Source organism: Marinobacterium jannaschii DSM 6295 (genome assembly GCF_000620085.1).
Taxonomy (GTDB): Bacteria; Pseudomonadota; Gammaproteobacteria; order Pseudomonadales; family Balneatricaceae; genus Pontibacterium; species Pontibacterium jannaschii.
On record NZ_JHVJ01000025.1, the window covers coordinates 55,892 to 105,141 of the forward strand.

General features: G+C 55.2%; 43 protein-coding genes and 1 rRNA gene. 11 read left to right on the top strand and 33 right to left on the bottom strand.

The features are described from left to right. Positions 1-23 precede the first annotated feature (23 nt). The 4 genes from Q354_RS0112785 to gpmI form a co-directional block, all read right to left on the bottom strand. Complete coding sequence (locus Q354_RS0112785) at positions 24-830, bottom strand: divergent polysaccharide deacetylase family protein (RefSeq protein WP_027857952.1); 807 nt, start codon at positions 828-830, stop codon at positions 24-26. Continuing rightward, positions 830-2,128 (bottom strand): S41 family peptidase, encoded by a 1,299-nt coding sequence (locus Q354_RS0112790; RefSeq protein ID WP_027857953.1) that lies wholly within the window; start codon positions 2,126-2,128, stop codon positions 830-832. Before Q354_RS0112790 ends, Q354_RS0112785 begins: the two co-directional genes overlap by 1 nt. A gap of 210 nt (positions 2,129-2,338) precedes the next feature. Beyond that, positions 2,339-3,478, bottom strand: coding sequence for a murein hydrolase activator EnvC family protein (locus Q354_RS0112795; protein WP_027857954.1), 1,140 nt, complete (start codon positions 3,476-3,478; stop codon positions 2,339-2,341). A 46-nt stretch (positions 3,479-3,524) separates the two neighbouring features. Continuing rightward, the gene (gene gpmI / locus Q354_RS0112800) at positions 3,525-5,072 is read right to left on the bottom strand and encodes a 2,3-bisphosphoglycerate-independent phosphoglycerate mutase (protein ID WP_027857955.1); all 1,548 of its coding nucleotides are present in this window, start codon (positions 5,070-5,072) and stop codon (positions 3,525-3,527) included. Positions 5,073-5,381: 309 nt separating this feature from the next. Between gpmI and Q354_RS0112805 the strand changes: the two genes are divergently transcribed. From Q354_RS0112805 to glpD, 4 genes are all read left to right on the top strand, one after another. Beyond that, positions 5,382-5,795: a rhodanese-like domain-containing protein gene (locus Q354_RS0112805; RefSeq protein ID WP_027857956.1), complete on the top strand. Its 414-nt coding sequence runs from the start codon at positions 5,382-5,384 to the stop codon at positions 5,793-5,795. A 1-nt stretch (position 5,796) separates the two neighbouring features. After that, a complete protein-coding gene (grxC, locus tag Q354_RS0112810) occupies positions 5,797-6,051 on the top strand; it encodes a glutaredoxin 3 (protein WP_027857957.1) in 255 nt (84 codons plus the stop codon). Between the two features lie 26 nt (positions 6,052-6,077). Further along, entirely contained in the window at positions 6,078-6,557 is a 480-nt protein-coding gene (secB, locus tag Q354_RS0112815) for a protein-export chaperone SecB (RefSeq protein WP_027857958.1), read from the top strand. Positions 6,558-6,869: 312 nt separating this feature from the next. Beyond that, on the top strand, positions 6,870-8,402 hold the full coding sequence (gene glpD / locus Q354_RS25640) for a glycerol-3-phosphate dehydrogenase (protein WP_036229695.1): 1,533 nt from the start codon (positions 6,870-6,872) through the stop codon (positions 8,400-8,402). A 65-nt stretch (positions 8,403-8,467) separates the two neighbouring features. Here the strand turns inward: glpD and Q354_RS0112825 are convergent, their stop codons facing one another. The 3 genes from Q354_RS0112825 to pspA are packed head-to-tail and all read right to left on the bottom strand — an operon-like array spanning position 8,468 to position 9,851. After that, positions 8,468-8,878 (bottom strand): PspC domain-containing protein, encoded by a 411-nt coding sequence (locus Q354_RS0112825; RefSeq protein WP_027857959.1) that lies wholly within the window; start codon positions 8,876-8,878, stop codon positions 8,468-8,470. Between the two features lie 32 nt (positions 8,879-8,910). Beyond that, positions 8,911-9,180 carry an envelope stress response membrane protein PspB gene (gene pspB, locus Q354_RS0112830; protein ID WP_407637281.1) on the bottom strand — a complete coding sequence of 90 codons (270 nt, stop codon included), beginning with the start codon at positions 9,178-9,180 and terminating at the stop codon, positions 8,911-8,913. Beyond that, positions 9,180-9,851 (bottom strand): phage shock protein PspA, encoded by a 672-nt coding sequence (pspA, locus tag Q354_RS0112835; protein ID WP_027857961.1) that lies wholly within the window; start codon positions 9,849-9,851, stop codon positions 9,180-9,182. The genes pspB and pspA overlap by 1 nt, the downstream gene beginning before the upstream one ends. A gap of 226 nt (positions 9,852-10,077) precedes the next feature. Here pspA and pspF point away from each other — a divergent pair, with 226 nt between their 5' ends. Beyond that, positions 10,078-11,127: a phage shock protein operon transcriptional activator gene (gene pspF / locus Q354_RS25645; protein WP_051560103.1), complete on the top strand. Its 1,050-nt coding sequence runs from the start codon at positions 10,078-10,080 to the stop codon at positions 11,125-11,127. A 30-nt stretch (positions 11,128-11,157) separates the two neighbouring features. Here the strand turns inward: pspF and Q354_RS25650 are convergent, their stop codons facing one another. From Q354_RS25650 to glnA, 6 genes are all read right to left on the bottom strand, one after another. Further along, positions 11,158-12,024, bottom strand: coding sequence for a DUF2817 domain-containing protein (locus Q354_RS25650; protein ID WP_051560104.1), 867 nt, complete (start codon positions 12,022-12,024; stop codon positions 11,158-11,160). After that, positions 12,025-12,339: a hypothetical protein gene (locus Q354_RS0112850; RefSeq protein ID WP_027857962.1), complete on the bottom strand. Its 315-nt coding sequence runs from the start codon at positions 12,337-12,339 to the stop codon at positions 12,025-12,027. A gap of 130 nt (positions 12,340-12,469) precedes the next feature. Next, positions 12,470-12,934 (bottom strand): tRNA (uridine(34)/cytosine(34)/5-carboxymethylaminomethyluridine(34)-2'-O)-methyltransferase TrmL, encoded by a 465-nt coding sequence (gene trmL, locus Q354_RS0112855; RefSeq protein ID WP_027857963.1) that lies wholly within the window; start codon positions 12,932-12,934, stop codon positions 12,470-12,472. A gap of 119 nt (positions 12,935-13,053) precedes the next feature. Continuing rightward, positions 13,054-14,484, bottom strand: coding sequence for a nitrogen regulation protein NR(I) (gene glnG, locus Q354_RS0112860; protein WP_027857964.1), 1,431 nt, complete (start codon positions 14,482-14,484; stop codon positions 13,054-13,056). Beyond that, positions 14,468-15,550 (bottom strand): nitrogen regulation protein NR(II), encoded by a 1,083-nt coding sequence (glnL, locus tag Q354_RS0112865; protein WP_027857965.1) that lies wholly within the window; start codon positions 15,548-15,550, stop codon positions 14,468-14,470. The genes glnG and glnL overlap by 17 nt, the downstream gene beginning before the upstream one ends. Before the next feature lie 360 nt (positions 15,551-15,910). After that, entirely contained in the window at positions 15,911-17,317 is a 1,407-nt protein-coding gene (gene glnA / locus Q354_RS0112870) for a glutamate--ammonia ligase (protein ID WP_027857966.1), read from the bottom strand. Positions 17,318-17,948: 631 nt separating this feature from the next. Between glnA and typA the strand changes: the two genes are divergently transcribed. The 3 genes from typA (at position 17,949) to dtd (ending at position 21,364) form a co-directional block, all read left to right on the top strand. Then, the gene (gene typA, locus Q354_RS0112875) at positions 17,949-19,766 is read left to right on the top strand and encodes a translational GTPase TypA (RefSeq protein ID WP_027857967.1); all 1,818 of its coding nucleotides are present in this window, start codon (positions 17,949-17,951) and stop codon (positions 19,764-19,766) included. 160 nt (positions 19,767-19,926) lie between these two features. Beyond that, a complete protein-coding gene (gene pip, locus Q354_RS0112880) occupies positions 19,927-20,877 on the top strand; it encodes a prolyl aminopeptidase (RefSeq protein WP_027857968.1) in 951 nt (316 codons plus the stop codon). Between the two features lie 46 nt (positions 20,878-20,923). After that, positions 20,924-21,364 carry a D-aminoacyl-tRNA deacylase gene (gene dtd / locus Q354_RS0112885; RefSeq protein WP_027857969.1) on the top strand — a complete coding sequence of 147 codons (441 nt, stop codon included), beginning with the start codon at positions 20,924-20,926 and terminating at the stop codon, positions 21,362-21,364. Here dtd and Q354_RS25655 read toward each other — a convergent pair. Further along, entirely contained in the window at positions 21,361-22,062 is a 702-nt protein-coding gene (locus Q354_RS25655) for a cupin domain-containing protein (protein ID WP_051560105.1), read from the bottom strand. The genes dtd and Q354_RS25655 overlap by 4 nt on opposite strands. An 89-nt stretch (positions 22,063-22,151) precedes the next feature. Further along, the gene (locus Q354_RS0112895) at positions 22,152-22,778 is read right to left on the bottom strand and encodes a LysE family translocator (protein ID WP_027857970.1); all 627 of its coding nucleotides are present in this window, start codon (positions 22,776-22,778) and stop codon (positions 22,152-22,154) included. A 109-nt stretch (positions 22,779-22,887) separates the two neighbouring features. Here Q354_RS0112895 and Q354_RS0112900 point away from each other — a divergent pair, with 109 nt between their 5' ends. Next, positions 22,888-24,063, top strand: a complete 1,176-nt coding sequence (locus tag Q354_RS0112900; protein WP_027857971.1) for an MFS transporter — start codon at positions 22,888-22,890, stop codon at positions 24,061-24,063. Positions 24,064-24,127: 64 nt separating this feature from the next. On the opposite strand, the gene Q354_RS0112905 is transcribed toward Q354_RS0112900, so the two are convergent. Further along, entirely contained in the window at positions 24,128-25,996 is a 1,869-nt protein-coding gene (locus tag Q354_RS0112905) for a methyl-accepting chemotaxis protein (RefSeq protein WP_027857972.1), read from the bottom strand. A gap of 322 nt (positions 25,997-26,318) precedes the next feature. After that, positions 26,319-27,017, bottom strand: a complete 699-nt coding sequence (locus Q354_RS0112915; protein WP_027857973.1) for a tRNA-uridine aminocarboxypropyltransferase — start codon at positions 27,015-27,017, stop codon at positions 26,319-26,321. A 306-nt stretch (positions 27,018-27,323) separates the two neighbouring features. Here Q354_RS0112915 and Q354_RS0112920 point away from each other — a divergent pair, with 306 nt between their 5' ends. Beyond that, complete coding sequence (locus Q354_RS0112920; RefSeq protein ID WP_027857974.1) at positions 27,324-28,163, top strand: HDOD domain-containing protein; 840 nt, start codon at positions 27,324-27,326, stop codon at positions 28,161-28,163. Between the two features lie 72 nt (positions 28,164-28,235). Here Q354_RS0112920 and Q354_RS0112925 read toward each other — a convergent pair whose 3' ends face one another. The 13 genes from Q354_RS0112925 to Q354_RS0112985 all read right to left on the bottom strand — a co-directional run bounded on the left by Q354_RS0112925 (position 28,236) and on the right by Q354_RS0112985 (position 44,584). After that, entirely contained in the window at positions 28,236-29,207 is a 972-nt protein-coding gene (locus Q354_RS0112925; protein ID WP_027857975.1) for a UDP-glucuronic acid decarboxylase family protein, read from the bottom strand. Positions 29,208-29,269: 62 nt separating this feature from the next. Next, a complete protein-coding gene (locus tag Q354_RS27425; RefSeq protein WP_051560106.1) occupies positions 29,270-31,207 on the bottom strand; it encodes an AAA family ATPase in 1,938 nt (645 codons plus the stop codon). A gap of 192 nt (positions 31,208-31,399) precedes the next feature. Beyond that, a complete protein-coding gene (locus tag Q354_RS0112935) occupies positions 31,400-32,176 on the bottom strand; it encodes a WecB/TagA/CpsF family glycosyltransferase (RefSeq protein ID WP_051560107.1) in 777 nt (258 codons plus the stop codon). A 2-nt stretch (positions 32,177-32,178) separates the two neighbouring features. After that, positions 32,179-33,396, bottom strand: coding sequence for a glycosyltransferase family 4 protein (locus Q354_RS25665; protein WP_051560108.1), 1,218 nt, complete (start codon positions 33,394-33,396; stop codon positions 32,179-32,181). Positions 33,397-33,421: 25 nt separating this feature from the next. Beyond that, positions 33,422-35,242: an asparagine synthase-related protein gene (locus Q354_RS0112945; protein WP_027857977.1), complete on the bottom strand. Its 1,821-nt coding sequence runs from the start codon at positions 35,240-35,242 to the stop codon at positions 33,422-33,424. A 41-nt stretch (positions 35,243-35,283) separates the two neighbouring features. Next, the gene (locus Q354_RS0112950) at positions 35,284-35,799 is read right to left on the bottom strand and encodes a hypothetical protein (protein WP_027857978.1); all 516 of its coding nucleotides are present in this window, start codon (positions 35,797-35,799) and stop codon (positions 35,284-35,286) included. A 25-nt stretch (positions 35,800-35,824) separates the two neighbouring features. After that, entirely contained in the window at positions 35,825-37,039 is a 1,215-nt protein-coding gene (locus Q354_RS0112955; RefSeq protein ID WP_084332585.1) for a glycosyltransferase family 4 protein, read from the bottom strand. A gap of 6 nt (positions 37,040-37,045) precedes the next feature. Next, the gene (locus Q354_RS0112960; protein ID WP_027857980.1) at positions 37,046-38,572 is read right to left on the bottom strand and encodes a lipopolysaccharide biosynthesis protein; all 1,527 of its coding nucleotides are present in this window, start codon (positions 38,570-38,572) and stop codon (positions 37,046-37,048) included. After that, the gene (locus Q354_RS0112965; protein ID WP_027857981.1) at positions 38,569-40,083 is read right to left on the bottom strand and encodes an O-antigen ligase family protein; all 1,515 of its coding nucleotides are present in this window, start codon (positions 40,081-40,083) and stop codon (positions 38,569-38,571) included. The genes Q354_RS0112960 and Q354_RS0112965 overlap by 4 nt, the downstream gene beginning before the upstream one ends. Before the next feature lie 32 nt (positions 40,084-40,115). Beyond that, a complete protein-coding gene (locus Q354_RS0112970; RefSeq protein ID WP_027857982.1) occupies positions 40,116-40,970 on the bottom strand; it encodes an AAA family ATPase in 855 nt (284 codons plus the stop codon). Positions 40,971-41,038: 68 nt separating this feature from the next. Next, on the bottom strand, positions 41,039-42,439 hold the full coding sequence (locus tag Q354_RS0112975; protein WP_027857983.1) for a GumC family protein: 1,401 nt from the start codon (positions 42,437-42,439) through the stop codon (positions 41,039-41,041). A 42-nt stretch (positions 42,440-42,481) separates the two neighbouring features. Next, the gene (locus Q354_RS0112980) at positions 42,482-43,486 is read right to left on the bottom strand and encodes a polysaccharide biosynthesis/export family protein (RefSeq protein WP_169828887.1); all 1,005 of its coding nucleotides are present in this window, start codon (positions 43,484-43,486) and stop codon (positions 42,482-42,484) included. A 144-nt stretch (positions 43,487-43,630) separates the two neighbouring features. Next, a complete protein-coding gene (locus Q354_RS0112985) occupies positions 43,631-44,584 on the bottom strand; it encodes an OmpA family protein (RefSeq protein WP_027857985.1) in 954 nt (317 codons plus the stop codon). A gap of 415 nt (positions 44,585-44,999) precedes the next feature. On the opposite strand from Q354_RS0112985, the gene asnB reads away from it, so the two are divergent. After that, positions 45,000-46,901, top strand: a complete 1,902-nt coding sequence (gene asnB, locus Q354_RS0112990; RefSeq protein WP_027857986.1) for an asparagine synthase (glutamine-hydrolyzing) — start codon at positions 45,000-45,002, stop codon at positions 46,899-46,901. Positions 46,902-46,995: 94 nt separating this feature from the next. Here asnB and Q354_RS0112995 read toward each other — a convergent pair whose 3' ends face one another. The 3 genes from Q354_RS0112995 to rrf all read right to left on the bottom strand — a co-directional run bounded on the left by Q354_RS0112995 (position 46,996) and on the right by rrf (position 49,066). Further along, positions 46,996-48,156 (bottom strand): glycosyltransferase family 2 protein, encoded by a 1,161-nt coding sequence (locus Q354_RS0112995; protein WP_027857987.1) that lies wholly within the window; start codon positions 48,154-48,156, stop codon positions 46,996-46,998. A 15-nt stretch (positions 48,157-48,171) separates the two neighbouring features. After that, positions 48,172-48,705, bottom strand: coding sequence for a serine acetyltransferase (locus Q354_RS27430; RefSeq protein WP_051560109.1), 534 nt, complete (start codon positions 48,703-48,705; stop codon positions 48,172-48,174). A gap of 245 nt (positions 48,706-48,950) precedes the next feature. After that, positions 48,951-49,066, bottom strand: a 5S ribosomal RNA gene (gene rrf, locus Q354_RS0113005). Positions 49,067-49,250 lie beyond the last annotated feature (184 nt).

Consider the following 49,250-nt stretch of genomic DNA (forward strand, 5'->3'; position numbering starts at 1 on the left):
CGGAAAAATCCGCAGGCAGGCCTTCACGGCCTGCCTTCCAGCGCCAGCAGAGGCTGTAGCTGCTGACGTAATTCAACCAGCTCTATCCCCTGCGCCCTCAGCCTGGGCAACCTTTCCGCCAGATAGCTCAGCGTTTCCGGATAGGGATGGCCAATAACCACCACCACCGGCTGCTGTTCCGCCAACCTGACTGCACGCTGAAACTGATGGGCAATCGCCTGTCTGTCCCGCCGATGATCAAGGAATACATGCCGCCGAAGCGAGGGGATCTGATTCTCCCGGGCTTTCTGCCATGCCACCGATCCGACCGTGGTATAGCTGTCGACAAAGAAAAGCTGTAATCGCCGGGCCTCTTCCATTACCCACTGCATCGCCTGCGGCTGGCGTGTCAGCAATGATCCCATATGATTATTGAAGCCTTCGACATAAGGTACGGCAGCCACCGCCTCACGCATCACTGACTGCAGCTTTTGACGAGGCTGATCGGGTAGCAGTGCTCCCGGCCCCAGCGCAAGCCCGGCGTTATTTGCCATCGGCAGGTGCAGCATAACGGTGCGCCCCGACTGATGCACGGCTTTCGCCAGGGAACGGGCATGGGGGGTGTGGGGCAGGATTGCATAGCTGATCGGCCCGGGTAACGCCACCGCCTCCCGGCCGCGACGCAGGTTATTCCCCAGGTCATCAAGAATCAGTACCAGGCGCTTGGTCACCGGCGGGTACGGAGCCGCTTCAGCCTGCGGCATGTCAGCAGGCTGTGTTTCAGCGGATGCGCAGAGAGAGAGGCTGCCGGTACCGATATACAGCAGTACCAGCAGGCAACGCCACAGCATCAGTTACTACGAACGATACGCAGGGCTTTCAGCAGATTAAGCGCTTCATAGAGCTGGTAGTCGGAGCGCGCCAGATTGACCTCTGCCGGTTCGGCTGCCGCATCCGCCTCAGCGACTCCGTTGCCGTTCTCCAGATGGCCGCTCAGATCAGCTTCCTTCACCAGATGATTCTGCTCATCCGCCAGCTGCAACTCAGCTTCTTCAACCCGGATATCCGGCACGATTCCCTGGGCCTGGATCGAGCGGCCGTTCGGGGTGTAGTAGCGCGCTGTAGTCAGCTTCACCGCTCGCTTATCGGCCAGCGGCAATACCGTCTGAACGGAACCCTTACCGAAGCTGTCGGTCCCCATCACTACCGCACGCTTATGATCCTGCAGCGCACCGGCGACAATCTCCGATGCCGAAGCAGAACCGCCATTGATCAGTACCACCAGCGGCAGATCACCGGCTTCGGTTTCACTGGTCGCACTGAAGCGGGAATCGGTATTCGGAATGCGGCCTTCGGTATAGACGATCAGGCCGCTGTCGATGAACACATCGGAGACATCCACCGCCGCCTGCAATACACCGCCCGGGTTGTTTCGCAGATCCAGCACCAGGCCATTCAGCTCACCCTTCTCGCGCAGCTTGTTCAGCTGCTTGATCATTTCGTTGCCGGATGCCACCTGGAACTGGGTAATACGCAGGTAACCGTAGCCCTCTTCCAGCATACGGCTCTTCACACTGGAAACATGGATGATGTCGCGCACCACTTTGATCTTCAACGGCTTATCTTCGCCGTCACGGATAATGGTGAGGACAATCGGCTCGCCGGGCTTGCCGCGCATGATATTCACAGCCTCATCCAGCGACAGGCCGCTGACCGGCGTATCGCCAAGGCGGGTAATCAGGTCACCCGCTTTAACACCGGCCTTCTGGGCCGGAGTGTCATCGATGGGGGTAACCACACGGATATAGGGTTCCTGCAGGCTGACTTCGATACCCAGGCCGCCAAACTCGCCACTGGTATGCACCTGCAGTGATTCGAAATCATCGGCATCGAGGTAGGAGGAATGGGGGTCCAGGCCTGCCAGCATTCCACGTACGGCATCTTCCAGCAGTTTGGCATCATCGACCGGTTCGACATAAGCCTTCTTAATGCGCTCAAACACCTCACTGAACAGGCGTAATTCCGTCAACGGCAGCGTATCAGCCGATTCCTTAGGCTCTTCAGCGGCCTGCAACGGGGCGCTGCACAAGGCAGTCACGGTGGCTGCCAGCAGAGATTTTTTCAGCACTTCAATTACTGCCGTTTTCATAGATCTGTTCCTTTCCCGGTTGCCCGGTTAAATCAAAAAAATCATCCTGCCGCCCTGATAGCCTGAGGCGACGGCTCTGCAACTACGGCTCTGCGGCCCTTGCGGCCGGCTGATAGCAGCCCTTTGCAGCTTTGCGCCTGACCTTGGTCTGCCGCTGCTGTAAGACAACGAAGGGCCGCCGCAGGTTCAGCTAAAAGCCACATCGGGGCATTAACCCCTGCGTCCCAGCCAGCGCTGCGGGTTATCCGCTTTACCGTTGCGTCGTATAGCAAAGTAAAGGCCAGATTCGCTCTGTCCTCCACTGCGACCGACGGCCGCCACCACATCCCCGGCCGAAACCCAGTCGCCAACATCACGGTTAATACTCTGATTATGGCCATAAAGCGACAGATAGTTATCGCCATGATCAATAATAATCACCAGGCCGTAGCCGCGCAGGAAGTCTGCAAACACGACCCGGCCATGGTGAATCGCCTTAACCGCATGACCGTCACGGCCGGAGATAAAGATACCATCGTAACGGATATTGTCCCGGTTACTGCCAAAGGTACGCCGCACGCTGCCCTTCAAAGGCCAGGGCAGCTTCCCTTTAAGCGTCCTGAAGGCTTTGTCATTATGCACCAGCTGGGCAGCATCCAGAGAGCGCTTAATCTCCTTCAGTACCTTGCCGAGGCGCTGCTGATCGGCACGATAGCGCGCCAGCTGACGTTTATCAGTTTTGATCTCGGCCTGAACCTTGGCCAGCAGATTCCTGCGCTTGCCCTGTTCAGCCTCAAGACGAACGGCCTCAGCTTTCTGCCGTTTCAGCTTAGCGGCAATATCCAGCTCTACGCTGTTCAGGTCTGTTTCGGTACTGCCAAGATCAGCCAGGGTGTTGCGGAACTGCTCGATCCGGGTCAGCAGTGAGCGGCTGATCTTGTCGTGATAGCGCAGCATCCGGGAGACCTCCTCCGGATCTTTCTGGCTGAGGATCAGCTGCAGGCGTGGCAGATTGCCCTGACGGTACTGGTCGCGGATCTGTAGCCGGATCACCTGGCGTAACCGGACCAGATCACGACGCAGGCTGTCACGCTTTTTCTCCAACCCGCCGGCGTTGCTGCGCAACTTTTTAAGTTTACGCTCAAGGCTGCGGATCGAACGGCTCAGGGTCGCAATCTCCCGCTCACTGGATTGCAGTGCACGGCTCAGCTCAGAGGCTTTGCTCTGCTGCTTTTTCAGGTCCCGTTGCAGTGCGCTGATATTCTGGCGCAGCTTTTTAAGCTGGCTTTCGGTGGCATCTTTGGCGGCGACCGCCGGCAGTGCCAGCAATAACGCCAGAAGCAGGACCAGGGGGGTAAAAAGCTTGCGCATATTGAGAGTACGGGAGTGCAGCCGGGCTGCACGCCCTCATTCCGGCTTAGTGAATTTCAGCCAGAATCTGACCGGTCATCTCTGCCGGCGCTTCGATATCCATCAGGTACAGCAGGGTCGGAGCCAGGTCGCAGAGGGCACCATTTTTCAGCGTCAGGCGATCCTTACGCGGACCGTCATAGACCACGGCAACCGGCCAGTTAGTGTGGGATGTGTGGGGCTGGCCGGTGTTCGGATTCACCATCAGCTCGACATTGCCGTGATCCGCAGTGATCAGGGTTTCACCATCCACTTCGGCCATTGCTTCCAGCACCTGACGGACACTGTTATCGATCACCTCACAGGCCTGTACGGCGGCATCAAACTTACCGGTATGGCCAACCATATCGCCATTGGCAAAGTTACAGACGATCAGGTCGTGCTTACGGCTACGGATCGCTGCCACCAGCTTTTCTGTGACTTCCGGCGCACTCATCTCCGGCTGCAGGTCATAGGTCGCGACGTCCGGAGACGGCACCAGAATCCGCTCTTCGCCCTCATATACCGCTTCCTGACCGCCGTTAAAGAAGAAGGTCACATGGGCATACTTCTCGGTCTCGGCAATGCGCAGCTGGGTTTTACCCAGGCCGGACAGGTATTCACCCAGGTCGTTGCTGATGGTTGCCGGAGGATAGGCACATTCGGCCTGAATATCGGCCGCATATTCGGTCATCATCACATAAGCCGACAGATTCAGCGGCTGACGCTCAAAACCATCAAAGGCGCTATCGACGAAGGCACGGGTGATTTCGCGGGCACGGTCCGGCCGGAAATTGGCGCAGATCACGGTATCGCCATCCTCAACCCGGGCAACCGCAGTACCCTGCTGATCGACAATCACAGTCGCCGGTACAAACTCATCGTTTTCATCACGCTCGTAAGCAGCATTCAGTGCATCAACGGCAGAAGTTGCCTGATATTCGGACTGACCCAGCACCATCGCTTCATAGGCAGGCTGGACGCGGTTCCAGCGATTATCCCGGTCCATGGCATAGTAGCGTCCGGTCACCGAGGCAATCTTGCCCTTACCAATCTGTGCCAGCTTAGCTTCGGCCGCGGCCAGTGATGGCTCTGCGGAACGCGGCGGCATATCACGGCCATCAAGAATTGCGTGCAGGTAGATCTGTTCTGCGCCTCGCTTTACGGCCAGCTCCATCAGCGCGAAGATATGCTCCTCATGGGAATGCACCCCGCCTGGCGAAAGCAGGCCCAGCAGATGCACCGCCTTGCCAGCGGCAACGGCTTTATCAATTGCACCGACCAGCACATCGTTGTCAAAGAAATCACCGTCTTCAATCGCCTTGGAGATGCGGGTGAAGTTCTGATAGACGATGCGGCCCGCACCGATATTCATATGTCCGACCTCAGAATTACCCATCTGCCCGTCAGGCAGGCCGACCGCCATACCGGAAGTTTCGATGCGTGCATTCGGATTATTTGCCAGCAGAGCATCCCATACCGGGGTATTGGCAACGTCAATTGCGGAGGATTCGGAGGACTCGACGCCGAAGCCGTCGAGAATGATCAGTGCTTTTGGAGAGCGCGTGTCAGTCATATTGTGGTGTTCGGCTACTTTCAGTTAGTGAAATGAGGGCAAATATTACACCGATTCAGGTGACAAGACTAACGATGGCCCGGAATAAGGCGCGCTTCAGTACTATGTTTTTAGCTCAGCGCCTTATCCCTGCCGAATCTGCATTGTATACTTAGCGCCTCCTGAGGAACCGCTTATGGCAGCAGAGCTTTTCAGTCACACTCCGGCACTGAAAAACACGCCTGCTCCGATAACTGCCGGCTCCCTAATTTCGCCCTGGCCAGGGACGGCAGTAAGCCCGCCCCGGCGCCTGACTAGTTGGAAAGAGAGATGGAACAACTGCTAGAGTTTGTCACCAATCATATTATGCTGGTTGCGGCCTGGGGCCTCACCCTGGCGCTGTTTCTGTGGAACGAAAACCGAAAAGGCGGCAAGTCGGTCACTCCGGCAGAGGCTACTCAGCTGATCAACAAAGAAGATGCCCTGGTGCTCGACATCCGTAACAAGAAAGAGTGGGAAACCGGCCATATCACCAGCGCCCGTCACATTCCGGTGACTGAGCTGGACCGCCGTATCGATGAGCTGCAGAAATTCAGCAGTAAACCGGTTATCGTTGTCTGCAACCTGGGACAAACAGCGGGCAGCGCCGTGAAAAAGCTGAAAGCGGCCGGGTTTGAAAACAGCCTGCGCCTGTCCGGTGGCATGACTGAATGGAAGGCCCAGAACCTTCCGATTGTGAAGTAAGATGAAACCGATACTGATCTACTCAAATGACTGGTGCCCCTTCTGCCGTCGGGCAAAGATGCTGCTGGATAGCAAAGGTGCGCAATACCAGGAGATCAACGTTGAAGAGCAGCCGCAGAAACGTCTGGAGATGATGGAGCGCAGCGGACGCCGCACCGTGCCTCAGATCTTCATTGGTGAAACCCATGTGGGTGGCTGTGATGAACTTTTCGCCATGGAGCGCCAGGGAACACTGGACCCGCTTCTGGCTAACTGAAACTTTTGTAAGGCTAAGGATTGATCATGTCCGAGAACGAACAGAACCAGGCAGCAGAACAACAGGAACCACAGTTCGCGGTTCAGCGTATCTACGTAAAAGATGCATCACTGGAGTCTCCTAATGCTCCTGAGATCTTCACTAAGCAGTGGCAGCCAGAGATCAACCTGGACCTGAACAGCCGTACCCAGCAGTTGGGCGAGAACGCCTTCGAAGTGGTACTGACTGTTACCGTAACGGTTAAGAACGAAGACGAAACTGCGTTCCTGGTGGAAGTACAGCAGGCGGGCATCTTCACCATCGCGGGCCTGGAAGAGATGGAACTGCGCCACACCCTGGGTGCGTTCTGCCCGAACATTCTGTTCCCTTATGCGCGTGAAACCATCGATACTATGGTTACCAAAGCGAGCTTCCCTCCACTGATGCTGGCACCGGTTAACTTCGATGCCCTGTTTGCACAGCAGATGGCTCAGCAGGAAGCTGAAGCGGCAGAAGCACAGCACTAAGCTGTTCAGGCAGAGGCTTTCCCGGCCTCTGCCTGTTTCCCCCTCCCCCACCGCAACATCTGACTTCATCCCCCTTTTCCCTCTGCCCCTGAAAATCAACGATTAAGCTTGCTGAGCGCGGCCTTCGCCTCACAGCAACTTCCCTGTATCCGCCACTGCCCGGCGTAAAAACGACTATTGTTATCAGGTACGGTTGCGCTGAAGGGGAGCCACGTCACCAGATGACCCCGTCCTCCTGCAGCTGCCGACCCGTGCATGCGGCTCTGGTGCCATTAGGCCACCGGGCCACCCAACGCAGGCGGAGGAATAAAAATGAGTCAGGGCAGCTCAGCTACCTATGATCTGTATGTTGTCGGCGGCGGTATCAATGGCGCAGGTATTGCCGCCGATGCGGCCGGACGCGGACTGGCCGTGGGCCTGTGCGAAATGAATGATCTGGCATCCGCGACCTCATCGGCCAGCAGTAAACTGATCCATGGGGGACTGCGTTACCTCGAACAGGGTGAATTCCGCCTGGTCAGGGAGGCGCTGGGGGAACGTGAAGTGCTGTTGCGCAAAGCTCCCCATATCATCAGACCAATGCGCTTCCGCCTGCCGCATAATCCAAAGCTGCGTTCAGCGATGGTGATCCAGGCGGGGATGCTGCTCTATGACCGCCTGGCACGACGCACAACCCTGCCGGCATCTGAAACCCTCAACAGCGACAGCGCAACGCCGTTAAGGCCGGAATTCAACAAGCTGTTCGAGTATTCCGACGCCTGGGTGGATGATGCCCGCCTGGTAGTACTGAATGCCATGGCTGCGCGACAGGCCGGTGCCGTCATCAGTACCCGCACCCAGTGCATCAGCGCCGCCAGGGAGCAGGGCCTGTGGACCATCCGGCTGCGCAACGTGGCGGAGGGCAATGAGCGGGTGGTGTACAGCCGGGCACTGGTGAATGCCGTGGGTCCCTGGGTATCACGTTTCTACAACCACCAGCTGAAAGAGACCGCGCCTAAACAGGTACGCCTGGTACAGGGCAGCCACATCGTTGTCCCCCGCCTGTACAGCGGCGATGAAGCCTACATCCTGCAACACAGTGACCGGCGTATTGTATTTGTGCTGCCCTATGAAGGGCGATTCAGCCTGATTGGCACCACTGACCTCGAACACGAGACGACTCCGGAGACCATCAGCATCACACAGGATGAAGTCGAGTACCTGCTGATGGTCGTCAACAACCACTTCCTGCAGCAGCTGAATAAGGATGATGTCGTGCACAGCTTCGCCGGCATCCGCCCCCTGGTCTGTGCCAACACAGGTCCGGCCCAGAAAGCTTCCCGGGACTACGAATTCAGCCTTGATGATGACCAGGGAGAAGCTCCCCTGCTGTCGGTTTTTGGTGGCAAGATCACCACCTATCGAAAACTGGCCGAAGCCGCGCTGAATAAGCTAAGCCCTTACTTCTGTGATATGAGGCCGGCCTGGACCGCCGATACACCGTTACCCGGAGGCGATTTTTCCAGCCCGGCAGAACTGCTGGAGAGTTTTAGTCAGCACTATCCCTGGTTACCCGAGGAGCTGAAACAGCGTTATTGCCGCAGCTACGGCACCCTGAGCCAGCAGATCCTGCTCTACTGCCAGCAGTTGAGTGATCTCGGTCAGCACTTCGGTGCCGGTCTCTATCAGCGGGAGGTGGAGTACCTGATCGAACAGGAGTGGGCGCTGACGGCTGAAGATATTCTCTGGCGACGCAGCAAACTCGGGTTGCATATGAGCAGTCGTGAAATAAAGGCCCTGCAGGAATATCTGCAAAAGCGAACTCAAGCCTGCATCAGGGAGTTGATTGAGGCCGAGCAGCAATAAGGAAATTGCAGCCACACACAAAAAAGGACTTCCGCCGGGAAGTCCTGTGCTGATACCTGCGCGAATTAGCTGCGCTTTATTTCACGGTCAAACTGGAACTTACGTGAGGTAACATAACTTTCCATACGGCGCAGCTTTGCATCAATACTCTGCATCCGCTTACTGATTTCCGCGACCCGGCCCGAAGGACTGGGCCCATAGCTGAACAGGGTTTCCTTCAGGTTAGACTGCTGTTTGCCACTGTAACCGGCACAGCTATCTGCCTTCGCCTCTGAATAGTGCTGCCGCCCGTCGACCGGGCGCTTGGCAATTAAGATAACAGCCAGTACATAGAGCATTACTGCGAAACTGCCGGTGAACAGGAACAGGGTAAAAAACCCCAGCCGGACCAGCCAGCTCTGTACCTGCATATTATCTGCAATCCCCCCGCAGACCCCGGCCAGCCAGCGATCCGAACGACTGCGGTACAGATCCATACCATATCCTGTGCGTTTACCTGCGAACATAATTACCCCTCCGCGCGATCCTTAAATTGATGATCAGGGTCATCACGACGCCACTGGGGATGCTCTTCATCCAGAATCGTCTCCAGTGTCTGGATCCGGTTCTCCAGCTTATCCACCTGCGCCATAGCGGCATCCAGCAGGTGGCGATCGTCATCAGATAACCCTTTGGCCGACCGTGACTTACTGAGGTAGTGCAGCACCAGCCAGAGCGGCGCCACCAGTCCCATAAAGATCACGGTAGGTACAAAAAAGAACACGATGCCCGACATCATTATTTACCTTTTTTGCCGCTGTCCATTTTCGCCTTCAACTCAGCCAGTGCCTGATCCAGCTTCTCATCGCGCTCGAGATCGGCAATTTCATCAGCCAGGTCCCTGGCACCCAGATCGAAGCTCTCTACTTCGCCTTCCAGGTCATCCATCTTACGCTCATAGCGCTCAAACTTCTCAAACGCCTCATTCAGTTTATCGCGGCTGAAACGACGACGGATATCCAGACGGGAACGAGCACTCTGCTCGCGTGCCAGCAGGGCCTTCTGTTTCGCCTTGGCATCATCCAGCTTACGCTGCAACTGGGCCACCTCATCGTTCAGCTCATCCAGATGTTCGCCCACCTGCGCCATTTCAGTCGCGGCCAGCTTCAGTGTTTCTTCGGCAGCAGCCTGTTCCGCCAGCGCCGCCCGGGCCAGATCTTCGCGCCCTTTGCCCAGCGCCAGCTTTGCCTTACCCTCCCATTCCTCGGCATCAGCCTGCAGGTTGCGCATACGGCGTTCCAGCGTCTTACGGTCGGCAATCACCCGGGCGGATGTTGTACGGACTTCGACCAGTGTTTCTTCCATCTCCTGAATCATCATCCGGATCATTTTTTCCGGATCTTCAGCACGGTCCAGCAGAGAATTGATATTCGCGTTTACGATGTCCTGAAAGCGGGAAAAGATACCCATAGCCATACTCTCCTGTTGATATCACGGCATCCTGAATACAGCAGCTAACATGGATACCGATCAGTTTAGTTACTGACTGGTATATAGCGAAGTCCGTGCCAACCCCTCATAAAAAACGCTAAACCTTTGATAATAAATAGAAAACAACGAATCAAGAAAACTAAAAACAGCCCCAAAGAGTTGTTTAAATTGACTATTATTAAGCTATTTATGCTATTTTTTAGTCATGTTAACCAATAAGCGTCAAAACATAATTGGCGAATCTCCCCTACTGATGGACGTGATCGATCAGATTTCGGGACTGGCGCCACTGAACAAGCCTGTACTGATTCTGGGAGAACGTGGCACCGGTAAAGAACTGGTCGCCGAGCGCCTGCATTTTCTCTCCCGCCGCTGGGATCAGCCGTTTATCAAACTGAACTGCGCAGCAATGAGCGAGAGCCTGCTGGAATCCGAACTGTTCGGTCACGAAGCCGGGGCTTTTACCGGCGCCAGCCGCCGCCACCTGGGGCGCTTTGAGCGCGCCGACGGCGGCACCCTGTTTCTGGATGAGCTGGCAACCTGCTCTTTGCGGGTTCAGGAAAAACTGCTGCGGGTGATTGAATACGGAGAGTTCGAACGCCTCGGCGGCAGCGAGACGCTGGAGGTCGATGTGCGGCTGGTTGCAGCCACCAATGAAGATATAGCACGACTGGCTGCACAGGGCCGGTTTCGTGCAGACCTGCTCGACCGGCTGGCATTTGACGTAGTACACCTTCCGCCGCTGCGCTATCGCAGCGGCGATATCGAGCTGCTGGCAGAACACTTTGCACTGAGTATCTGCATGGAGCTGCAGCGCCCTTTCTTTGCCGGCTTCAGTGACTCAGCGCGCGCACAGCTCAACCGGTATTCCTGGCCGGGAAATATTCGCGAACTGAAGAACGTGGTTGAACGCAGCATTTACCGCAGTACGGTGATCGAAGAACCGGTCACGGAAGTGATTATCGATCCGTTCCAGCCTCCCTGGCAGAAGACGGGCAGTGAAGTCGTACAAAAAGAGCAGACGGCAACGGCGGTCAGTGCGCCGCTGGATCTGCCGACGCAGATTAAACAGCAGGAGAAAAGCTCGTTACTGCAGGCCCTGCAACATAACCATTTCAACCAGCGCCGCACCGCTGAGCAGCTGGGCCTCAGCTATCACCAGTTGCGCAGCTATCTGCGCAAACACCAGATGCTGCCACTCAAACAGTTTCTGCAACAACTGGAAGAGCGCGCAGAGGAATCCATCGACCACTAAGCCGTAGTCCCGCACAGCCATAGCGAACGATCAGTTCAGCGGCGCTGTCTCTGCAGGCTCCTGTGCTGCCACTCTCAGCTGGGGGCCTGATTTACGCGCGATCCAGCCGTTCAGGTCAGACCACATCTGGCGGATTTCCCGGTTTTTCGGCATAGAACCGGCACTCGGCAGCTCGATGGTGAGTACCGGTATGTTCTTCACGAACCAGGCGTAGTTACCCAGCGACCCGGGATAGGTCCCCAGTCGGCGGAGATAGAGCGGCCCGAGCTTTTTCGGCGGCGACTTCACCCCATCCACATCAAGGATACCGTGAGGCGCATGTACCGAGATAATGACCGAAGGCGCGTACTCTTCGATCAGCTGATGGATGGCACGGGTCTCCGGCTCACTTAACGGCGCCAGACCGGGATAGTAACGCGCCCTTTTCCGGGCCCGGGTCGCCCAGTGCTGCAGCGGCGTCTTAGTTTTTTCCGCCGGAATAAAATTGCGGTTAATATCTACCTTGTTGCCATTAACCCGGCTCCCCTTCCGCTTTAGCAAACCGTCGGGGTTTACCAGCGGCAAAAACAGCCACTCGTAGTCGGACTGCGGCCGCTGCGCCAGCTTATTCAGCCATTTAAAGGTCACGCTGACCGAGGAGAACTCATCGCCGTGCACGCCCCCCAAAAACAGAATCCGGATCGGCCGTTCAGCCTCTGCCCGTGCAGGAAAGTGCTTTTCCAGCAATGGCTTACCAGATACAGAATAGAATCGCGGCTGATCGAAACCCAGCCGCAGGCACTCTTTACTGCTGACGCTGGATAGCTTGGCTCCGATCTGGCGGCACAGCTTTTCAACTTCATCCGACGCCTGCAGTAACGGAGCCAGCAGTAACAACAAAGTACCCAGCCAGCGCACTCAGAACCCACCCAGCTGTAACAGCAACTGTTCGGCCTGACCGCTCTCCAACAGCGCCTGAATCGAACCGGATGCCGCCGGCATCACACTGATCATCGCATCTGCCGGAATCTGCAACCGGTCAGCCGCCAGAGTTTCAAGACGATCGGAAAACAAGACAAAGGGGGCTTGCTGCTGCAACAGGGACTGCAGGTTTACCCGCTGATCCGCTGCAGTCAGCACCGTACAGAGGCGCTGCCGGTGATCCCGCAGATAGAGGCAATCACTACGACCGGCGGTTGCTTCAAAGCCAGTCACAATCAGAATCTTTTTCATTTATTACCCGGTTGGATCAGACGCTGCCCCACTCGCCTGCACGCACAGACGATAGCCATTGAGGCATGTAAATTCAGGCGCGGAGTATGCCAGCATGAACGATCTTTAACCAATTAAAAACCGCAATGGCCTAGTCGCCACCGCTAAAGCCCAGTTGCCGCCAGGCCTCATAGACCACCACGGCGCAGGCATTGGAAAGATTCATGCTGCGGCTTCCCTCTGTCATCGGCAGTCGCAACAGGTTATCCACAGGCAGGGATTCACGCACCTCGACCGGCAAGCCACGGGTTTCCGGGCCAAACAACAACACATCCCCGGGCTGGAAGTTCACATCGCTGGGCCGGTTGCTGCCTTTTGTTGTCAGAGCCCAGACATTCTCCGGCGCAATCTCTGCCAGGCAGCTCTGCAGATCCGGATGCAGGCCAACGGCGGCAAATTCATGATAATCCAGCCCGGCACGGCGCAGCTTCTTATCATCAAAATCAAAGCCCAGCGGCTCGATAAGATGCAGCTTAAAGCCGGTGTTGGCACAAAGGCGGATAATATTTCCGGTGTTCGGGGGAATTTCCGGCTGGTAGAGCACGACATGCAGCATAAGATCGCTTCAGGACTGATTAACGAGCCGGAATTCTAGCGGGTATCGGTGCGAGTTAACACTGCCAGGAGCCGATAAGCGCCAGCGCGGGACGCTGAAGCCTATCGGTGCAAACGGGGCTACGGTTCTTCTGTATCACCGTTCTCTTCCATCCCCAGCTCCTTGATCTTGCGGGTCAGGGTATTCCGCCCCCATCCCAGCAGGTTGGCGGCATCACGACGACGCCCGGCGGTGTGCTTCAGCGCCGTCTCAATCATAATCTTTTCGAAGGTTGGCACCGCTTCATCCAGCAGGCCGCTGTTGCCCATGCTGAGCTGGCGATCGGCCCAGTTGCGCAAGGCGCTTTCCCAATTACCGGATACCACACCGCCCTGCTCCTCCCGCTCTTCCACCAGCTCCGGTGGCAGGTCGGACGGCAGCACTTCGCGCCCGGAAGCCATGACTGTTAACCAGCGGCAGGTATTCTGCAACTGCCGCACGTTGCCCGGCCAGGGCAGCTGAGCCAGAAAGGTTTCCGTATCCGGATGCAGGGTCTTGGCTTCCACCGCCAGCTCCTCGGCTGATTTGGCAAGGAAGTAGCGCGCCAGACGCGGAATATCTTCCCGCCGCTCAGCTAGTTTGGGCAGATGCACCCGGATCACATTCAGACGGTGAAAGAGGTCTTCCCGAAAGCGTCCTTCCTGAACCAGTTTTTCCAGGTTCTGGTGGGTCGCGGCGATGATACGTACATTGACCTTGACCGGTGTATGGCCGCCGACGCGGTAGAACTCGCTGTCCGCCAGCACCCTTAGTAAGCGGGTCTGCGCATCCGCCGGCATATCGCCGATCTCGTCCAGAAACAGGGTGCCGCCATCGGCCTGCTCAAAACGGCCACGGCGGGCTGCGGCGGCGCCGGTAAAAGCGCCCTTCTCATGACCAAACAGCTCGGACTCGATCAGGTCATGAGGAATCGCCGCCATATTGAGCGGGATAAAGGGTCGCTCCCGACGCGGGCTGTGTTTATGCAGGGCGTCCGCCACCAGCTCCTTACCGGTGCCCGATTCACCATTGATCAGCACCGTAATATTGGATTGCGACAGACGGCCGATCGCCCGGAATACCTCCTGCATCGCCGGCGCTTCACCGATAATCTCGGTAGTCTCGCTTTTGGCCTGCTCGACCACCTGTTGCTGCTGCTCATGGGAATGCTCGACGGCGCGCTTCACTAACGCCAGCGCTTCATCCACATCGAACGGTTTGGGCAGGTACTCAAAGGCCCCGCCCTGGTAGGACGCCACGGCAGAATCCAGGTCAGAGTGGGCCGTCATGATAATGATCGGCAGCTGGGGATGGGTTTCCTGAATCCGCTCCAGCATCTGCAATCCGTCAGTCCCGGGCATCCGGATATCACTGATAATGGCATCCGGCACTTCCTGCCCGAGACGACTCAGCAAACTGTCGGCATCCTCAAACACCTCGGTCGCCAGCCCCTCGGCGCTGATCGCCTTATCCAGCACCCAGCGAATGGAGCGGTCATCATCGACAATCCATATACTACCTGACAGATTCATATTTCAGCTCCAGTGGAATAAACAGTTGGAAACAGGTTTCACCCGGCTCGGTACGACATTCGATCAAACCGTGATGCTGGTTAATGATGGACTGCGCGATAGACAAACCGAGCCCCGATCCCTGGGCACGGCCACTGACCATCGGATAGAAGATCTTATTGAGAATCTCGTCGGGAATACCCGGGCCGTTATCCACAATATCGATACAGCACACCAGGCGGTGCTTCTCTGCGCCAAGCGTGATCTGACGCAGCGCCCGGGTACGGATCTTGATCTGTGGCGTCACCGTCTCCGCGCCCTGCATCGCCTGCATGCTGTTACGCATAATATTCAGTACCGCCTGAATCAGCTGTTCGGCATCGGCCTTCAATTCGGGAATACTCGGATCGTAGTCACGCACCAGCCGGATAGCCCCGGCGGTTTCGGCGGTGACCAGGCTGCACACCCGCTCGAGGATGGCATGGATGTTCACATCTTCAATCTTGGGCAGCTTACGTGGCCCCAACAGGCGATCCACCAGATTCCTCAGGCGATCGGCCTCTTCGATAATAACGTGGGTATACTCGTGCAATTCGATATTATCCAGCTCACGCTGCAACAGCTGGGCAGCGCCGCGAATCCCGCCCAGCGGGTTTTTAATCTCGTGCGCCAGTCCGCGCACCAGCGTGCGGGCGGTCGCATGCCGGCTCAGCAACTCTTCCTCACGCTCAATCCGCATCAGCCGGTCACGCGCTTCGATCTCGATCAGAAGCAGAGTCTCTCCAACGCCCGGCACCGGGTTAACACTGTAATCGACTGTCAGCTCATGGCCATTGTGGGTGACCAGGCGGGCTTCACGCCGGGTATAGGGATGACCTGATTCCAGCGCAGCATGCAGGGTTTCAAGCTCAGCACCATCGGCGCTGAACCAGGCGGAGATCGGCTTCTTGTTCAGCTGACGAGAACTGGCTTCCAGCAACATCTCCGCGGCCGGATTCATATACTCAATCGTCAGGGTGCCATTCAGCATCACCACTGAGGTCGCCAGGTTATCGAGTATCAGCTTGTGGATATCAGATTTTGACATAGTACCCTTTGACGTCGTGCCCATCGCTGTAAGTCCTTATCTGTGCTGCAAAATTAAAGCCAACTGTCGCAAAAAGCTAAACGCGCCCGCATTCAGGCCGCCTCTTAGTGACGGCACCCCGGGTCGCCTTAAACCCGCAGATAGCAATGCACTATTTTGGTGCAATATTCAATAGCAGGCACCAGACTGGAAGCCCCACTGCACTGCAATATGCTGAGCGCCGCACAGCCACAACACTTGTCTTAAGCATAGTGATCACCACCAAAAATGATCGCTATCACGCCACTTCCTGAGCATATAAGACAGGCACAAAAAAGCCTCCCGAAGGAGGCTTTTCTTAACTCAGTGAGTTTTCAGATCTTATACGGAGTAGTACAGATCGAACTCAACCGGGTGAGTAGTCATGTTCACTTTCTCGACTTCTTCACGCTTCAGACCGATGTAAGCGTCCAGCATGTCGTCAGTGAATACGCCACCCTTAGTCAGGAACTCACGGTCAGTCTCCAGAGCGTCCAGCGCTTCTTCCAGGGAACCCACAACCTGTGGGATCTCAGCTGCTTCTTCAGCTGGCAGGTCGTACAGATCTTTATCCGCAGCTTCGCCCGGATGGATCTTGTTCTGGATACCGTCGATACCTGCCATCAGCAGTGCTGCGAAGCACAGGTATGGGTTAGCAGCCGGATCAGGGAAACGCGCTTCTACACGACGACCTTTAGGGGAAGCAGTGTAAGGAATACGCAGGGAAGCAGAACGGTTACGGGCAGAGTAAGCCAGCATTACCGGAGCTTCGAAACCAGGAACCAGACGCTTATAAGAGTTGGTAGATGGGTTACACAGAGCGTTCAGGGCGTGAGCGTGCTTAACGATACCACCGATGTAGTACAGTGCAGTTTCGCTCAGGCCGCCGTAACCGTCACCGGCAAAGATGTTAACGCCATCTTTGGACATGGACAGGTGAACGTGCATACCGGAACCGTTGTCGCCTACCAGCGGCTTAGGCATGAAAGTAGCTGTCTTGCCGTAAGCGTGTGCAACGTTATGTACGCAGTATTTCAGGATCTGAACTTCGTCAGCCTTGTCTACCAGCGTGTTACCACGAACACCGATTTCACACTGACCGGCAGTCGCAACTTCGTGGTGGTGTACTTCGATGGTCAGGCCCATGGCTTCCATCGCATCACACATAGAACCACGCAGGTCGTGCAGGGAATCGATTGGTGGTACCGGGAAGTAGCCGCCTTTAACGCGAGGACGGTGACCGGTGTTACCACCTTCTACCTTGTGGTTGGAAGCCCAGGAAGCTTCTTCAGAGCTGATGCTGTAGCCACAGCCGGAGATGTCAGCGTGCCACTGTACTTCGTCAAATACGAAGAATTCTGGCTCTGGACCCAGCATAGCGCTGTCAGCAATACCGGTAGACTTCAGGAACTCTTCTGCGCGCTTGGCAACAGAACGTGGATCACGCTCATAACCCTGACCTGTAGCAGGCTCAACGATGTCACAACGAACAATAACAGTCGGAGCTTCTGCAAATGGATCCAGCACAGTAGCGCTGTCATCCGGCATCAGGATCATGTCGGAATCGTTAATACCTTTCCAGCCTGCGATGGAGGAACCATCAAACATTTTGCCTTCTTCGAAGAAGTCATCGCCCATGTCAGTCACAGGGATGGTTACATGCTGTTCTTTACCTTTAAAATCGGTAAAACGCATGTCTACCCACTTCGCTTCGCTTTCTTTGATCAGATTCAGAGTCTTCTCTGACATTTGGCTTTCTCCACTTTTAAGAATTTGCCAGACGCGCAATTCGGTACTTTCTGAAATCGGTCTAAACCGGGTTAGTAACGTAATAGCAAGGTCTGTGCCAGCATTGAAATTAACTTCAAATGCCTGTTTTTGGGTCTTTTTCGCCCAATTACCCTGCCTGAAGGGCACCAGCATGGTGCATGCGCATTTTTAACGCACCAATTTAGTGCAACCCAGTACAGGATTTCTTCTATTTTGATCAGCAGGGCAATAATACTCCAGCATATGGCTGCTGCCCATGCCTGAAATCGTCCCTCGACGCATTTCACAATGCAGATCAAAAGCGATACTGCTGGCAGAGAACAGAGTAACCATTATGGAAATTCAGGCATCGGCTCTCCGGACGACGGTATGCACACTGCGTGACCATCCGGTGACAATACCCCGGACGCTGGCAAACTCAGCAGGAAGATTCAGACGGCAAAGTCCGGTCTCACAAAAGCGTAAGGGAAATTACGTTTAATGCGGGTCACAAGCTGGTATTATATGCCCATCAAAACACCCGGCCTTGCAAAAAGCAGCCGGGTTAGTTTTTTTAGCGGGTCCATGCCCGTGTACATATTTGAACCGTTCACACGGGTGAAGTCTTAAAATGTCTCATAGCATCAATAATTTACGCAACATCGCCATTGTGGCTCACGTTGACCACGGCAAAACTACGCTGGTAGATAAGCTGCTCTCCCAGTCCGGTACCCTGGGTCGTCGCGACGAAGGCACCGAGCGCATCATGGACTCCAATGATCAGGAGAAAGAGCGCGGCATTACCATTCTGGCGAAAAACACCGCCATTAACTGGAACGACTACCGCATCAACATCGTTGATACCCCGGGACACGCCGATTTCGGTGGCGAGGTAGAGCGCGTACTTTCCATGGTCGATTGTGTCTGCCTGCTGGTTGACGCCGTTGATGGTCCGATGCCACAGACTCGCTTTGTGACGCAGAAGGCGTTTGATCAGGGCCTGCGCCCGATCGTTGTTGTAAACAAGGTTGACCGTCCGGGCGCAAACCCGGATCGCGCTGTCGATCTGGTATTTGACCTGTTCGACTCTCTCGGCGCGACCGATGAGCAGCTCGACTTCCCGATTATCTACGCCTCAGCCCTGAACGGTATTGCCGGTCTGGAAGCAGACAACCTGGCTGAAGATATGACGCCGCTGTTCGAAGCGATCGTCGAACACGTATCTCCGCCGGAAGTTGACCTGGACGGCCCGTTCCAGATGCAGATCTCTGCGCTGGACTACAACAGCTATGTTGGTGTTATCGGTGTTGGCCGAGTTAAGCGCGGTACTGCTAACGTGAACCAGCAGGTTCGGGTTATCGACGCTGAAGGTAATGTCCGTAACGGCCGTATCCAGAAGATCATGGGCTACCTGGGCCTTGAGCGTATTGAAGTTGAAACCGCTCAGGCGGGCGACATCATCTGTATCACCGGTATTGATGAGCTGAACATCTCTGACACTCTGTGTGACCCGGAACAGGTTGAAGCACTGCCAGCGCTGTCGGTTGATGAACCGACCGTTTCCATGACCTTCCAGGTTAACGATTCTCCGTTCGCCGGCCAGGACGGTAAGTTCGTCACCAGCCGTAACATCAAGGACCGTCTGGATCGCGAGCTGATCCACAACGTTGCCCTGCGTGTTGAAGAAGGCGATACACCGGAAAAATTCCGTGTATCCGGCCGCGGTGAACTGCACCTGTCGGTACTGATCGAAACTATGCGTCGTGAAGGCTTCGAGCTGGGTGTGTCCCGTCCTGAAGTAATTCAGCGTGAGATTGATGGTGAGATCCAGGAGCCGTACGAAGTCGTAATGATCGACGTCGAAGAGCAGCACCAGGGCAGCATCATCGAAGAGCTGGGCAAACGTCGCGGCGATATGACCAATATGGAAGTGGACGGCTCTGGCCGTATCCGCCTCTCCTTCATGATCCCATCCCGTGGCCTGATCGGCTTCCGTAGCCAGTTCCTGACCATGACCTCCGGTACCGGTATCATGACCTCTATCTTCGACCATTACGGTCCGGTGAAAGAGGGTGAAGTGGTTAGCCGTATCAACGGTGTACTGGTGACGATGGTAACCGGTAAAGCGCTGGGCTACTCCCTGTGGAACCTGCAGGAGCGTGGCCGCCTGTGCATCGGACCTAACGTCGAAGTGTACGAAGGCATGATCCTGGGTATTCACAGCCGTAGCAACGACCTGGCCGTTAACCCGATCAAAGGCAAGCAGCTGACCAACGTCCGTGCCTCCGGTACCGACGAAAACATCCAGCTGACGCCACCTATCCGCTTCACGCTGGAACAGGCACTGGACTTCATCGAAGACGATGAGCTGGTCGAGGTTACCCCTAACCACATCCGCCTGCGTAAGAAGCTGCTGAAAGAGAATGAGCGTAAGCGCGCTAAGAAGTAAGCATAGCCAAAGCAGCGAGCGATAAGCTCGCCGCCTTTAGCCAACAGAAAGCAGCCTTCGGGCTGCTTTTTTGTGGCCACTGCAAAAGTGCAGTTAACGACCTCCCCCTGCGGGCTCTATACTGTTGGCTACAGTCCGTGCTCTTGCTGCAGGAGGCCCCATGCACAGTCTTTACCCGGATATCCACCCCTATGCCGAACACCGCCTTCAGGTCGACGAGATTCATAATCTCTATATAGAGGAGAGCGGCAACGCGCAGGGCATACCCGTTCTGTTTGTGCATGGCGGACCGGGAGGCGGAACCGACCCGGCACAGCGTAGTTTCTTCGATCCGGAGAAATACCGCATTGTGCTCTTTGACCAGCGCGGCTGTGGCCACTCCCGCCCCCATGCAGAGCTGCGAAATAACAGCACCCAGCACCTGATCAGTGATATGGAACAGATCCGCCAGCACCTCGGCATCGACCAGTGGCTGCTGTTTGGTGGTTCCTGGGGGGCGACCCTCAGCCTGGCTTACGCCCAGCAATACCCGGAGCAGGTTTCCGGCCTGATCCTGCGCGGTATTTTTCTCTGCCGGAACCCGGATATCCACTGGCTGTTCCAGTCAGGCGCCAGCCGCATCTTCCCCGATCACTGGCGCCACTTTGAATCGATGATCCCGCAGGAGGAACGCGCGGATATGGTCAGCGCTTACTATCAGCGCCTGACGGCAGATAATGAGATCGCCCGCATGTCCGCCGCCAAGGCCTGGTCGCTGTGGGAGGGCCACTGCTCTACCCTGGACCCCAACCAGGATATGCTGGATGGCTGTGCCGATCCCCATGTTGCACTGGCGATCGCCCGAATCGAGGCCCACTATTTCATCAATAAAGGTTTTATGGAACAAGACCAGCTGATTCGCAACGCCGGCAAGCTGAAACAGATACGCACCATAATAGTGCACGGTCGTTACGATATGGTGTGTCCGATCGACCAGGCCTATGCGCTCTACCAGGCCCTGCCAAACTCCGAACTGCATATTGTGCGCGATGCCGGTCACTCCGCCTTTGAGCCCGGCATTCGCGATAACCTGGTTCGTGCTACGGATGACTTTGCCCGTTCGCTGGCCTGAGGTTAGAATGCCCGGCTACTTTAGCTAAGGATTCGGGAGTAGCCGGATGAAGGCTCTGATACAACGGGTATCCTCTGCATCGGTCGATGTCGGGGGCGAGCGCATTGGCGAGATCGGCCATGGCCTGCTGGTATTGCTCGGTGTCGAACGCACCGACAACGAAGCAGTCGCTGATAAACTATTGAAAAAGGTACTTGGCTACCGGGTCTTTGCCGACCAGGACGGCAAGATGAATCTTAATGTACAGCAGGCAGAAGGCGGCTTGCTGGTGGTGTCCCAGTTCACCCTGGTTGCCGATACCCGCAAGGGAATGAGACCGGGCTTTTCAGCCGGCGCGACGCCTGCCGAAGGCGAGCGGCTCTATGATTACTTTGTCACACAGGCCCGGGCACAGCACCATCATATAGCCACCGGCAGCTTCGGTGCCGATATGAAGGTCTCGTTGCTGAACGACGGGCCGGTTACCTTTATGCTGGAAGCCAGCTAGGCCTGCGTTTCAGGCTTTGCTGCATCGAGCAGCTGCAACAGATGGCCGGTTTTAATATACAGCTCACAACCCAGCGCGCTGCGGGGGTTGTGACGGCTCCCCGCCGGCAGACGCAGCCAGCTCCCCGCCGGATAACGTCCCTGCTCGTCTTCAAACTCACCACTGATAACGAAAAACTCGGCACCCTCCGGATATTCCAGCTCACCACAGTGACTGTCCGGGGCCCAGTGTTCCAGCCGCATCTGCTCGGGATAATCGTTATCAGCATACAGCTGCTTCACCAATACCCCTTTGATCTCCGACGGTTGCCAGGCCAGTTCGGCCGTATCCAGCGCCAGATGGCGACGTTCCTGCCCGGCAAACTGACGTAGTTTAACCAGCAGCAGGCAGCCTTCAGCGGAGCCCGGTGCATGTTCAAAGCCTTCGGGATTCAGCAGATAGGAGCCTGCGGGCCAGTCTCCCTGCTGATCGGAAAAGATACCCTCCAGTACCAGAATCTCCTCCCCCCCCGGATGGGGATGGGATGGAAAGCGGGCACCGGGATCATAACGCACCAGAGAGGTAACCTGGCCGGACTCGCCCTCTCCTACCAGATGGAAGCGCTTGCGCCAGACGGTACCACTGGGGCTGGGTTGCCAGTCCATGCTGCTGGCATCCAGCTGTACACGCTTACTCAGATCACCATTAATCGCTGTCATCTCCTGACTCCCTCTGTTTCCAACTGGCTACTGCTTTATTAAAGCCGGTTTCTGGCCCGATTCCAGCAACGTTTTGATGACTCACCGTCTTACTGGCTGTCCAGCGCCAGCTTGCCGCCCAGCAAAACCATTGCGCCACCGGTGATTCCATCCAGCCAGCTGCCAACGGCAGGCATTGCCAAGACCTGCCGGGCCCGGTTTACCAGCAATACCAGCCCCCCCTGCCAGCTGCAGCTGATGGCAAAGTGGATCGCGGCCAGAAACAGCGACTGCAGCATCACGTTGCCCGCCGGATCGATAAACTGCGGCAGGAACGCCATATAAAACACGATCGGTTTAGGGTTCAGCACATTGGAAAGCAGCCCCTCACGCAGGGAGCGCAGCGGCTTACACCGTCCTGTCACTGCCGCTATCTGCAGTGATGCGGTCCCTTTCACGGCACCACGCAGGCTGCTGATGCCCAGCCAGATCAGATAGGCGGCTCCGGCCAGTTTCAGGGTGGTAAAGGCCCAGGCCGACTGCAGCAGGATCGCGGAGATCCCCAGGGCAGACACGGTCGCGTGGATAAACAGACCACTGCCAATCCCCAGATTGGTCAGCATGCCATCTTTAACACCACCCCGGGCGGTATTGCGCAGTACCAGTACCGTATCGACACCGGGGCTGATACTCAGCAGGGTGATAGCAACAATATAGGTCAGTAGCAATGGCTCCATGGGCGCTCTCTTGTGGCAGCAACGAATATTGCAACACAGCGTACCTGCGAAGGTGCCGGACAGCAATCGAGCGCCGCGCTATGATGGCTGTTTTAAAGGAGATAAGCCTGTGCAGAACCTGATTGGATCACAATGGCGCTCGCCCCGGGTTTTGCTGTTACTGATGGCAACCGCCATGCCGTTCTCGATGGGCAGCTGGATGGCGCTGATTAACAACTTTACCATTGAGCAGGCGGGCTTTAACGGCTCGGATATGGGCATCCTGCAGAGTCTGCGCGAAGTACCCGGATTTCTATCCTTTGCCGTGGTGTTCCTGCTACTGCTCTGGAAGGAACAGGCACTGGCTTTGATCTCGCTCTTATTGCTGGGGATCGGTACCGCCCTGACCGGCTACCTGCCCAGTTTTTGGGGCCTTTGCTTCACCACTGTATTGATGTCGATCGGCTTCCACTACTTTGAAACCGTTAACCAGTCACTGCAGTTACAATGGCTAGATAAAGCCGAGGCTCCCAGAGTGATGGGTAAACTGATCGCCGCAGGCTCTGCGGCCTCTGTGATCGTCTATGGACTGGTCTACCTGACGCTGGACATCGGTCAGCTGGAGATGGCAACGGTATTCCTGATCGGCGGCAGTATTACCGCCCTGATCGCCCTGCTGGCAGCGGTGCTGTTTCCGCGTTTTCCGCAGAAAGTGGAACAGCATAAAAAGCTGATCCTGCGCAAGCGCTACTGGCTCTACTACAGCCTGACCTTTATGAGCGGTGCCCGCAGACAGATCTTCGTAGTCTTTGCCGGCTTCCTGATGGTGGAGAAGTTCGGCTTCAGCGCCGCCCAGATCAGCCTGATGTTTCTCGCCAATATGGCGTTCAATATTCTGCTGGCGCCTCAGATCGGAAAACTGATCGCCCTCTGGGGGGAGCGGCGCAGCCTGATGCTGGAGTATGTCGGCCTGATTCTGGTGTTTACAGCCTATGCCTTTGTCGAGAGTGCGGCGCTGGCCGTGGCGCTCTATATTATCGATCACCTGTTCTTTGCCATGGCGATCGCCATCAAGACCTACTTCCAGAAGATTGCCGACCCTGCCGATATCGCTCCCACCGCGGGCGTCTCATTTTCGATAAATCACATCGCAGCGGTCATTATTCCCGCCGCCTTCGGGCTGCTCTGGCTGGTCTCCCCCGCGGCGGTCTTCCTTGCCGGAGCAGCAATGGCCCTGGCATCCCTGCTTCTGGCCCGGCTGGTGCCGGAAGCCCCAGCTCCGGGGTTTGAAGTTCGCCACGCCTGAGGAGGCACAGCCTGACAGAGAAAAGGGCGCCGTAGCGCCCTTTTCTGTCATCAGTTACTGTCCGCTATACCCTGAAATGGGACAGCACTTCATGCTGCAACTTGACGCTCTGCACCTGCTGATCGATCGAGCGATGGGTCTCTTCGGTTTCTGAAGCGACCTGCTGCGAAATATCGCGGATGTTGGTGGCATTGCGGTTGATCTCTTCCGCCACCGCGCTCTGCTGTTCTGCGGCAGTAGCGATTTGCAGATTCATCTCGGTAATTTGCTGGATGCCCAGATGGATATCATTCAGCACCGCGGTCGCCTGTTCGGCCTGCTTCACACTGAGCTGAACCACTTCCTTGCTCTGTACCATCGACTCACTGGCAGAGGATGCCCCCTTGGTCAGCCGATCGATCATGGCACGGATTTCAGAGGTGGACTGCTGCGTGCGCTGAGCCAGGGAGCGAACCTCGTCGGCCACCACGGCAAAACCGCGACCGGAATCGCCCGCGCGCGCGGCCTCGATCGCTGCATTCAGGGCCAGCAGGTTAGTCTGCTCCGCAATGCCGGTAATCACTTCCAGAATCGACTCGATATTAGCAGTTGCATCTGCCAGCTGGCCGACGACCTGAACAGTATCATCGATCTGGGTCGACAACTGGGCGATTGAGGCTGCCGTGTGCCCGACAACCTCCACGCCGCTCATCACCGCATTATCGGCCTGCTGGACCGCCCGGCGGGCGGTCTGGGCATTGCCCGCGACCTGGGTCGCACTGGCCGCCATTTCATTCATCGCCGCTGCCAGCTGTTCAAGCTCGCGCAGCTGCTGATCCATCGCCGCGGCAGATCGAGCCGCGCCTGACGAGGTCTGTTCGCCACCAGCCAGAACGCTATCGCCGTGGCGTTTTACCTCAACCACCATCTGCCGCAGCTTATCGGTAAACAGGTTGAAGGCGCTGGCCAGCTGGGCGAACTCCAGGTCGGTATCTGTATTCAGGGTCCGGCTCAGGTCTCCATCACCGCCTGCCACTTCCTGCATCGCATCGTTCAGTGTCTGCAGCGGCTTCATCAGCCTGATCACCACCAGCAACAGCGCACTCAGGCCGAGAAACAGCGCCAGCACCGTATACAATACGGAGCTGTTCAGCAGGCGGGTTTCCACCGCGTAGATCCTGGCCTTGTCCAGCACAACCCCGAGCTTCCAGTCCAGCCCCTGCAGCGGCGTCATAATGATGATGTTTGACTCCCCCTGCACGCTCAGCTGCTGGCGTTGCTTGCCCGGACCGAATTCATCGCCAAACAGCTCAGCGGCCGGCTGGCCATTGAGGGAGGCGTCCGGGTGGGCAATAAAGTGTCCATCGTTACCGATCAGGAAGGCATAGCCAGACTCAAACAGGGAGACCCGGTTAACCAGCTCCGCCAGCCCCTTCAGGCTGACATCAACAAACACCACGCCCTCCAGACTGCCGGCCTGATAGAGTGGCGCGGCCGCCGAGACCAGGGTCTCCCCGGTAGCCGCATCCTGATAGGGGGCGGTAAAGGTCACATCACCCCGGGCACGGGCATCCCGGTACCAGGGGCGTTGGCGCGGATCATAGTCCGCCGGCTGCCAGGTGGGATCATTACTGATCAGCCTGCCATCAGCCTCATAACCGACGCCCGACAGCAGGAAGTTATTGCGGATCACTGAGGTCGATATAATTGCTTCACGGGCTGCATCACTATCGGCCTGCTCCAACAGACGGGCTGCATTTTCCGTCAGGTCGCGCTTCAGGGCCATATCACTTTCGATATTGCGCCCGACACTACTGACAATCTCCGCCACACTGCGCTCAATTATCGCCTCAACATCGGTCCGTACCTGCAGATACTGGACCGTCGACAACACCCCCATTGCCAATAGCAATATCAGGCTGAAAGCCATTGCTATCTTGTTTCTGAACTTCATTGAAGTCACTTCCAATTTAGAATTATTAATAATGTGGAAGGAACAGCTCTCACCGGTCTGGCCCCATACCGTCACTCAGCGCCGGTTTTCCGGTCTGTCCGCCTGAATCGGCATGCTGGCTTTTCATGTGAGAGTAAACTGTTGCTTCCGGAGATCCGGATCAGACAGATCCGGTGATCGATATCTACAGCGCAGGGATCTGTCTGGCAGTGCCCCTTCTGCCAGTCTCCGAAGGTATAGCGCCGCTCTGCTACTGGCATAACAGTAATCGGCTGACTATATCCAGGCTGTAAATACCGGAAATTATATTACCGCTGCATGCCTAGGCTGAGACTGACGCCTTATTCCCCTGCGTCACCCTGAGAAGGTTTTTGGCGCCCGTATCAGACTCAATCGGCCGACTGAGCCGGGAAGCCCGGTAATGCTGGTTAAAGATATCGAAGTAGGCCTCCAGCACATCAGCCGAAGCCTGGTCGCCAATCTGCTCCAGCATCGCGACGGCCACTTCAGCCGTACAGAGATGATGATCATGCTGGGCCTTGCGTAACATATACCGGGATGTCCGTGTCGTAGATGGCTGGATCACCGGCAGGCGGTCGAGATAGCGGCCATGGCGAAACATGCGTCGTGCCTGACGCCAGGTACCGTCAAGAATGATAAAAACGGGCTGTCGTCCGGGCTTGTGCTCAAACTCAACCATCCGGTGCTGATAGTCCTCGCCTTCAGGAAACACTATATAGGGATCGATAGCAGGATCATCCAGCGCCTGAAGAAAGCGCGTATCCGGTTCGGTACGACTCCAGCGAAACAGGTCAGAGCCTTCGATCGTATCGGTAATCAGGCGGCCGGTATTGGTGGGTTTGAGCGTCTCGTAGCGGTGCGTCAGCAGCCAGAAACGGGCCCTGGCTTCCACACTGACCCGATAGTCACAGATACAACCCCGCTGGGGTAGCAGACAGGCTTCACAACGCTCGATATTCGAGCCACGGGCAACAAAGGGTTTCTGGTTTTCGTAGTTCATGATCTATCGCAGAAGATGACTCCCGACAGGCAGCCATCGAACAATGCGCGACAATCGGTTATCTCTGAATCGGTAATTCCCCGGTTGACTGGACAGTGTCCCTTTCCACACAGCCGCCGGAATCAGACCGCGCACTATACCACTCTGATAAGTGAAAAAAAGAGCTGTGCCGAATAATTACAATTCATACTTTTTACGTAGCCACAGTCCGTCAGTTTTTCCGTTTACAAACAAAGATATACTTATATCGATCAGGGATATCCTGATATATTAATCCGCCATCTATAAACCCACTCCGGTCTCAGAATGCCCGTAAAAGCAGTCACACGAAAGCGTTGCTCCATTCCCGCCCGGCCCGAAGTCCTGGTCGCTGTCGGTCAGCTGATGAAGAGCGAAGATCCCGATATTGAGCAGATCTGCTTTCATCTGAAACAGGATGTTGCCCTGTATGTGTCGGTGCTGGGCACTGTCAATACAGCCTACTTCGGCCTGCCCCAGCAGATCACCCAGCTGGAACGCGCAGCCGGCTTGCTGGGACTCAACCGGCTGTACGCCATCGTCAGGCTGGCTGCCATGCGCAGCACCTTGTCCGGACTCGGCAGGCTGGAGCGTTTCTGGGATACTGCGACCGAGGTTGCTCACATCTGCAGTCTGCTGGCACAGCGCTATCCCTCTATCGATCGGGATGAGGCCTATACGCTGGGCATGATGCATGAGTGTGGCATTCCGGTGATGATGCAGAATTTCGATGACTACAAAACCTTTCTACCCACCCTGAATGACATCAGCTTACCGCAGATGCATAAGCAGCAGTGGGACCGTTACGGACAAAGTCATTTCACCGTCGGCGCGCAAATGGCCAAGGAGTGGTGTCTGCCGGATACCACGGTGCAAGCGATAAAAAACCAGCCGGGCTATAAAGTCTGGCTCAGTCAGTCACCGGCTGATGGGCAGGATGAGGGACGTATGCTGCTGGCAATTCTGCTGCTGTCTAAAGTGATCAGTGACAGCTACCGCCGCTACTGGCGAATAAATTCTGCGGATATACAGCAGTTCGAACTTAATCCGGTGCTGGAGTTCTGCGGCCTCTGCGATTATGACTTTCTGGATATTAAAGAAGATATTATCCAGCAGCTACAGAGCTGAAAGGCTCAAGTACCGCGAGTCGCCCGATAGAAACAACAAAGGGCCCGGAGGCCCTTTGTTGTTTCTGCGCGCTTAGTCCATCTTATAACGGCCTTCGGCCAGCAGCTGATCAAAGTAGCTGATCGTTTTCTGCAGCCCTTCACGCAATTGAATTTCCGGCTGCCATCCCAGTTCGCGGCTCGCAAGTGAGATATCCGGGCAGCGCTGCGTCGGGTCATCGCTTGGCAGCGGCTTAAAGCTTAGCTCAGAGGATGAACCGGTCAGCTCAATCACCATTTCAGCCAGCTGTTTGATTGTAAATTCCCCCGGATTGCCCAGATTAACCGGACCGGTGAATCCCTTCGGAGTTTCCATAAACCGGACAAAGGCTTCAACCAGATCCGAAACATAGCAGAAAGAGCGGGTCTGCTGGCCGTCGCCGTAAATCGTAATCGGCTTGTTCAGCAGCGCCTGAATAATAAAGTTGGATACCACCCGACCATCATCCGGATGCATATTAGGGCCATAGGTATTGAAGATACGACCTACTTTAATATCGACGTCCAGCTCACGCTGGTAGTCAAAAAACAGGGTTTCCGCGCAACGCTTGCCTTCATCGTAACAGGAACGCAGACCAATCGGATTGACGTTGCCCCAGTAGCCTTCATGCTGCGGATGTATATGGGGATCACCATAGACCTCGCTGGTTGAAGCCTGAAAGATCCGTGAATTAGTCCGGCGCGCCAGTCCCAGCATATTCAACGCCCCCATAATGCTGGTCTTGGTGGTCTGAATCGGGGCCGCCTGGTAGTGGACCGGAGAGGCCGGGCACGCCAGGTTGTAGATCTGATCGACTTCGACGAAAAGCGGCAGGGTTACATCGTGGCGTAAAAACTCGAAGTAGGGGTGATCCAGCAGGTCGACGATATTGTCTTTATTACCGGTATATAAGTTATCGACGCAAAGTACGTCCTGCCCATCGTCAAGCAACCTGCGACAGAGGTGAGACCCGACAAATCCTGCTCCACCGGTAACCAGGATACGCTTGCGCTTAAAACTATTCATACAATCATCCAGTAATAAAGTGGCCGAGTCAGCCTGTGCGAAAAGAAAGAGAAAAGAGAGGGTTAACGAATGAAAGGCATACCGTTTAGCTTGATACGGCTCACCGCGATCAGCACATCGTCGCGATTGGCATAAGGCCCGACAAACACCCGGTAAATCGGTTGTTGCTGGTTTTTGGCATCAACGATACGGGCCTTAAAGCCCTGATTCTTGTAGTCATCGACCATCGTCTTCGACTTACGGCTCCCGGTTGTCGTGCCGGCCCAGAAATACCACTGCCCCAGGCTATCCTGAGTCAGCAGGTCCTGCCGTCTGATATCAGGCAGGTTGAGGCGGGCATTGGCCGATAATCTGTCCATACTCTCGCGCAAGGCCGGATTAAGCGCCTGTATCAGGTCTCGACTGCTGTCATTCCAGGTACGGTAGCGCTTGCGAACCAGTTGACTGAGGGTTGACCCCGGAGGCAGTGCATACTCCTGGTACAGGGAGGCGTTTTCCAGCGGCATACTGAGCGGCGTCAGGTCGCTGCCCGCCAGATTATTTTGTGCCGCCGGTTGGCTTGTCTTCCGGACCTCGATGGGTAGCAGGTCTTTCGGCGCACTGACACCATCGGAAAATGGCAGCGGTTTCACTTCCTCTTCAGTGCGCACCACATCCGAGGGAATCGGTGAGCCGGTTACCGGTGCCTCAGGCTGAGTCCGGGCCGGGCCGGCTGCCGGTATCGTCACCGCCTGCTGCTCCAGCTCCCGCACCAGCGCTTCGATATCATCCGGCATCGCCGCGGAGTTTATCGGCTGCGAGTATTCGGCTTCTGCAGGTTGTGACTGCGTCGAGGCATAGCTGCTTTCAGACAGCGATGTATCAGAACGGTTTTCCGATAACGATACTTCAGTGTCCGGAGAGCGGCTCAGCATCCAGCTGGCAATCAGCACAGTGATGACCAGGACTCCGATCATCATCCAGATCTGCTTCAGGGGTATGCCCGATACCCTGGGAGCAGCACTGTCCGGTTGACGGGGTTCTGCCTTAAGCGGTTCTGTTTTACCTGCCGCGTCCTCTTCTTCCTTCTCCTTCTCATCAGCCGAGTTCCCTTCCAGGAAGGCCTCCAGCAAGTCCTCGGAAGGCATTGACGTCGACTCCTTCGGACTCTGCGGCGCGGCCTCCTCTGCCGAATGCACTGCCGTATTCTGGCTGGAGCTTATCGGCAGGTCCGATACCACTTCACGCACCACCTCCGGCTCGATCAGCGGGGCCTGGTGTGCAAAACCGGTAATCAGGCAGTTGTCACAGATCAGGTTTATCAGACGCGGGACACCCCGGGAGTACTGATAGATAACTTTCAGACTCTCATCCGTGAACAGCTTGGCCGTACGTCCCGCCACAGATAAGCGATGGGCGACATAGCGCTGGGTATCCTGCTGATCCAGCCCCACCAGCGAGCGACAGAGTGTAATCCGCTGGCGGATCTGACGCATCGAGTGGCGATTGATAATCTCATTCAGCTCGTTCTGACCAAACAGTACGATCTGTACGACCTTGGCATCGGGTGTCTCAAGGTTAGACAGCAGGCGAATACCTTCCAGCGTACGCAACGGCAATTGCTGGGCTTCGTCCAGAATAATCAGTACCCGCCGTTCCTGCTTATGCAGTTCAGCCAGACGCTCTTTTATCTTCTCCTGCAGTGTCAGCGCGCTCCAGGAAGGGTCATACGCCATCTCAAGCTTTTCAGGCAATGCCTGTATCAGCTCTTCGGTCGTAATCCAGGGCGTGGTGACTTCAACAACGATATGCTCATCACCCAGCTCATACTTCAGCGCATGAGACAGAAAAGTCTTACCGGTACCCACATCGCCGGTAACGAGCACAAATCCCTTGGAGTACATGACTCCATAGACCAGAGAAGCCAGCGCTTCCCGATGCTGATTACTGGCAAAGAAAAACTCCGGATTTGGCGTATTTTCGAAGGCTCTTCGCTTTAAGCCGTAAAACTCTTCATACATACAGTAACTCTCTTGCCATACCCTGCCGTAAATTGAGATCTCTTCCGAGTTTTAATATTCAAGCGAACTGCTGCAATATAAACAACACGACTATACCACAGCGACAGAGGTCAGATCTTGAGGCATAACCGGGTTAAGGTATGCATTTAAGATAATCGTCGTAGCCTATTAATAAACCAGGTCAGCAATCCGTCAGTCACTTTCCAGTTTTAATATGCGGCGGTAATGACAACGCCATACACGCCAGAGAAAAAGAGGGTTTCCCAGAATATAGCGGCGCCAGGTCTGCGGCTGAACACAAAGGCGATAGAGCCATTCCAGACCGTTGTCCGTCATCCATTTCGGACCACGTAATATATCGCCGCTGTATACCCGATGAAACGCGCCGGTTGCCAGCCGCACCGATGGGTTCAGGCGGCTGGCGTTCTCAGCGATCCACTTCTCCTGAATCGGCATACTCATTCCCACCAGCAGTATGCGGGCACCACTGCGGTTGATCTGCTCGATTACCCGCTCATTCTCCTCACCTTCGCGGCTAAAGAAACCATGGTGATAGCCGGCAAATGGACAGTCCGGAACTCGTGCTTTCAATGCCGCTGCAAAACGCCGCCCCATCTCCTCGGTATCACCCAGTAAAAAGACCGGCCACTGATGTTCTGCGCAATGTTCAAACAGTTCCGGCAACCAGTCCATCGGAGTCATCCGGTCGCCAACCGGCATCCGTGCCAACTGGCATCCCAGCTTAACGCCGGTTCCATCGACAAATACCATATCCGCCTTATCCAGCACCTCAGACAACTGAGCGTCCCGATATGCCAGGTTCATAGCGTGAATATTTACATTCAGGATATTCCGGGACTGTCTGTGTTCTGCCGCATACTTAATAGCGCTGAATAATCCCTTTCGATCGACAACATCATATCGGATACCAATCAGGGACTGACGGGGGGAAGCTGCTTCAGCAAGCATAACTATTCTCCCTGCGAGGCTAAAAGCCCGTTTAAAAACTGACCAAAATACCGACTGTTTTTATCTTCGTCGAATTGTTTCTGAATATGCTGCATCGCATATTCCTGCTTCTGTTTTAACTCCAGCTCTCCATTTGCGATGCGACACAAAGCATCAGCCAGCGCTGTCACATCCCCCGGCGGGACCAATACCCCTCCCCGGCCATAATCCAGTAACTCGGGAATACCTGAGATTTCGGTGGCGACCACCGGTACACCTGCCTGCATCGCTTCCATCAACACCACCGGCATGCCCTCAGCAACACTGGAAAGGACAAACAGATCGGCAGCAGCATAGGCCGCCAGGACCTCTGAGTGGAAACGGGGGCCCAGTAGCCGTACCTGATCTCCCAGCTGATGCTGATCAATCAGTGCTTCCAGCCGTGGCCTGTAATCGCCTTCACCGATAATATCCAGCGAAAAAGCAACGCCTTGCTGCCGCAACCTGGCGCAGGCTTCGATCAGTATATGCTGCGCCTTATGGTTGGAAAGCCGCCCCACATTGAGCAATTTCAGGGCGCTTGATCGCCCATCCCCTCGGCAGGCTTGTCGCACCGGGGTCTCAGGCAACGGCTTCACACCCATTGGAATCACCCTGATCCGCGAGCTGTCGACTGCCGGAAAGTGCTCGGCGATATAACGCCGGTTATATTCCGATATCGAGATAATTTCACTGGCCGATGCCAGTTTTTCCGCCAGATCCGGCGCATCATCGAAGGTCAGGTCGGAACCATGCAGCGTGAGTGAATAAGGTACGCCGGACAAGCGCTGCGCCCACATTGCAACCGAGGCGGCACCGTAGGTGAAGTGGGCATGTATCCAGAGCGGGCGACTTCCGCTATAACGACGCAACACCAGCGCGGCACCGGTAATATGCGCCAGTGACGCCTTAGCGCCTGCATCTGAGGAAAAGAGCTTTAAAAGGCAGCCGAAATAACGTACCGGATGGCGGACTAAGATCCACAGATGCGCCAGCAACAACGTCAGCACAGAGGCATCACAGAGATAATCCACCTGTTGCTGGATCTCTTCCATGCCCGGATGAACCTGATCGGGGGCGGGCCGGTTGTTCGCCACCAGCACCATTGGCAGTTTCTGACTGAGCAGACTGCTGTATTGACTAAACAGGAAGGTTTCGCTTAATACCGGAAACACCGAATTCAGGAACACAACTTTCGCCATATCACTCCCTCTGCGCCGCATTGCCTTATTGATATCCACGTAAGCCGAGCCAGAGCTTCAGGGTGAGCAATCGCAGGAACAGATCGACCTGCTCGTGACGTGCCCACCAGCTGAGATCCCTGGACCAGGGATCAAATCCCAACAGGTCACTGAGCAGCTCCTTTTGCTGCGCGCCCGGCTGCTGCCACAGCTCGTTGATTACGGCACTTCGGGCCACATAAGCACTGAAGTCAGGCCAGGATCCTGCGGTCGTTAAGGGGTTATCCGGTTGACCCGCACACAGCTGCCTGAAGCGCCGGACAACCTTCTGGCGAAAGTGCTGATAGATACGGGCACCGTCAGAATCACCCAGTGCCACATGATCATTATTGTTACGGATAGCGGCCACCTCAGGCCCCACAATCCTCAGCACGGCCTTGCGGAATACCCGGGCATTAAGCTTCTGCTCCGGTGCCATCTTCAGATAGCAATCGGCAATATCCCGATCAGCCATAACCGGATCCCAGGGGAGCATGCGCGCCAGATACAGCCGCCCCATCCCATCAGCCTCGCGCACCAGCGGCCTGACCCGCCGGTCTTCCACCTCCCACGGCTTGTCAGCATAATTGTGCCGCAGCTGTTCGGGGATTCTTACAATCTGCCGCGCCCGAACCTGTGCATTCCAGTGCTCGGCCAGCGGACTGTAGGGCTGGTAATAATCCGGGTCGAAGTCGGCCATCTGCTGTATCGGCACGGTGCGTCCCATGAAACGGCGATAGGATTTATTAAACCCCAGTCCCTTTAACAAATAATCGGCATAGCATCCGGTCAGCAACAGTCCCAGATTCATCGAACTCAGCTGTTGAAAGAAACCATGGTAATGGGCGTCCTTAACTGACCAGAATCCGCCTCCGATCCGCACCGATTCGAGCGCATTGTTACCATAGTGGTCAAAGTCACGCTGCAGCGGCGTATGGCGGGCACCGGCTGCTTCTGCCAGCGCAGCTGCAACTTCCAGCTCGGCATTCGGGCTGTCAAAAAAGGTAACCGTTTCAACCTCAGACGGCTGACGGGCAGCAAATAATAACGCCCTGGAATCGGCACCACCGCTGAGTAGCAAACCGGTCCTGCCTTCGCAGGCATCCATCCGCCTGCGTACGGCCTGGGTCATACTCTCCGCCAGTCTATCGGCACAATGATCGTCAGACAGGTATTCGGGTTGCAGCTCGGCGCCCCAATAGAGTCGCTGCCCTAACAGCGGGCCAGCAGCGGAAAAGCGGTAAACCGATGCCGCTTCCAGCTGTCGGATTGACTGATAGTAACTATAGGGTTGAGAAACCTCTCCGGTCGCCAGTGCCTCGGCCATGCTGTCAAGATCCAGCTCGGTCGCCAGCCCCTGCGCCTGAGCCAGATCGGCCAGCAGATCAGGGTGGGTTCCCAGCAAGAGTTGCGCATCGCTCTCATAGTGATAAACCGGGCTGGCGCCCAGCCGGTCGGTAATCACGCTCAGCTGTGCATGCTGAGGCTCCCAGATAAAGACCACTGCGGCGCCGTTCAGCCAGCCGGGTACCGATTCGGCATCTGCCAGCCAGCGTTCCAGGATCAGGGCGGCGGCAGTGCCGCCTTCGATAGACAGGCCTGAAGCACGCGCCCACTCGGGCTGTTCAAATGCCAGACGACCGGAGATGGCAACACAGACTCCGGTCCGGGCATCTTTCGCTTCAGACCAGCGCGGGCTGTTGCTACCACTGAGCAGGTCCAGCGAATCCCAGCTGAATGCCCGTGCATCCGGCTGCCCTAACAGGGAGAAGCGTGGAAAGAAGTTATTGGCGTCAAAGCGCGTGCCACTGACCAGCAGATCACTCATTAGTTACGTCTCATTACCCGTAATACCGGTAGACCGGGGATTCAGTCGAACAGCTTAATCGCAGCCTTGTTTGCAACCGCGATAATATTGGCGTGTACGATCTGATCGATTTCGTTATGGATCGCGATTGGGATCCTGTTAAAGCCGGGTTTCACCGGTATGCCGCGTACGATGGTCCGGGTACGTGGCAACATATTCTCGGCATCGTCCGCCTTACCGATAACCACCCTGATATCGATATAGGATTCTGATATCAGATAGGGGCGGTCGTCGATCACATGCACGATAATCCAGTTGGGAGGATCGACCTGCCAGCCGCTGATAAAGATACGCCAGCGATCGATGGAAGCCGTATCATTCTGTGCATGGGGCACAGCCTTCGCCAGTTCTTCCTCATTGGGGTCGGCAAAGTTATCCCAGCCCTGGGTAGGAAATGCATCACCGTTAGGATCGTAGCCCAGCTCATTTCTATCGGTGAAAAAGTCCTGGGCATAGAGTTCAGGTACCGCCAACAGCCATAGTGTCAGAACAATAGCGATGATCCGTGCTGAAGACATAGACTCCCCTTTCCGGCCTGCAGACTTAACCCGTTGTAGTTTCACGCTGCTGTCGCTGCCAGACATCGTTTAGTAGCTCATTCACATGCTCGGCATTTTTACGCCAGCTGAACTCCGTCAGTACCCGGTCACGCGCCGCCTTTCCGAGCTGCTCACGCAGCTCGGCCGATTCCAGCAGCCGTAACAGCTGTTGTTGCAGTTCTGCGGCCGAGTCCTTTTGAAACAGCAAACCGTGCATCTGGTCGACGATCACTTCGCGCACCGGATCTGTTTCCACTGCCACTACAGCCGTCTGCATCGCCATATACTCAAAGATCTTCAGTGGCGAGCAGTAATATTCGGTATTTGCCAGCACACTGATATCCATCGCAGCCAGGCATTGGGCAACCTCCGCCGCCGGGACAAAGCCGGTAAAGGTCACAGCATCACAGATATCACTCTGCTTGGCTCTGGCGATAGCCTGTTCGGCGTCCGCCCTGACCTGTCCGACCAGCAGCAGGTGCACCGGATAGCCCTTTTTCACCAGTTCGGCGAAGGCTTCCAGCAACAATCCCACGCCATGCCAGGGTGCGAAGCTGCCGACAAAGCCGATCACTATCGCGTCCTCGGGTACGGCAAAACGACGACGGGCTTCTTCCACCGAGTACAGGGCCGGATCAAACTGCTCCAGATCGACACCATTATGAATAGCCCGCACCGGAATGCGCCCATCGATAGCCTGCTCGAACTCCCGGGCCAGCACACCGCTGACCGCAAAGCCGCCATTACAGAGCTTCAGTACCCTTCGGGTACTGAACAGGCGTTGAATCGCCGGAACATGGTAATAGTGTGTTTCTCTCTGCTCGCCTTCCGGTGCATTGATCTCCAGAATCACCGGTATATTGAGCGAACGGCAGGCCCAGATAATCGAGATAGTATCGCCGTTATAGCGCGTCAGAACGATATCGACCTGGCGTTCTCTGAGCATCCTGCGTTCTTTAAAGAAGTTCAGGCACTGCTGCAACAGAGTTTTGATATCTGACAGATAGTAGGGTGCCAGCCTGGATCTCAGGCGACCTAGCCAGGATTCCCGCTGTCCCGGTACACCACTGAAGAGTTCAGGAGACACCACATCAAAGCCAAACTGCTGCTCTTCGCCCAGCTGGCTGAACTCCTTCGCAAAATTGGTCGTATGCACATGAGACCCATCCCGCTCGAAAAACTGATAGTGCACATACAACGCATTTCTGAACTGATTCACTGGTAACTATTCCCCAGAATGGGCAGGAAGTGTAAACCTTCGCCCCAGAATGTTTCGAATTGGTGCCGGTAAACGATGCGCATAGCGTGACAGCAGCCACTCCGGTGTGCCCTGCATCCAGCGTTCCGGCAATATCCAGAGACCTGCGAGAAAGGCGATACCTGACAGGACAATGGAGAGCAGAAGTAATAACGGAAAACTATCAATCAGGCCGCCTAATAAACGTAAACCGACCAAATCGATAATTGAGACGAAAGCCGATAACAGCACACCGGGAAGCATCGCCTTTGCAAACTGCTGCCATGGCATATGCAGCAGGCTCAGCAACAGCTTTGCCATCAACAGAAACAGCAACATCGCGCTGAGCAACAACGTCACGGCTACAGCTTCCATACCATAGGAAACCGCACTTAAAGCTCCGATCACGACCACCGCCATATAGACTGCCTGCAGGCGTAACTCAGCCCGGACATGTCCCATCGCCTGGATGACGGGGCCCATCAGCAGTAGTAAGACCCGCGGCATTCCGCCAAGACACAAAATCTGGAAAAGAATGACGGACTCCTGCCAGCGTTCGCCATACAAACCTAATACCACCGGTTCAGCCAGCACCGTCAGAGCAGAAAAAACCGGGAAAATCAGCAATGCCGTGACCGAGACTACGCGTATAAATACCGTTCGCAGCCGGGGGATATCAAACTGTATTTCAGCATAGGAAGAGAACATCACCGAGGTGAGTACACTGGCCAGTTTTGCCAGCGGCAGATTTACCAGATGGTTGGCCCGGTTATAGTACCCCAGTGCAGACTGCCCCCAGGCCTGGCCGATCACCAGCTGATCCATATTGGCGGCAAGGTAGTTAAGTAAGCCATTCAGGCTCATCACGCCGCCGAACCCGGCCAGTTCCTTGAGCTGGGAAAAATCACCAAAGCTAAGGGTTATCCGGAAGGGCCTTAGCCATAACAAAATCACAGCACTGATGACATTTGCCACTAAAGCACCCAGCACCAGACTCCAGACTCCGAAACCATGGTATGCCAGCACGATAACTGTCAGTGCATGTCCACCCAGATACGCTGCCGTATCAACGAAAAACAGGCTGCGAAAATCCAGGTCACGCATTATCAATGCACGGCTGACCGAGGTAGCCGTCACCAGCGCGATCCCGGCTGCCAGCATCACCAGAATGGAGCTTAGTCGCGGCTCAGAGAAAATGATCGCGGCCGGGTAAGCAAGGGATGCACCGAACAGAAAAAGCACTGCAGCGAAGCCAAGAGCCAGGACATTGGCCTGCCTGATCAGGCGCTCGCTGAGTTCCGCCCGCTGCACAATCGCAGTCCCCACCCCCATGCCAGACAGTATCTCAGCCAGGCCAATGAAGATAAGGGCGATCGCCATCACCCCAAAGTCTGCAGGCGGCAATATCCTCGCGACTATAACGGCCACCCCGAGACTGACAACGGTCTGAACCAGTACCCTGAGCATATTCCAGTTCACGCTGCGCAGCGTACGCTGTGTATGGCTGCCGCTCATCTGAGTACCCGCCGGCTGGCCTGCGGATCGCTCAACTGTCCTGGTTCAGCCTGAAGCGGAACCATACGATCCATCGCGATTATCAGGCCGAACAGAACCCAGAACGGATATGCTTCGTAGATAGATGTCAGATCCACCAGGTTATGGATCATCCAGGAGATAATTCCGCCAATGGCACCAAGGGTCATGGCCGCCACAATGCCATCAGCCCGAAGAAATAGTTTCAGGCCACGCCACAGCACCAGGGTGATAAACAACAGGATCAGCAGAATGTTCGGGACTCCGGTTTCGGCAGCCACCAGCAGGTAGGTATTGTGTACCGGGTACAGATAGTTACTGGCAATGGCTTCGAGCGTGCGGTCATACTGCGCCATAAAATAGGTGTACTGGTTCAGGCCGACACCTGACAGCGGGTTCTGCTGGATCACGTTAAACGCCACATCCATCAGCGGTTTGCGTACATCGGCCGTACCATGGTCATCCAGTAACAGTCGGTCACGCAGTGTCTGCGAGCTGACGAAGAGGAGCGAGAATGCCAACAGGCTGACGAAACCTACCGAAACCAGGCTGAGCAGCAGGCCTCGTCCACGCTGCTTGTTCCAAAGCAGGTAGCAAACGAAAAATGCCGCAACCAACGCGACCCAGCCGCCCCTTGATGCCGTAAAAATCTCTGCAATCAGGGCCACTGCGAGCCCCAGCGCCATCAGAATCTTATACTTGGTGTTGTTTTCGATCAGGGTCGTAAAGAGTCCGATAAAGAACAACTGGTTGATAAACATTGCCAGTGCGTTGGGCTGGCCAAAAGTCCCCGATACCCTGGTCAGTATCTGTCCGCCCACCTGGCTCTGCAGGGTCGTCGCGATCCCCAGGCGTTCTGCCGTAAAGATAGCACCAACAAACTTCTGCTCCAGCGCCACCAGTCCCTGCCCGGCCAGCACCGTTACAATGACATAGGCCAGACGTTGCAACAGCTTCTCGCTGCGGACATTCCCGGCGATGTAGTAAAACACCACATAGGCCTTGAGCTGTGCCCAGATCATGCTGATGGCAAAAAACGGGAATGGCGTGGTAACTAGCGACAGGGAATTAATCAGCAGTACGGCACCCATAATCCAGAGCAGCGACGACGGTACCGCCTGCTCCGCACGGACCTGGCCGAAAAAGCCTTCCAGCAAGCGCTGCCCGACCAACATCCCCATAAAGACATCTGCGGCATTGATACCAAAGCCATTCGCCGAGACGAAGAATGGCGGGTTGTCCTGGTAGAAAAAGTTAATGTCGTAAACCACCGGCATCAGGAACGCGGCCGACAGCAGATAGGTATCCTGGAGACTAACGCGGAAAATGCGCAATAGCTGCATCGCCGCAACACCGGCCACCAGCAATATAAAGGCAAGCGCCCACTTACTCTCGAAACGCCCCAGCATGGTCACAAACAGCATGCCGACCAGGAAACCGGCAGCGATCGGTACGACCGATGAGACGAACTGACGGCTAATCGAGGGGAGCATCAAACTCTGCCTTTATAGTACATAGCAACCGCTTAGAAGAAGCGAAGCAGGCCACTGGGTATCGGATAGCGGCGGAAATTGAGCACGATTCCCAGCAGATTGATTCCCAGCTGGTGCATATCCTCCTCAATGGCATTCAGGGCAGGCACCCGGGTCACGCCACTGTTGACGATCAGGACCACTCCGTCCGAGATCCGGCCCAGAGTGTCGCTCAGCGGCATACGGGTGAACGGCGGCACATCCATAAGTATCCAGTCATAGCGTTCCTGAGCCTGACGGACAAACTCCTGCAGATGGCGTGACGCCCGTATATCTGTCTGAGAGTCTCCGGTCAGACCAACTTTCACCCGGGTGACCTCGCGATCATTATGGACTGCAACAAACTCATCCAGCTGGCAGTCGTGGGCCAGCAGATTCAGTAATGTCTTTGAGCGCTCGCCCTTCTTGCAGGGGCTGAAATCAAGAATCAGTATTCGGTTGTAGGCATACTCCGATGCCAGCAGTGTACCGATCTCATCGACCACAGTGGTGGTGCCGACACCATTCGACATCCCGGTAAACATCACCACTTTGCCACCCTGCTCATCAGGGTCGGCAGAGACAATGATATTGGTGGCAGTTTTTTTCATATCCCGCCGCCATTTCTCATTCCCCCTGACGCTCTTACTCAAGCGCCGGGCAATATTGGGTACCCGGCCAGACAGCACCACGGCCCGGGGCGCCTTGTCAGCAGCAGGTTTCGGCTCGCCAGCAGCCTCAGGCTTCGACCCGGCAGCGGCAGAATCGACTTCAGGGGCAAGCTGATACAGCACAAAATCGTCCTGAGCAGAGGCTTCTACGGTCTCCGCCGGTTCAGAACCATACAGTGCTTCGAAAATTTTACCCATGTTTCAAACCTGAAGTTAAATCAACGTTAATGACTGAACGACCATCATTCGATTCGCCACACTGGCGACTAGCGTGCATCGAGAGTTCCCAGCAACCGGATCTTGGTTCGCAGATAGACGTCTGTCGGGTTGCGGACAGTCTGATTCATAGAGTAAGCAATCACTGACGCCGCGATCGCCACAATCAAGGCAAGCGGTAAAGACATCATCAGAATCAGTCCGCGCCTCGGGAACCAGGCGCCTGTCGGAACCTGAGGACGGCTGGCGATGGAAACGTTGGCAAACAGCGAGCGGTCTTTCTCATCGTTGATCCGGGCTTCTTCGCGCTTGGACTCGTACAGCTGGTAGTTCTTCTCCGCCAGATCACGTTCAAACTCGATTCGCTGTAACAACACCGAGTCAGCGCTGATATCCCCTACCTGCTGACGGGCCTGCTCAATCTGCGCCGCCAGTGCCTTAACTTCCTCATCCAAGGCGGACTGCTCCAGCTGCAGCCCCTGAATAATACTGCGGATGTAAGCTGCAATCTGGCTTTTCATATTGACGTACTGCCGCACCGCATCCTTCACCGGTTTCGACTGCGGACGGAAGTCGCTGCGGGCTCGCTGTACATTAATGATCAGCTGAGCCAGAGAGCGTTCCATCTCAATCAATGCCGGATAGGCCTCACGAATCCCCCGGGGCAGGCTGGCCAAACCGTCGGCATCGACGTTTTTAGCCGCATCCTGCAACTGCAGCATGCGCTGCGCCGCCGACTTCATCCGTCCGATCAGCTGGGCTTTATTGATCTCCAGGTCACGCACCACGTTCAGACGGTTGTCGGTCTGAATCTCCGGACTGGCGAGATTGAGACGTTTGCGGGTTTCAGCAACCTTGTTGGTCAGATCGATATAGCGATTACGGTAGAGTTGCGCCTGCTGCTCAAAGAAGCCCAGGCTGCCGCTGTACTCCTGATTCACGCTGATATGGTAGGCGATATAGGAATCGATCAGTGTATTCAGCTGCGCGGTTATCTCTTCAGGATCACCACCTTTGTATTCGACCTGGATAATATTCGACAAAGACAGCGGTTCTGCTTTCAGTCCACCGCGCAACTGGGCAGCAACCGCACGGATATCAGCTTCATCATCCAGATCGGCCAGGCGATGCTTTTTTACCACTTCACTGACAACATCCGTCGACATCAGCAGGTAAACCACGGTATTCAGCGTTTGCTGATCCACCTTGTCGAAGACCCCGTAATTTGAACTCTCGCCGTCAAATATCAGGGGCTTCTCTATACGAGGCTTGACCACCAGCCGGGCAGATACCTTGTATACCGGCGGAGTCAGGAAGGCCACCAGCAAAGCACCAACGATGACACCGATGAAAGCGAGCACGAATGTCTTCTTCGTATAGAAAAAGATCGAAACCACATCCCTGATTGTCAGCTTCGACTCTTCACGGCGTTGATAACCACTTGCGGTCATATAAAAACTCTTAGTTGAAAGCGTACTAACTTCCGGGTGGGTCTACTGATCGACAAAGTCGACACCATCATCCAGAGAGTAACTGAAGTTAAGGTTAACAGGGATCATTCGACGGATACTCTCGCCGATAAGCGCGGCCCGCCCCAGACGAGTGGTTGGCACGAAGATCACGTCGGACTGCTTAACAAAAAGGTCCCGGCCGATATTGCCATCATCGAGGATCTCTCCCAGATTCACGATACGTCCAACCGGACGGTTAAACTCATCCCGCGATATCAGCAGCGTACTGCTGGTTTCACCCGACGAAGCAAAGCCGCCAGCCAGGCCAACGGATTGCAAAACGGTCGTAGGTCCCTGAAGCTGGTAATAACCCGGGTTTCTCACCGCGCCAAAGACATACACCCGGTTACCGGTGGCCTCCAGCAGGGTCGAAGAGGTAAACATGCCCGGCACTACGGTCTCATAGGCTTCGTTGATCGCCTCACCGGCCTGATCAATAGTCAGTCCGGCCAATCGCATCCCCTGCAGCAGCGGCAGTGTAACCTTGCCGTCTGGCTGTACCAGCGCGAGTCGGCTTTGTCCTCGTGCCGCCGTCCGGATCGCCTCTTTCAGCTCCCGAATCCTGGCGCCGTAACGAATCAGCGCAACCGTGGAACGCGGCTTGGTCAGCAGATCCGCGAACTTCTGGTTGATATTCTCTGACAGCTCACTGGGCGTCAGCCCGGCGGCCATCATATCGCCCTCATAGGGCAGCGTAATACGACCATCAGGACGCACGTTCACGGTCCGGTCCAGCTGCGGATAGTGGAAGAATTCAACCCGGATCTGATCGCCGATAGCGATAAGGTATTTATCCTTAAGATCCACATCGACATGGTATGTAACCTCAATCCGGTCGCCCGGAGAGATAAGATAGCCCGCGTCGAAATACGGCAAGGGGTCTTTCTTGTATACCTGTTTCTCGTCTTCGATCTGTGCCGCCTTATGGGGCACATAGCAACCGCCAAGAAAAAATGGAAGCGCCAGACATAGCAGGCTCGCTAACACATATCTGAATCCACGCCTGGTGCTTTTAGGCATAACCCTGCATTACTCCAAAAACCAATTGAACCTACATTTAATCGACCCGAAAGCCCGAGACTTTAGTTTCCCCAGGCGTTTTCAATGGAAATGCGATGAAAGGACCAGCCCTCACTTCCACTCGAGAAAGATCTCTACGCGGCGGTTTGCACGCTTGCGGACGCCGTCTCCGGTCGGTACCTTGAGACGGGTTTCACCAAAGTGAGAATCATCGAAATGAGTCTGTGAAACTCCCGCTAATCTCAAACCCAGCTCAACAGCATTTACACGTCGTTTTGACAGGCCCTCATTGTATCGGTTTGTACCGGAACTATCAGTATGACCGGAGATAACAACCCTATTGGCCTTCCACTTCATATAGTCAGCCTTCACCCGCTCGATCGTTCCCAGGGCCGCTTCGTCCAGTTCGGCGCTATCCAGATCAAACAATACCAGGTAAGGCCCATGGCGCTTGGTGTTTACCGCGGGTTTGGCAATTCCGGGCTGGCAGCAGCAACCGCAATAGTTGCCGCCCGGCTGTAACGGTAGGCTCTGAGGTACGGCAGGAGTTTGTGGCTCTATTTTCGCCAGTGCTTTATAGAAAGCACTCTTACACTCCTCAATATGATAGTGCTGGATATCCTCTTCCTGCTGCTCCATCCAGCAATCAAACATCACCTGGGCATGTGCGGAGCTTTCCGGATGCCGAACAGACGCACCTTGATAGAAAGCCTTCTCCAGCCGGTCTCGTGCAATACGAAGCTCCTGCACAGCATGAGCTGGGATTCTGCGTGCATTCAGGTATTCAGGTTCCACCAGCTCCCCCCGGGCACTGCGTGTAGCCCGGCTCAGAAAAGCCTCTGAATCCGCGAAATCATGTTCACGATCTTCCCGCCTCGCCTGACGGCTATACCCGGTATACAGGTGCCGGTCGAACTTACTGGCAGCCGGAGCAAAGGTCATCTCTTCGGAATCATTGCTTCTAAGATCCTCAGCGGGACGCTGCTCCGCCTGTTGCGTACTGCACCCTGCCAGCACCAATACGGAGGTCAGAGAGACTGCCCATTTTTTCAGATTAAAGACCACAGCCGTTCCTTTTCGATGAGGCGAGTTGAACTAAAGATCCTATTTCCACACCAGTCCGGCACGGAAGCAGAGATTTCAGGTAAAAGCACAGGGGTAAGATATCAAAGTCGTGTCATATTGAGAACGTATAGCAACGAACCCGCCTATGCCCGCCTGGGTATTTAGCGCCAAACGATACCCGCAATCGGGACATATTTTAACCTTGGCAGGTCCCACAATATCTAAGGCAACCTATTTTCATTACTTCTTCCTAAGTAAATACAGAAGCAAGTTATAAAAACTTCGATTTATGTCACCTCCTATTTGGGGTCTAATAACGTCCCGACTGAGTTTCTGCCCCACAACAGCGCGCCGTCATGTAGTCACTCTCTCAGGTCTTTCATAATCACTACTGAATTCTTCCGGGAAGCGATTTATGTGCGGTATTTTCGGTGTATATAGCCAATCTGATATTAACCTTGATCAGGCGCGTGAAGCGTTACATCTGCTGGAACACCGGGGACCGGATCAGTGGTCTGATCACCTGAGCGATGGACTCTACATAGGCCATCAGCGCCTCAGCATTCGCGACCTCAGCAGTGACGGTATTCAACCGTTCATATCTGAGGACAACAAGGTGATTGTCGCCGTTAACGGCGAGATCTGGAATGATGCCTCTCTGCGTCAGGAGCTGGGTGAAGAGCACTTCAAGGGGCACTCAGACTGCGAAGTTATGCTGCACGGCTATATTCGCTGGGGAATTGATAACTTAGTCGAAAAGCTGGATGGTTTTTTTGCCGCTGCGATCTTCGATCGCCGCAGCGGTCAGCTTCACCTTATTAAAGATCGCTGGGGGAAAAAGCCTCTTTACTATGCCAACACCGGGCACAGTATTATTTTCGCGTCCGAGATAAAGTCCATCCTGCAATATGAGCCTTCTCTGCGTGTATTTGACTTTGAAGGTATTAAACACTGGATGGCCTATCGTGGCAGCCACCTGCCGAAGACTATTTTCTTTGGCGTCAATAAAGTGGTGCAGGGACACTACATCACCATCAATGCCGATCTGAGCGAAACCAGGGCCCAGCATTTCGACCTGTCACAGCACGCAGCAGGCATGGAGTCCATCGAGCAGGCGAGTGATCAGGAGATCGATGAAAACGTATCCCATCTGCTGGGCAAGGCAATGGAAAAGCGTCTGCTTGCTGATGTCCCTATTGGTCTGCAACTCAGCGGCGGGGTTGACTCTTCTCTGATCGCAGCAAAGTTAAGAGAACACAGCAGCGGCCCCTTAAGCTCATTCAGTGTGGTTTTCAAAGACCAGGCAGATCAGGCGTTCTCCGAAGAGAAGTACTCTGACTTTGTTGCCAGTAAATATCAGCTGGATCACCATAAGCTGGCGATTGATAAAAAGGATATTGCCGGCGCGTTGAAAAAAATGGTGTATCACTTCGACGGCATGCTGGATATTCCCAATGCAATTCCCATTTTCCTGCTATGCGAGTATGCCCGGGAGCATATTACTGTTTTTCTAACCGGAGAAGGTGCTGACGAACTCTTCGGTGGCTATGGGAAATTCACCAAAGGAGCCAAGTACCAGAAACCCAACCCGCTGGCAAAGCTGATTCCGGATACTTTTTTTGACCTGAATTTCCTGTTCGATCGCGTACGCTACAACTATGTCTACAGCCTCTACCTGTCCCATCACTATGCGGGGAATACCTCGCTCATGCTCGACCATATTAATGCTTTTGTTTCGCCGCTGACCATCAACCGGTATTTCGGCGAGCTGGAACACAATATGATCGATCAGCTCGATACGGAAACTCTGTCAGAGTTTCCCTTTATGAAACAGTTACTGCTAACCGATCATATGACATACCTTAACTTCCTGCTTGAACGCCAGGACAAGGCCAGCATGGCCGCAGGTATAGAGGCACGGCTGCCCTTTATGGATAGTGAGCTGATCAATTATGTAATCCGCCTGCCTCACCAGCAGCTGCTGGATGAAGACATGCATAAGAAACCACTAAAGCGCCTTGCCGAAGCGTATTTCAGCCACGATTTTGTCCACCGCCCCAAAGTTGGCTTCCCGCTACCGATTACAAACTGGCTTAACGATGAGGATGGCTTTAAATCCAGCCTGGATAAGATCTACGCAGACGACTTTCTGGTATTGCAGAAGGCTGACAGAAAAGGCCTGCTCGGTTATCTGAAATCGAAGCGCTTCAGCTACCGACAGATCAGTTACGGTGACGATGAAAAGATATGGCTGCAATGGCAGCTGATGGTGCTAGCCGAAGCCCAGGAGATATTTAATATTACCGATATCCGCTGAGCCGGGCGTGATAGGCAAGGACTGACGAGTACAGCACAGAAGGATGAGAAACCCTCCTGTGCTTGCTGCTTTCAGCTTTGCAGTGGATAAACGGTTAGTCTCCTGAGTCGCGCTCTGTACGCTGCCAGCCTAGCCTCTTATTCTTCACCAGGGAGCTCAGCACAACGAACAGCTTCCAGCAGATATACCAAGGCACATAGCCCGCAACCTGTGCCATCCGCCTGAAATTGCCATAACGCCAGGTTGCCACAAGATAATGAAATACCAGCAACGCGAACATCAGCGCTGCCAGAACCCGCTCCGGGCTTCCCCCTAATAAAGCTGCCAGCAGCAAAGGGATAACCAGCAAAGTTGCCGGAGGGGTGCAGATATCCAATAGTCCGTCCAGCGCTCTCAGGTCTCCCCGCAGGCCTCGGCGAAGCAACGTAGCTGCATAGCTTTTAATCGTAATCAGCTTGCCTCTTTCCCAACGAACCCGCTGTGTTTCCGCAGCTTCCTTAGAAATTGGCATAATAGCGTCGACGCAGGCCCGGTCGGTAAACCTTACGGCGATCCCTGACTTGAGCAGGTGTACATGATACTCAAGATCCTCGACAATCGAATGAGCCAGATAAGGAACCCGTTTCAACGTATCCGCGGAAACACAAAAACCATTACCACAGATCCCTGCCGACAGTCCTAAGCGGGTCTTGCCATAGGGTCGCAGGCCATTAAACGATGACATAGCCAGCTCCATCACCCGGGTGCGCATATTCTCATCAGGATTGCGGATGGCATAGTGCAACTGAATCACCTCTGCGCCGTCTTCAAACTCAGCATTAATGGTATCAAGTGCATTCGGATGCAAAAGTGAATCAGCATCAACCACCAGATAGCCATCCCAGCCTTCACTGCCCAGTCCTTCGAACGCTTCAAATAGCGCCTGACCTTTACCTGGATTCTGTGAGCGTTCGATCACCCGGGCACCGGCGGCACGAGCCAATTCTGCCGTATTGTCACTGCAGTTATCCGCAATCACTATCACTGCGTAACTATCGGCAGGATAAGACTGTTTCAATGCCGCAGATACAGTTTCAGCAATAAGCAGCTGTTCATCATGAGCCGGAATAACCACGGCAAAGCGCCGCTGTCGAACAGCTGAAACCCGCGCACGCTGAGGTATAAGGGCAGCCAGGGTAATAAGCGTGAAGTACAACACAGGCAGCAGCACTGCGGCTAACGCTCCCCAGGCCAGAAAGCGACCAATCAATTCCATCAACTTTAGAGCTCCTTAGCGAGAATTCACTGATTCGGATCTTGATAACTTGACGACCGATGCAGCTGGAAATACCGTTGAGCCAGCAGGTACATCGAAATTCACTACCGCATTGGTCCCGACTTTAACCCCCTTACCAACACGGCACTCGCCAAATACCTTAGCACCGGCAAACAATTCCACATTATCCTCCAGTACAGGTGCACACAAACCCCATTCGCCCACCGTCACCTGCTGAAAGATCTTAACGTTATCCCCAATCACTACCTGATCATTAATGAGGACACCGTTCGGGTGCGGCAAGCAGAAGCTCCGCCCGATTGTTGCTCCGGTGGGCAATGAACTATCAGATATCAGTGATCGTATAAGAGTCAGCAGCAGGTCGGGAATAATCAGTAGCAGATAGGGGCCGCCCGCTTCCTTTCTCAGCTTCCTGAGACGATAGGAGAGCGTGACCCAGAAGCCGGAAGCAGAGTACCAGCGACGGCCATAACAAACAGCATCAGACCTGGAGACCTCCAGCAGCTCTTTGAGACTTTGGATCAACATCTGACATTCCTGTCGGCAAAAGACGCATCATAGCAAAGAGCAAACTCAGCTCTAAGTAACTCCGGCAAATTTCTGCGACTACGGACCTCATAGCAATCAGCGTAGCGCTCGCTGTGCGTGATGAAGCTTACAATACTCAATGGCCAACGGGCTGGGGGACAGCCAGGTTCCGCGCGCACGGTTTCTCCGGCCGTAAAGGCAAAAACCCCCGGCCTCAACGAGACCGGGGGTTCTGCGTATTCAATGCTTGGCGATGACCTACTCTCACATGGGGAGACCCCACACTACCATCGGCGATGCCACGTTTCACTTCTGAGTTCGGGATGGGATCAGGTGGTTCCACGGCTCTATGGTCGCCAAGCAAAAACTGGACAATCTGGACTATCACTTAATTCTGATACGACGATCGCTTGTCTCTCAACCAATCCGGGAGATGGATCTATCGGTGTCTTTACGACGTGTTACTTCAGCAGGCCGTCAAACGCCTTTGGCGTTATATGGTCAAGCCTCACGAGCAATTAGTATCGGTTAGCTGAACGCCTCAC

What these genes read in the sequence shown, in the direction of transcription:
- Q354_RS0112975 (WP_027857983.1), bottom strand. Translation starts at nt 42,439, where the DNA reads ATGACCGCAAGTGGTTATCAACGCCGTGAAGAGTCGAAGCTGACAATC.
- gpmI (WP_027857955.1), bottom strand. Translation starts at nt 5,072, where the DNA reads ATGACTGACACGCGCTCTCCAAAAGCACTGATCATTCTCGACGGCTTC.
- pspA (WP_027857961.1), bottom strand. Translation starts at nt 9,851, where the DNA reads ATGGGTATCTTTTCCCGCTTTCAGGACATCGTAAACGCGAATATCAAT.
- Q354_RS0112805 (WP_027857956.1), top strand. Translation starts at nt 5,382, where the DNA reads ATGGAACAACTGCTAGAGTTTGTCACCAATCATATTATGCTGGTTGCG.
- glnL (WP_027857965.1), bottom strand. Translation starts at nt 15,550, where the DNA reads ATGTCAAAATCTGATATCCACAAGCTGATACTCGATAACCTGGCGACC.
- asnB (WP_027857986.1), top strand. Translation starts at nt 45,000, where the DNA reads ATGTGCGGTATTTTCGGTGTATATAGCCAATCTGATATTAACCTTGAT.
- Q354_RS0112960 (WP_027857980.1), bottom strand. Translation starts at nt 38,572, where the DNA reads ATGAGCGGCAGCCATACACAGCGTACGCTGCGCAGCGTGAACTGGAAT.
- pspB (WP_407637281.1), bottom strand. Translation starts at nt 9,180, where the DNA reads ATGATGTCGGGCATCGTGTTCTTTTTTGTACCTACCGTGATCTTTATG.
- Q354_RS0112970 (WP_027857982.1), bottom strand. Translation starts at nt 40,970, where the DNA reads ATGGGTAAAATTTTCGAAGCACTGTATGGTTCTGAACCGGCGGAGACC.
- Q354_RS0112950 (WP_027857978.1), bottom strand. Translation starts at nt 35,799, where the DNA reads ATGTCTTCAGCACGGATCATCGCTATTGTTCTGACACTATGGCTGTTG.
- Q354_RS25665 (WP_051560108.1), bottom strand. Translation starts at nt 33,396, where the DNA reads ATGGCGAAAGTTGTGTTCCTGAATTCGGTGTTTCCGGTATTAAGCGAA.
- glnG (WP_027857964.1), bottom strand. Translation starts at nt 14,484, where the DNA reads ATGAATCTGTCAGGTAGTATATGGATTGTCGATGATGACCGCTCCATT.
- secB (WP_027857958.1), top strand. Translation starts at nt 6,078, where the DNA reads ATGTCCGAGAACGAACAGAACCAGGCAGCAGAACAACAGGAACCACAG.
- Q354_RS0112915 (WP_027857973.1), bottom strand. Translation starts at nt 27,017, where the DNA reads ATGAACTACGAAAACCAGAAACCCTTTGTTGCCCGTGGCTCGAATATC.
- Q354_RS0112935 (WP_051560107.1), bottom strand. Translation starts at nt 32,176, where the DNA reads ATGCTTGCTGAAGCAGCTTCCCCCCGTCAGTCCCTGATTGGTATCCGA.
- Q354_RS0112920 (WP_027857974.1), top strand. Translation starts at nt 27,324, where the DNA reads ATGCCCGTAAAAGCAGTCACACGAAAGCGTTGCTCCATTCCCGCCCGG.
- Q354_RS0112790 (WP_027857953.1), bottom strand. Translation starts at nt 2,128, where the DNA reads ATGAAAACGGCAGTAATTGAAGTGCTGAAAAAATCTCTGCTGGCAGCC.
- Q354_RS0112965 (WP_027857981.1), bottom strand. Translation starts at nt 40,083, where the DNA reads ATGCTCCCCTCGATTAGCCGTCAGTTCGTCTCATCGGTCGTACCGATC.
- trmL (WP_027857963.1), bottom strand. Translation starts at nt 12,934, where the DNA reads ATGCTGCATGTCGTGCTCTACCAGCCGGAAATTCCCCCGAACACCGGA.
- Q354_RS0112945 (WP_027857977.1), bottom strand. Translation starts at nt 35,242, where the DNA reads ATGAGTGATCTGCTGGTCAGTGGCACGCGCTTTGACGCCAATAACTTC.
- Q354_RS27425 (WP_051560106.1), bottom strand. Translation starts at nt 31,207, where the DNA reads ATGTATGAAGAGTTTTACGGCTTAAAGCGAAGAGCCTTCGAAAATACG.
- Q354_RS0112995 (WP_027857987.1), bottom strand. Translation starts at nt 48,156, where the DNA reads ATGGAATTGATTGGTCGCTTTCTGGCCTGGGGAGCGTTAGCCGCAGTG.
- glpD (WP_036229695.1), top strand. Translation starts at nt 6,870, where the DNA reads ATGAGTCAGGGCAGCTCAGCTACCTATGATCTGTATGTTGTCGGCGGC.
- Q354_RS0112895 (WP_027857970.1), bottom strand. Translation starts at nt 22,778, where the DNA reads ATGGAGCCATTGCTACTGACCTATATTGTTGCTATCACCCTGCTGAGT.
- Q354_RS0112850 (WP_027857962.1), bottom strand. Translation starts at nt 12,339, where the DNA reads ATGAAAAAGATTCTGATTGTGACTGGCTTTGAAGCAACCGCCGGTCGT.
- Q354_RS0112785 (WP_027857952.1), bottom strand. Translation starts at nt 830, where the DNA reads ATGCTGTGGCGTTGCCTGCTGGTACTGCTGTATATCGGTACCGGCAGC.
- Q354_RS0112795 (WP_027857954.1), bottom strand. Translation starts at nt 3,478, where the DNA reads ATGCGCAAGCTTTTTACCCCCCTGGTCCTGCTTCTGGCGTTATTGCTG.
- Q354_RS25655 (WP_051560105.1), bottom strand. Translation starts at nt 22,062, where the DNA reads ATGACAGCGATTAATGGTGATCTGAGTAAGCGTGTACAGCTGGATGCC.
- dtd (WP_027857969.1), top strand. Translation starts at nt 20,924, where the DNA reads ATGAAGGCTCTGATACAACGGGTATCCTCTGCATCGGTCGATGTCGGG.
- glnA (WP_027857966.1), bottom strand. Translation starts at nt 17,317, where the DNA reads ATGTCAGAGAAGACTCTGAATCTGATCAAAGAAAGCGAAGCGAAGTGG.
- Q354_RS0112905 (WP_027857972.1), bottom strand. Translation starts at nt 25,996, where the DNA reads ATGAAGTTCAGAAACAAGATAGCAATGGCTTTCAGCCTGATATTGCTA.
- Q354_RS0112925 (WP_027857975.1), bottom strand. Translation starts at nt 29,207, where the DNA reads ATGAATAGTTTTAAGCGCAAGCGTATCCTGGTTACCGGTGGAGCAGGA.
- pip (WP_027857968.1), top strand. Translation starts at nt 19,927, where the DNA reads ATGCACAGTCTTTACCCGGATATCCACCCCTATGCCGAACACCGCCTT.
- pspF (WP_051560103.1), top strand. Translation starts at nt 10,078, where the DNA reads ATGTTAACCAATAAGCGTCAAAACATAATTGGCGAATCTCCCCTACTG.
- Q354_RS27430 (WP_051560109.1), bottom strand. Translation starts at nt 48,705, where the DNA reads ATGTTGATCCAAAGTCTCAAAGAGCTGCTGGAGGTCTCCAGGTCTGAT.
- grxC (WP_027857957.1), top strand. Translation starts at nt 5,797, where the DNA reads ATGAAACCGATACTGATCTACTCAAATGACTGGTGCCCCTTCTGCCGT.
- typA (WP_027857967.1), top strand. Translation starts at nt 17,949, where the DNA reads ATGTCTCATAGCATCAATAATTTACGCAACATCGCCATTGTGGCTCAC.
- Q354_RS0112825 (WP_027857959.1), bottom strand. Translation starts at nt 8,878, where the DNA reads ATGGATCTGTACCGCAGTCGTTCGGATCGCTGGCTGGCCGGGGTCTGC.